54 protein-coding genes and 2 riboswitches (2 of these 56 only partly in view) are annotated in these 57,671 nt (G+C 36.0%); of the genes, 35 read left to right on the top strand and 19 right to left on the bottom strand.

Annotated features, from left to right (window positions below; all coding sequences use genetic code 11):
- Together EV197_RS14130 and EV197_RS14125 are read right to left on the bottom strand one after the other, a co-directional pair.
- Positions 1 to 1,248, bottom strand: partial view of a DUF5686 and carboxypeptidase-like regulatory domain-containing protein gene (locus EV197_RS14130; protein WP_130287445.1) — the 5' end (the start) only. 1,248 nt of this gene lie to the left of the window's left edge; only the first 1,248 of its 2,496 coding nucleotides appear in the window; its start codon is at positions 1,246 to 1,248; the stop codon falls past the left edge of the window.
- A 92-nt stretch (positions 1,249 to 1,340) separates the two neighbouring features.
- Complete coding sequence (locus EV197_RS14125) at positions 1,341 to 2,318, bottom strand: pyruvate dehydrogenase complex E1 component subunit beta (RefSeq protein ID WP_130287444.1); 978 nt, start codon at positions 2,316 to 2,318, stop codon at positions 1,341 to 1,343.
- A 159-nt stretch (positions 2,319 to 2,477) separates the two neighbouring features.
- On the opposite strand from EV197_RS14125, the gene EV197_RS14120 reads away from it, so the two are divergent.
- The 9 genes from EV197_RS14120 (at position 2,478) to EV197_RS14080 (ending at position 10,698) form a co-directional block, all read left to right on the top strand.
- Complete coding sequence (locus tag EV197_RS14120; protein ID WP_130287443.1) at positions 2,478 to 3,224, top strand: electron transfer flavoprotein subunit beta/FixA family protein; 747 nt, start codon at positions 2,478 to 2,480, stop codon at positions 3,222 to 3,224.
- 67 nt (positions 3,225 to 3,291) lie between these two features.
- A complete protein-coding gene (locus EV197_RS14115) occupies positions 3,292 to 4,260 on the top strand; it encodes an electron transfer flavoprotein subunit alpha/FixB family protein (protein WP_130287442.1) in 969 nt (322 codons plus the stop codon).
- Positions 4,261 to 4,344: 84 nt separating this feature from the next.
- A complete protein-coding gene (locus EV197_RS14110; RefSeq protein ID WP_130287441.1) occupies positions 4,345 to 4,965 on the top strand; it encodes a bifunctional nuclease family protein in 621 nt (206 codons plus the stop codon).
- A 48-nt stretch (positions 4,966 to 5,013) separates the two neighbouring features.
- Positions 5,014 to 6,720 (top strand): NupC/NupG family nucleoside CNT transporter, encoded by a 1,707-nt coding sequence (locus EV197_RS14105; protein ID WP_130287440.1) that lies wholly within the window; start codon positions 5,014 to 5,016, stop codon positions 6,718 to 6,720.
- Between the two features lie 145 nt (positions 6,721 to 6,865).
- The gene (locus EV197_RS14100; RefSeq protein ID WP_130287439.1) at positions 6,866 to 7,690 is read left to right on the top strand and encodes a thymidylate synthase; all 825 of its coding nucleotides are present in this window, start codon (positions 6,866 to 6,868) and stop codon (positions 7,688 to 7,690) included.
- A 25-nt stretch (positions 7,691 to 7,715) separates the two neighbouring features.
- Positions 7,716 to 8,144: an energy transducer TonB gene (locus tag EV197_RS14095; protein WP_130287438.1), complete on the top strand. Its 429-nt coding sequence runs from the start codon at positions 7,716 to 7,718 to the stop codon at positions 8,142 to 8,144.
- Positions 8,145 to 8,245: 101 nt separating this feature from the next.
- Positions 8,246 to 9,430 (top strand): ergothioneine biosynthesis protein EgtB, encoded by a 1,185-nt coding sequence (gene egtB, locus EV197_RS14090; protein ID WP_130287437.1) that lies wholly within the window; start codon positions 8,246 to 8,248, stop codon positions 9,428 to 9,430.
- A complete protein-coding gene (locus EV197_RS14085) occupies positions 9,430 to 10,401 on the top strand; it encodes an L-histidine N(alpha)-methyltransferase (protein WP_130287436.1) in 972 nt (323 codons plus the stop codon). Before egtB ends, EV197_RS14085 begins: the two co-directional genes overlap by 1 nt.
- 18 nt (positions 10,402 to 10,419) lie before the next feature.
- The gene (locus EV197_RS14080; RefSeq protein ID WP_130287435.1) at positions 10,420 to 10,698 is read left to right on the top strand and encodes a DUF427 domain-containing protein; all 279 of its coding nucleotides are present in this window, start codon (positions 10,420 to 10,422) and stop codon (positions 10,696 to 10,698) included.
- Positions 10,699 to 10,707: 9 nt separating this feature from the next.
- Here EV197_RS14080 and EV197_RS14075 read toward each other — a convergent pair whose 3' ends face one another.
- Positions 10,708 to 11,004 carry an isoamylase early set domain-containing protein gene (locus tag EV197_RS14075; RefSeq protein ID WP_130287434.1) on the bottom strand — a complete coding sequence of 99 codons (297 nt, stop codon included), beginning with the start codon at positions 11,002 to 11,004 and terminating at the stop codon, positions 10,708 to 10,710.
- A gap of 92 nt (positions 11,005 to 11,096) precedes the next feature.
- A complete protein-coding gene (locus tag EV197_RS14070; protein ID WP_130287433.1) occupies positions 11,097 to 12,182 on the bottom strand; it encodes an aminotransferase class V-fold PLP-dependent enzyme in 1,086 nt (361 codons plus the stop codon).
- 119 nt (positions 12,183 to 12,301) lie between these two features.
- Here EV197_RS14070 and EV197_RS14065 point away from each other — a divergent pair, with 119 nt between their 5' ends.
- The gene (locus tag EV197_RS14065) at positions 12,302 to 13,228 is read left to right on the top strand and encodes a dihydrofolate reductase (protein WP_130287432.1); all 927 of its coding nucleotides are present in this window, start codon (positions 12,302 to 12,304) and stop codon (positions 13,226 to 13,228) included.
- Between the two features lie 15 nt (positions 13,229 to 13,243).
- Complete coding sequence (locus EV197_RS14060; RefSeq protein WP_130287431.1) at positions 13,244 to 14,095, top strand: fructosamine kinase family protein; 852 nt, start codon at positions 13,244 to 13,246, stop codon at positions 14,093 to 14,095.
- A 14-nt stretch (positions 14,096 to 14,109) separates the two neighbouring features.
- Here the strand turns inward: EV197_RS14060 and EV197_RS14055 are convergent, their stop codons facing one another.
- Positions 14,110 to 14,478, bottom strand: a complete 369-nt coding sequence (locus tag EV197_RS14055) for a hypothetical protein (protein ID WP_130287430.1) — start codon at positions 14,476 to 14,478, stop codon at positions 14,110 to 14,112.
- A 246-nt stretch (positions 14,479 to 14,724) separates the two neighbouring features.
- Between EV197_RS14055 and fabD the strand changes: the two genes are divergently transcribed.
- The gene (gene fabD / locus EV197_RS14050) at positions 14,725 to 15,606 is read left to right on the top strand and encodes an ACP S-malonyltransferase (protein WP_130287429.1); all 882 of its coding nucleotides are present in this window, start codon (positions 14,725 to 14,727) and stop codon (positions 15,604 to 15,606) included.
- Positions 15,607 to 15,660: 54 nt separating this feature from the next.
- Here fabD and EV197_RS14045 read toward each other — a convergent pair whose 3' ends face one another.
- The gene (locus tag EV197_RS14045) at positions 15,661 to 16,500 is read right to left on the bottom strand and encodes a DUF3667 domain-containing protein (RefSeq protein WP_130287428.1); all 840 of its coding nucleotides are present in this window, start codon (positions 16,498 to 16,500) and stop codon (positions 15,661 to 15,663) included.
- Between the two features lie 213 nt (positions 16,501 to 16,713).
- On the opposite strand from EV197_RS14045, the gene EV197_RS14040 reads away from it, so the two are divergent.
- Genes EV197_RS14040 through EV197_RS14030 form a run of 3 tightly spaced genes read left to right on the top strand, consistent with a single transcriptional unit; the run spans position 16,714 to position 20,353 of the window.
- Complete coding sequence (locus tag EV197_RS14040) at positions 16,714 to 18,636, top strand: hypothetical protein (RefSeq protein ID WP_130287427.1); 1,923 nt, start codon at positions 16,714 to 16,716, stop codon at positions 18,634 to 18,636.
- Between the two features lie 3 nt (positions 18,637 to 18,639).
- Positions 18,640 to 19,458 carry a DUF2490 domain-containing protein gene (locus tag EV197_RS14035; RefSeq protein WP_130287426.1) on the top strand — a complete coding sequence of 273 codons (819 nt, stop codon included), beginning with the start codon at positions 18,640 to 18,642 and terminating at the stop codon, positions 19,456 to 19,458.
- 28 nt (positions 19,459 to 19,486) lie between these two features.
- Positions 19,487 to 20,353 (top strand): MORN repeat-containing protein, encoded by an 867-nt coding sequence (locus tag EV197_RS14030; protein WP_130287425.1) that lies wholly within the window; start codon positions 19,487 to 19,489, stop codon positions 20,351 to 20,353.
- A 91-nt stretch (positions 20,354 to 20,444) separates the two neighbouring features.
- On the opposite strand, the gene EV197_RS14025 is transcribed toward EV197_RS14030, so the two are convergent.
- The 5 genes from EV197_RS14025 to EV197_RS14005 all read right to left on the bottom strand — a co-directional run bounded on the left by EV197_RS14025 (position 20,445) and on the right by EV197_RS14005 (position 28,921).
- A complete protein-coding gene (locus EV197_RS14025; protein WP_130287424.1) occupies positions 20,445 to 21,719 on the bottom strand; it encodes a metal-dependent hydrolase family protein in 1,275 nt (424 codons plus the stop codon).
- A 177-nt stretch (positions 21,720 to 21,896) separates the two neighbouring features.
- A complete protein-coding gene (locus EV197_RS14020; protein ID WP_130287423.1) occupies positions 21,897 to 22,697 on the bottom strand; it encodes a hypothetical protein in 801 nt (266 codons plus the stop codon).
- Positions 22,698 to 22,739: 42 nt separating this feature from the next.
- Positions 22,740 to 25,637, bottom strand: coding sequence for a DEAD/DEAH box helicase (locus EV197_RS14015; RefSeq protein ID WP_130287422.1), 2,898 nt, complete (start codon positions 25,635 to 25,637; stop codon positions 22,740 to 22,742).
- Between the two features lie 179 nt (positions 25,638 to 25,816).
- A complete protein-coding gene (locus EV197_RS14010) occupies positions 25,817 to 26,983 on the bottom strand; it encodes a DegT/DnrJ/EryC1/StrS family aminotransferase (RefSeq protein ID WP_130287421.1) in 1,167 nt (388 codons plus the stop codon).
- A 135-nt stretch (positions 26,984 to 27,118) separates the two neighbouring features.
- A complete protein-coding gene (locus tag EV197_RS14005; protein ID WP_165389064.1) occupies positions 27,119 to 28,921 on the bottom strand; it encodes a T9SS type A sorting domain-containing protein in 1,803 nt (600 codons plus the stop codon).
- 202 nt (positions 28,922 to 29,123) lie between these two features.
- Here EV197_RS14005 and EV197_RS14000 point away from each other — a divergent pair, with 202 nt between their 5' ends.
- Positions 29,124 to 30,377, top strand: a complete 1,254-nt coding sequence (locus EV197_RS14000) for a 3-deoxy-D-manno-octulosonic acid transferase (protein ID WP_130287419.1) — start codon at positions 29,124 to 29,126, stop codon at positions 30,375 to 30,377.
- On the opposite strand, the gene EV197_RS13995 is transcribed toward EV197_RS14000, so the two are convergent.
- Positions 30,367 to 31,023, bottom strand: a complete 657-nt coding sequence (locus tag EV197_RS13995; RefSeq protein WP_130287418.1) for a DUF2461 domain-containing protein — start codon at positions 31,021 to 31,023, stop codon at positions 30,367 to 30,369. The two genes, EV197_RS14000 and EV197_RS13995, sit on opposite strands and share 11 nt — an antisense overlap.
- Positions 31,024 to 31,171: 148 nt before the next feature.
- On the opposite strand from EV197_RS13995, the gene EV197_RS13990 reads away from it, so the two are divergent.
- A complete protein-coding gene (locus EV197_RS13990; RefSeq protein ID WP_130287417.1) occupies positions 31,172 to 31,489 on the top strand; it encodes a hypothetical protein in 318 nt (105 codons plus the stop codon).
- Positions 31,490 to 31,544: 55 nt separating this feature from the next.
- Here the strand turns inward: EV197_RS13990 and EV197_RS13985 are convergent, their stop codons facing one another.
- Positions 31,545 to 32,159, bottom strand: a complete 615-nt coding sequence (locus EV197_RS13985; RefSeq protein ID WP_130287416.1) for a deoxynucleoside kinase — start codon at positions 32,157 to 32,159, stop codon at positions 31,545 to 31,547.
- A gap of 13 nt (positions 32,160 to 32,172) precedes the next feature.
- Complete coding sequence (locus tag EV197_RS13980) at positions 32,173 to 32,952, bottom strand: hypothetical protein (RefSeq protein ID WP_130287415.1); 780 nt, start codon at positions 32,950 to 32,952, stop codon at positions 32,173 to 32,175.
- A 231-nt stretch (positions 32,953 to 33,183) separates the two neighbouring features.
- Between EV197_RS13980 and EV197_RS13975 the strand changes: the two genes are divergently transcribed.
- Positions 33,184 to 33,606: a DoxX family protein gene (locus EV197_RS13975; RefSeq protein WP_130287414.1), complete on the top strand. Its 423-nt coding sequence runs from the start codon at positions 33,184 to 33,186 to the stop codon at positions 33,604 to 33,606.
- 182 nt (positions 33,607 to 33,788) lie between these two features.
- Positions 33,789 to 34,973 carry an acyltransferase family protein gene (locus EV197_RS13970; RefSeq protein ID WP_130287413.1) on the top strand — a complete coding sequence of 395 codons (1,185 nt, stop codon included), beginning with the start codon at positions 33,789 to 33,791 and terminating at the stop codon, positions 34,971 to 34,973.
- 3 nt (positions 34,974 to 34,976) lie between these two features.
- On the opposite strand, the gene EV197_RS13965 is transcribed toward EV197_RS13970, so the two are convergent.
- The 3 genes from EV197_RS13965 to metK form a co-directional block, all read right to left on the bottom strand.
- Positions 34,977 to 35,249, bottom strand: a complete 273-nt coding sequence (locus EV197_RS13965; RefSeq protein ID WP_130287412.1) for a hypothetical protein — start codon at positions 35,247 to 35,249, stop codon at positions 34,977 to 34,979.
- Positions 35,250 to 35,446: 197 nt separating this feature from the next.
- Complete coding sequence (locus EV197_RS13960; RefSeq protein ID WP_130287411.1) at positions 35,447 to 35,821, bottom strand: hypothetical protein; 375 nt, start codon at positions 35,819 to 35,821, stop codon at positions 35,447 to 35,449.
- Positions 35,822 to 36,000: 179 nt separating this feature from the next.
- Complete coding sequence (gene metK / locus EV197_RS13955) at positions 36,001 to 37,257, bottom strand: methionine adenosyltransferase (RefSeq protein WP_130287410.1); 1,257 nt, start codon at positions 37,255 to 37,257, stop codon at positions 36,001 to 36,003.
- 312 nt (positions 37,258 to 37,569) lie between these two features.
- A riboswitch (SAM riboswitch) is annotated at positions 37,570 to 37,696 on the top strand.
- 137 nt (positions 37,697 to 37,833) lie between these two features.
- On the opposite strand from metK, the gene EV197_RS13950 reads away from it, so the two are divergent.
- The 5 genes from EV197_RS13950 to EV197_RS13930 all read left to right on the top strand — a co-directional run bounded on the left by EV197_RS13950 (position 37,834) and on the right by EV197_RS13930 (position 44,229).
- A complete protein-coding gene (locus EV197_RS13950) occupies positions 37,834 to 39,120 on the top strand; it encodes an O-acetylhomoserine aminocarboxypropyltransferase/cysteine synthase family protein (protein WP_130287409.1) in 1,287 nt (428 codons plus the stop codon).
- An 80-nt stretch (positions 39,121 to 39,200) separates the two neighbouring features.
- Entirely contained in the window at positions 39,201 to 40,163 is a 963-nt protein-coding gene (locus EV197_RS13945; protein ID WP_130287408.1) for an alpha/beta fold hydrolase, read from the top strand.
- A gap of 10 nt (positions 40,164 to 40,173) precedes the next feature.
- The gene (gene thrA / locus EV197_RS13940) at positions 40,174 to 42,588 is read left to right on the top strand and encodes a bifunctional aspartate kinase/homoserine dehydrogenase I (RefSeq protein WP_130287407.1); all 2,415 of its coding nucleotides are present in this window, start codon (positions 40,174 to 40,176) and stop codon (positions 42,586 to 42,588) included.
- Positions 42,589 to 42,625: 37 nt separating this feature from the next.
- Positions 42,626 to 43,051 carry an OsmC family protein gene (locus EV197_RS13935; RefSeq protein ID WP_130287406.1) on the top strand — a complete coding sequence of 142 codons (426 nt, stop codon included), beginning with the start codon at positions 42,626 to 42,628 and terminating at the stop codon, positions 43,049 to 43,051.
- The gene (locus EV197_RS13930; protein ID WP_130287405.1) at positions 43,048 to 44,229 is read left to right on the top strand and encodes a trans-sulfuration enzyme family protein; all 1,182 of its coding nucleotides are present in this window, start codon (positions 43,048 to 43,050) and stop codon (positions 44,227 to 44,229) included. The genes EV197_RS13935 and EV197_RS13930 overlap by 4 nt, the downstream gene beginning before the upstream one ends.
- 35 nt (positions 44,230 to 44,264) lie before the next feature.
- Here EV197_RS13930 and EV197_RS13925 read toward each other — a convergent pair whose 3' ends face one another.
- Positions 44,265 to 44,810: a lipocalin family protein gene (locus EV197_RS13925; protein WP_130287404.1), complete on the bottom strand. Its 546-nt coding sequence runs from the start codon at positions 44,808 to 44,810 to the stop codon at positions 44,265 to 44,267.
- A gap of 255 nt (positions 44,811 to 45,065) precedes the next feature.
- Here EV197_RS13925 and EV197_RS13920 point away from each other — a divergent pair, with 255 nt between their 5' ends.
- The 9 genes from EV197_RS13920 to EV197_RS13880 all read left to right on the top strand — a co-directional run bounded on the left by EV197_RS13920 (position 45,066) and on the right by EV197_RS13880 (position 53,327).
- On the top strand, positions 45,066 to 45,332 hold the full coding sequence (locus EV197_RS13920) for a DUF2061 domain-containing protein (protein ID WP_207224218.1): 267 nt from the start codon (positions 45,066 to 45,068) through the stop codon (positions 45,330 to 45,332).
- Positions 45,333 to 45,361: 29 nt separating this feature from the next.
- Positions 45,362 to 45,988, top strand: a complete 627-nt coding sequence (locus tag EV197_RS13915; RefSeq protein WP_130287403.1) for a phosphoadenosine phosphosulfate reductase domain-containing protein — start codon at positions 45,362 to 45,364, stop codon at positions 45,986 to 45,988.
- 34 nt (positions 45,989 to 46,022) lie between these two features.
- Complete coding sequence (cysD, locus tag EV197_RS13910) at positions 46,023 to 46,961, top strand: sulfate adenylyltransferase subunit CysD (RefSeq protein ID WP_130287402.1); 939 nt, start codon at positions 46,023 to 46,025, stop codon at positions 46,959 to 46,961.
- Between the two features lie 60 nt (positions 46,962 to 47,021).
- A complete protein-coding gene (locus EV197_RS13905; RefSeq protein ID WP_130287401.1) occupies positions 47,022 to 48,269 on the top strand; it encodes a sulfate adenylyltransferase subunit 1 in 1,248 nt (415 codons plus the stop codon).
- A 96-nt stretch (positions 48,270 to 48,365) separates the two neighbouring features.
- A complete protein-coding gene (locus EV197_RS13900; protein WP_130287400.1) occupies positions 48,366 to 50,459 on the top strand; it encodes a HEPN domain-containing protein in 2,094 nt (697 codons plus the stop codon).
- A 30-nt stretch (positions 50,460 to 50,489) separates the two neighbouring features.
- The gene (gene cobA, locus EV197_RS13895) at positions 50,490 to 51,272 is read left to right on the top strand and encodes a uroporphyrinogen-III C-methyltransferase (protein WP_130287399.1); all 783 of its coding nucleotides are present in this window, start codon (positions 50,490 to 50,492) and stop codon (positions 51,270 to 51,272) included.
- An 8-nt stretch (positions 51,273 to 51,280) separates the two neighbouring features.
- Positions 51,281 to 51,877, top strand: a complete 597-nt coding sequence (locus EV197_RS13890) for a precorrin-2 dehydrogenase/sirohydrochlorin ferrochelatase family protein (protein WP_130287398.1) — start codon at positions 51,281 to 51,283, stop codon at positions 51,875 to 51,877.
- On the top strand, positions 51,870 to 52,925 hold the full coding sequence (locus EV197_RS13885) for an NAD(P)/FAD-dependent oxidoreductase (protein WP_130287397.1): 1,056 nt from the start codon (positions 51,870 to 51,872) through the stop codon (positions 52,923 to 52,925). The genes EV197_RS13890 and EV197_RS13885 overlap by 8 nt, the downstream gene beginning before the upstream one ends.
- Before the next feature lie 81 nt (positions 52,926 to 53,006).
- Positions 53,007 to 53,327: a 2Fe-2S iron-sulfur cluster-binding protein gene (locus EV197_RS13880; RefSeq protein ID WP_130287491.1), complete on the top strand. Its 321-nt coding sequence runs from the start codon at positions 53,007 to 53,009 to the stop codon at positions 53,325 to 53,327.
- Between the two features lies 1 nt (position 53,328).
- Here the strand turns inward: EV197_RS13880 and EV197_RS13875 are convergent, their stop codons facing one another.
- On the bottom strand, positions 53,329 to 54,015 hold the full coding sequence (locus EV197_RS13875) for a hypothetical protein (RefSeq protein ID WP_130287396.1): 687 nt from the start codon (positions 54,013 to 54,015) through the stop codon (positions 53,329 to 53,331).
- 207 nt (positions 54,016 to 54,222) lie between these two features.
- Positions 54,223 to 54,350, top strand: a riboswitch (SAM riboswitch).
- Positions 54,351 to 54,436: 86 nt separating this feature from the next.
- On the opposite strand from EV197_RS13875, the gene EV197_RS13870 reads away from it, so the two are divergent.
- Both EV197_RS13870 and metH read left to right on the top strand, forming a co-directional pair.
- The gene (locus EV197_RS13870) at positions 54,437 to 55,450 is read left to right on the top strand and encodes a homocysteine S-methyltransferase family protein (RefSeq protein WP_130287395.1); all 1,014 of its coding nucleotides are present in this window, start codon (positions 54,437 to 54,439) and stop codon (positions 55,448 to 55,450) included.
- Positions 55,447 to 57,671 carry the 5' portion of a methionine synthase gene (gene metH / locus EV197_RS13865; RefSeq protein ID WP_130287394.1) on the top strand. Its footprint extends 469 nt past the window's final position, so the window shows 2,225 of its 2,694 coding nt (coding positions 1-2,225); the start codon lies at positions 55,447 to 55,449; its stop codon lies beyond the right edge, outside the window. The genes EV197_RS13870 and metH overlap by 4 nt, the downstream gene beginning before the upstream one ends.

Raw genomic sequence — 57,671 nt, 5'->3', positions numbered from 1 at the left:
TACCTTCTGTTCATCTTTGTTTAGGGCTTCCATCCTGGCTTGGTCCCAAAAGGCATCTTCTCTATTATAAACATCCTGGTTGTATGGATCTACTTGACTTTTGTAAAACTTGGGATCTTTTTTGATATCGAATTTATAATTGTCATAGAGTGTGGTTCGTTTACCATACACACCCCTGGATTTTTCTTTTTTATTTAGGGCGAAATCCGATTGAAAGTAGTCCTTGGTAATCAAAAAAATGGAATCGTTGAGTACATCAAATTCCTGCTCAATATACAAATCCTTAATCCAGTTGATGTTAGCACTTTTGGTAACTTCAAGATTGATTTCTTTAAGCGCCCAGGTGGTGTCATTTACCCAGAAGTCACCTTTGAAGGTTAATTCATTTTTACGTCTTGGGTAATACACAATATTATAACACCATTTATCACCGATGTAAGAACTATCCGTGAGGACGTAATTATAGACGTTAATCCCTGTTCTGGATAATGGGCTGGTAAAACTTTTATCAAAGAATTTTAGATAATTATCATAAACATCATAGTCAGAATATAAGTCCTTGACAAAGGCAATTAGTGTTTGATTATCGCTAAACCCTGCATTTTTATTTCCCTTTAGTAATTCTTTGGTTTCATTGATGGTATTATCACCATACACTTTATAAATGGCTTCATTTAAAAATATAGGTAAATAGGTTTTGCCGGTAATTCTTGAAGTGTCAATGTCCTCGAAAATAAACTCCATCCCCTTAAATATTCTACTATTGATAAGGCTACTATCGATGGTGTTTAAATCAAATTCTAATTTTTCGTATTTATCGTATTGATATTGCTTAAACTTTTTTACCCCGTTTTCCCTTCTGTTTTTCCAGATTTTTCGAAGTATATCAATAGCGGGATTATTTTTTTTAGAGGTTTTTCCTTTATAGATTACCACTTCATCGAGGGAGTTGGCTTCTTCGATCAGCTCAATCTCCATATTATAGGTTACTTTTTTATCTAAAGCTATAACTTTAGTTTCAAAACCAATGAAAGAGATTCTTAACTCTGAATAATTATTATCAGACTCTAGATAAAAACGTCCATTTTCATCCGTTATCGTACCAACACTGGAGTTGGCATATACTACATTGGCAAATGGAATGGGGCCATCATTAGTATCAGAAACAACACCGCTTACCTTGGTTTGTGCTAAACTACTTAACTGATACAAGAAAACAAGAAAAGCTACTAAAGTATATTGTTTCATAAAAAAACTCATTTCAATTCGCGATAATAGCTTTTTTTGGTGAAAGAAGTATCACGTGTTAAATGCTTTAACCAATTTAATAACGGTTTATTTTATTTGTACAATACTTTTTTAACAGCTTTTACGACATCCTCACTGTTGGGTAACCACTCTTGTAATAATTCTGGAGAATAAGGAGTAGGAGTATCTGCAGTATTAATTTTAACTATGGGAGCATCTAAAAAATCAAAAACATTAGACTGAACTTGGTATGTAATTTCGGATGAAATATTGGCTAATGGCCAGGCTTCTTCTAATATAACCAAGCGATTCGTTTTTTTAACAGACTTGAAAATAGCATCCAGATCTAAAGGTCTTACCGTTCTTAAGTCAATAATTTCGCAAGAAATATTTTCTTTTTCTAGCGCCTCAGCCGCTTTATAGGCTTCTTTTATAATTTTACCAAAAGATACTATAGTTACATCTGATCCTTCTCTTTTTATTTCCGCCACTCCTAGTGGTATGGTGTATTCACCTTCGGGTACTTCTCCTTTGTCCCCATACATTTGCTCACTTTCCATAAAAATAACAGGGTCATTATCCCTGATAGCTGATTTTAATAGTCCTTTGGCATCCTTCGGGTTGGAGGGAACAACAACTTTAAGTCCAGGAGTGTTCGCAAACCAATTTTCAAAGGCTTGAGAATGTGTAGCACCTAATTGACCTGCAGAAGCAGTAGGGCCTCTGAATACAATAGGAATATTGAATTGCCCACCGCTCATTTGTCGCATTTTAGCAGCGTTGTTGATGATTTGATCAATACCAACTAATGAGAAGTTGAAGGTCATAAACTCAATAATTGGTCTGTTGCCGTTCATCGCACTACCTACACCAATTCCGGCGAATCCTAATTCAGAGATTGGGGTATCGATTACTCGATCAGGCCCAAATTCATCAAGCATACCTTTGCTGGCTTTATAAGCGCCATTGTATTCAGCAACTTCCTCTCCCATTAAATAAACAGATTCGTCTCTGCGCATCTCTTCGCTCATTGCCTCACAAATAGCTTCTCTGAATTGTATCGTTTTCATAATTAAGTATTAATTTTGCTACTAAAAAAGCAAAAGTAGCAATTAATAAGTTTTAGTTATACGACTTGAAGTAAAATTTATTATGCATGCATAGTAAATATGATATTTTATTTGTACTTTCGCGATTGTTATTAAATTCTCAAAAAATACCTATAGAAAATGAAGATATTAGTATGTATTAGCCATGTGCCAGACACCACGTCTAAGATCAATTTTACAGATGGTGATACAAAATTCGACACTAATGGTGTTCAATTTGTAATAAATCCAAATGATGAGTTTGGGTTAACCAGAGCTATGTGGTTTAAAGAAAAACAAGGAGCTACGGTAGATGTAGTTAATGTAGGAGGTCCGGAAACCGAGCCAACCTTACGAAAAGCTTTAGCTATCGGTGCAGATAACGCGATCCGTGTTAATGCAGAAGCAACCGATGGATTTTTTGTTGCTAAGCAGTTGGCAAAGGTAGCGCAAGATGGTGGTTATGATTTAATCATCGGAGGAAGAGAGTCAATTGACTATAATGGTGGGATGGTACCAGGTATGTTAGCAGGATTATTAGATGCAAATTTCATCAATACTTGTATCAGCCTGGAAATAGAAGGAGACACTGCTACTGCAATTCGAGAAATTGACGGTGGTAAAGAAACTTCTACCGCTAAGTTACCTTTAGTAATAGGGGGTCAAAAAGGTTTGGTTGAAGAAAGCGATCTACGTATCCCAAATATGAGAGGTATTATGATGGCAAGAAAAAAGCCACTAACGGTTGTAGAGCCAGCTGAAGGAGATCAATATACCACAGCAGTAAAATTTGAAAAACCAGCGCCAAAAGGTGAGGTTACTCTAGTAGAGCCAGATAATATCGATAAGTTAGTAGATTTATTGCATAATGAGGCTAAGGTAATTTAGTGACGGTTATTCAATACGTATAAAGTAAATTAAGAACAACCAGTTTATTGGTTTAAAAAAATATAATATGTCAGTTTTAGTATATACAGAAAGTGAAGGAGGCAAATTCAAGAAAATAGCTTTTGAAGTAGCTTCTTATGCTAAAGAAGTAGCTAATATGTTAGGTACTTCAGTTACTGCAGTTAGCGTCCACGGAGGCGACAGCAGTGAATTAGGAAAATATGGAGTAGATAAAGTGTTAGAGGTAAAAGATGATAAATTAAATACTTTTAATGCTAAAGCCTATGCAGATGTTTTAAAGCAAGCTGCGGAGCAAGAGGACGCTAAGGTAATTGTCATCAGCTCAAGTGCCAATAGTAAGTTTATGGCTCCGCTTTTGGCTATTGATTTAAATGCTGGCTATGCGTCAAACGTAGTAGCGTTACCAGAAAGTGCAGCTCCATTTAAGGTAAAAAGAACAGCTTTTACTAATAAGGCATTTAATATCACCGAATTGACTACTGATGTTAAGATTTTAGGTCTGTCTAAAAATGCCTTTGGTTTAAAAGAAGCTGATGGAGCAGCTGCTGCTGAGGCCTTTTCTCCGTCACTGAATGATGCAGATTTTGCAGTAAATGTAACTTCAGTAGATAAGGCTACGGATAAGGTTTCAATTGCGGATGCAGAGGTTGTAGTATCTGGAGGTAGAGGATTGAAAGGACCAGATAACTGGAATTTGATCGAGGATTTAGCCGAGGTACTTGGTGCTGCTACAGCTTGTTCTAAGCCTGTAAGTGATATGGGGTGGAGACCTCATAGTGAACACGTGGGTCAAACGGGTAAACCAGTAGCTTCTAATCTATACATTGCTATTGGGGTTTCTGGAGCGATCCAGCATTTAGCAGGTATTAATGCTAGTAAAGTAAAAGTGGTTATCAATAATGACCCAGAGGCACCATTTTTCAAAGCTGCAGACTACGGTATCGTAGGAGACGCGTTTGAAGTAGTGCCACAGCTTATAGAAAAATTAAAAGAATTTAAGGCTAATAACGCATAATTTTTCATAAATTGCGCCTGATTAAGGGCTGTTTGAACCTAAGTAAAGTCCGCTCGTTCAAACAGCCTTTTTTATTGATTAAGTATGAGTTTAGTTCGTCTGAACATAAAAGGAATATCGTATAGTCAAACTCAAAACGGCGCCTATGCGTTGATTTTGAGCGAAGTTGATGGAGATAGAAAACTCCCTATTGTTATTGGTGCTTTTGAAGCACAATCTATCGCTATTGCGCTGGAAAAGGAAATAAAGCCACCAAGACCACTTACTCATGACCTCTTCAAAAATTTCTCCGACCGCTTTGATATTGTAGTAAAGCAAGTAATTATCCATAAGTTGGTGGATGGCGTTTTTTATTCAAGCATTATTTGCGAGCGAGATAAGATCGAAGAGATTATAGATGCCAGGACTAGTGATGCGATTGCTTTAGCATTGCGTTTTCAGGCACCAATTTTTACCTACAAAAACATTTTAGATCAAGCTGGGATTTATCTAAAAGTAAATCCTAAAAAAGATGAAGATGAAGAGCAAGAGGATTTATTTATGGACGAACTTGTATCTGATGAAGAAGCTGAGGTAGTAGGTAAAGAAACCAGTTATCAGGACTTATCCCTAGAGGAGCTCAATAAAATGCTAGACCAAGCAGTAAACAACGAAGATTATGAGTTAGCGGCTCGCTTACGAGACGAAATCTCGCGTCGAAGTTAAAATTCCTAATCGCTCCTAATGTTTTCATTAAATTTTTACCATTGAAGTATGAAGAAAGGTTTATTTACCCTTATAACCCTTGTGTTCTTTTTTCAAAATATTGGAGCTCAGGTTTTTGAACAAAAATGGGTGCTTAATCAGGTAAAAGGAGACTCACTACTGGAAAACTTCGCTTACCAAAAAGATTTTTTTGAGTTTAAAGAAAATTCTTTTCAGTATTCTCTTCAAAATGCTAAGAATAAATTAAAGGGAGATTACATTAAGCAAAATAATAGTTTATTGCTTTTTAGTGAAACTAATGAGGACTCTATTATTCGATATCGGATAACTACATTTAATGATTCCCTTTTAGTAGTGTCTAAAGGAGGGGTTAGCTATGATTTTATACCGGAATCTTTTCAGGAATCTGCAACCAACCAAGCCGTTCTTACAGGAAAGGAAATTATACCTAGTCAGGGCTTTTCTTTTAATAGTCTGTGGCGTGGTGTTTTAGGGATGCTGGTCTTACTAGCTATAGCCTATTTGTTTAGTGCTAAACGAAAAGCTATCAATTGGAAAACTGTTGGTATTGGTCTATTGGGTCAATTGCTTTTGGCTTTTGGGGTTTTGAAAATTCCTTTTATTCAGTCTATTTTTAATTTTGTTGGAGAGGTTTTTAATGAGATTTTGTTATACACACAAGCAGGGAGTGAGTTTTTGTTAGGTGGTATGATGGATGTGGATAGCTACGGTTTTATCTTTTTGTTCCAAGTGCTACCGACCATTATTTTCTTTTCGGCTTTGACGTCTATTCTTTTTTATTTTGGAATTATTCAAGTGGTTGTTAAAGGAATGGCTTGGGTTTTAACTAAACTTATGGGAATTTCGGGTGCAGAAAGTTTAAGTGTGGCCGGTAATATATTCTTAGGACAAACAGAAGCTCCTTTAATGATCAAAGCTTACCTAGAGAGGATGACTCGCTCTGAAATTCTTTTGGTAATGGTTGGTGGTATGGCAACTGTAGCAGGAGGTGTGTTAGCAGCTTACATAGGGTTTTTAGGAGGAAATGATGAACAGTTGCGCTTAGAGTTTGCTCGGCACTTATTAGCAGCTTCTGTGATGGCTGCTCCAGGAGCAATAGTGATTTCTAAAATTTTATATCCTCAAACCGAAAAAATTGATGCTACTATTGAAGTAACGCAAGATAAAATAGGCTCTAATGTTTTAGATGCTATTTCTAATGGAACCACAGAAGGTTTAAAATTAGCGGCCAATGTTGGAGCGATGTTATTGGTTTTTGTTGCCTTGATTGCTATGCTCAATGGAATACTGGGTTGGGTAGGCGAGGTGACTACCTTCAATACATTCATTGCAGAAAATACACCCTATAGCAAATTTTCATTAGAATCGATATTAGGTACCATTTTTGCCCCATTAATGTGGTTAATAGGGGTGGCCAAAGAAGATGTGATGCTAATGGGGCAGTTGCTAGGTATTAAATTAGCAGCAAGTGAATTTGTAGGGTATATTCAATTGGCAGACCTTAAAAATCCAGCCAATCCTTTACACCTAACTTACAATAAATCGATAATTATGGCAACTTACATGCTATGTGGTTTTGCTAATTTTGCTTCTATAGGAATTCAAATAGGGGGTATTGGCTCTTTAGCCCCTGGTCAACGAAAAACCTTATCTGAGTTTGGAATGAAAGCCCTTATTGGCGGTACTATTGCATCCTTACTTTCTGCTACCATTGCAGGGATGATTATCGGGTGATTGTGGCTAAATTGGCTCGTTGTTAAAAACTTTTTACAACTATCTTCTGTGTAATTAAATATCTGAACGCTCGTCTTCTATTTTTTGTATATTTGGTTTATTAATGTTGTTTTAACAATTATTACCATTTATTTGTTATTGAGTTATGAAGCAGTATCATGATCTTGTGCGCCATGTGTTAGCCCATGGAACGGCAAAAGAAGACCGAACCGGAACCGGGACAAAAAGCGTGTTTGGCTATCAAATGCGTTTTGATTTAGCGGAAGGCTTTCCGATGGTCACCACCAAAAAATTACACCTTAAATCTATAGTTCACGAATTACTGTGGTTTCTAAAAGGAGATACCAATATAAGTTATCTGCAGGATAATGGAGTAAGAATTTGGAACGAATGGGCAGATGAAGAAGGGAATTTGGGACCTGTGTATGGACACCAATGGAGGAATTGGAATGGTGACGAAATTGATCAAATTAAAGAACTGATCCACACCTTAAAAACTAATCCTGATAGTAGGAGAATGCTAGTGTCAGCTTGGAATCCAAGTGTTCTTCCAGATACTTCAAAATCATTTGCTGAAAATGTAGCCAATGGAAAAGCAGCGCTACCTCCTTGTCACGCTTTCTTTCAGTTTTACGTAGCGGACGGTAAACTATCTTGTCAATTATATCAACGAAGTGCAGATATCTTTTTAGGAGTTCCTTTTAATATTGCCTCATATGCGTTGTTTACTTTAATGGTAGCACAGGTATGCGGGTATCAACCAGGGGAGTTTATACATACGTTTGGCGATGCTCATATTTACAATAACCACATCGAGCAACTTGAGCTTCAACTAAGTAGAGAACCTAGAAAATTACCTAAAATGATTCTTAACCCTGAGGTCAAAGATATTTTTGGCTTCGTTTTTGATGACTTTAGATTAGAAGACTATAATCCTCATCCTCATATTAAAGGTGTGGTAGCTGTCTGACCCCAAACTATTAAAGATTTTTATTATGAAAAGACTACTACTTTTATTAACCGTTATGATGTTTTGTTCCTCAGCATTACAAGCACAGGGAGTGATTCTATCTCAAGAGAATGCTAACGATAAAGGGATTACACCATTATGGCCTAGATGTGACCGTTCAAGACTATCGCCTATTAAATGTTTTGACCAAAACTTAAGGGATCATATTATTCGTAACTTTCAATACCCAGAAAATGCTGTTAGTGAAGGTTTGAGTGGAACCGTTACCGTAGAATTTATAATTGATAAAAAAGGTAAAGTTGAAATTTTAGAGGTGCAAGGCGGACATCGCTATTTACAAAGAGAGGCGATACGCCTTATACGAGCTATCCCGAAAATGGAGCCCGCGAAATGGGGTGAGAAACCAATTTCTGTGGCCTATGAAGTTCCCATTACCTTTGTAAAACCCCAGTAAAATGATAGATTTTTAACAAGGAGTTAACTTGGTTTAAGAATTCCAAAAGATAAAAATTACTAAATTTGAGTGTAGTGCATATTTAGCACTACACTTTTTTTATGATTGTTACGACTAGTATTATCCCTTCCTTTTTAGAAACCAGAAAAGCTTCAGAAGAAATATGTACTCCTTTGCATACTGAGGATTATGTAGTGCAACCTATTGTAGATGTTTCGCCACCCAAATGGCATTTAGGACATACTACCTGGTTTTTTGAAGAGTTTATTTTAGCAAAATATGTACAGGGATATAAGCGCTTCCATCCTGATTTTGCATTTGTTTTCAATAGTTATTACGAAAGTGTTGGTAAGCGAGTGGTGCGCACGGATCGTGGCAATCTATCTAGACCAACGGTAAAGCAAGTGTATGAGTATCGAAATTATGTAACCAATGCCTTACATAGGTTTCTGGAAGATAATGAAAACGATAATGTACTGGATTTGGTTGAAATTGGTATACATCATGAGAAACAACATCAAGAATTACTCTTAACAGATATAAAGTATATTTTAGGGCATAATCCACTGCTGCCTGCCTACCACGAAACTTTTAATGAACATTCGAAGAGCCTTAAGCCTAAAACAAATTTTATAACCATTGATGAAGGGGTTTATCAAATTGGTCATACTTCAACCGATTTTTGCTACGATAATGAATTAGGGGTACATAAGGTTTATCTGCATCAATTTAAAATCGCAGATCAACTGGTTACGAATAAAGATTTTTTAGCCTTTATTGATGCTGGGGGTTATAGGGATAGCTTATTGTGGCACGCAGAAGGTTGGGATTGGATTCAAAATAATAACATCGAAAGCCCTCTGTATTGGCATCAAATCGATGAAAGCTATCAGCAATATACGCTAAGCGGTATGCAACCGCTCAACCTTGATGCGCCGGTTACACATATTTCCTATTACGAAGCCTTTGCTTATGCACAATGGGCTGATTGTCGATTACCAACCGAGTTTGAATGGGAAGTAGCACAAAAGTATTTCGACTGGGGCCATCGATGGGAGTGGACGGAGAGTGCTTACCTACCTTATCCGGGATATAGCAAAGCACCAGGAGCACTCGGAGAGTATAATGGTAAATTTATGGTCAATCAAAAAGTGCTTCGTGGTGGCTCAATAGCGACTTCAAAAAACCATACACGATACACATACAGAAACTTTTTTCATCCGCACCTAAGATGGCAATTCACCGGGTTTAGGGTTGTAAAAGATAATCAATCACACAAAATATAATGGATTGTAAAGATCAAAAAACAAAAATTTCCGCTTTTGAAAAAGAAGTGTATGAAGGATTAACAGCCTTTCCGAAATATTTATCTTCAAAATTTATCTATGATCAAAAAGGCGATAAGTTATTTCAAAATATCATGGAATTACCTGAGTATTATTTGACCCGTAAAGAGTTTGAGATATTAAATACCAAAAAGAGCGAAATTGTCCAAAACTTCGATCAGGAAAAACAAGGTTTTCATCTTATCGAGCTCGGTGCAGGTGATGGTAAGAAAACAAAGGTGCTTTTGAAGGAATTACTTTCTAATGCGTACAATTTTACATATAACCCTATCGATATCAGTAGCAATGCGGTAGAAAATTTGAAGCAAAATCTTCAGCAAGAAATGCCTAGCCTTAAGGTACAGGGTTTAGTCGGTGAATATTTTGAAGTTCTAGACCGTTTAAAGTATACCGAATATGATAAAAAGATAATAATGGTCTTAGGCTCCAATATTGGCAACCTATTGCATCCAAGAGCCATTAAATTTCTGCAGAAATTATGCGGTGTGATGGGTAATGAGGATTTGTTGTTTATGGGATTTGATCAAAAAAAGAATCCTCAGACGATTCTAAATGCCTATAATGACTCACAAGGCGTTACAGCAGCGTTTAATAAAAACATATTAGTACGGATCAACACGGAATTTGACGCAAATTTCAATGTAAACAATTTTTTACATTGGGAAACTTATGATCCCGAAAGTGGTACGGCTAAGAGTTATTTAGTAAGTAAGGAAAAGCAAAGTGTAGACATCAATGCACTTGGATTAGAAGTTTGCTTTGAAAAATGGGAAACTATACATACCGAAATTTCGCAAAAATATGATGATCATACGGTTAAATGGTTAGCAAAAGAATCAGGGCTGAAGATCATAAATCAATTTTCAGATGTGGAAAAGGCTTATCAGAATTATCTGTTTCAAAAAGTATAAACTTCAAATATTCTTTGTATGGTAGCCAAATGGAATGGAAAAATTGTAGCCGAAAGTGATAACACTATAGTCATAGAGGGAAATCATTATTTTCCGCCTTCGGCCTTAAAGAAAGAATACTTTTTACCAAGTGATACACATACCCATTGTCCCTGGAAAGGTGAAGCATCCTATTATACCTTAAAGGTAGGTGATAAGGAAAATAAAGACGCAGCCTGGTTTTACCCTGAGGCTAAAAAACCAGCCAAAGAGATCGAAGGGTATGTTGCTTTTTGGAAAGGCGTAGAAATATCTTAGCTTATCGTATTAAACGATAAGCAAGCTATTATCCGTAGCCGCGTAATCACTCCACAAGTATCCATCAGCTTCATTTTCATTAGTCCACTCTCCGTCGACCACATATTTAAACTGAAATTGATTGTCCTTTGGTAAATTTACTGTGCCTTTAAAAGTACCGTTTTTAAGCTTTTTAAGTAAATGAGATCCTGTATCCCAATTATTGAATTCGCCTGCTACTGATACAGAGTCAGCTTCTTTAGCAGGAACTGTGAAGGTAACTTTGCAAATTGGTTTTGACTTTAGGTATTGCTTAGAGATTGCCATAATTAAAAAGGTTTATGTGGTTATATAAAAGTATCCCTAAGTTACTACAATTTGATATAAAATAAAAAACCTATTGATTACTTTTTTATCAATTATTTTAGTGATTTTTTCAGTGCATCTATTAGTATTTCAACATCTTGTGTGTTGTTATAAAAATGAACGCTAACACGTATGCCATTACCTCTCCAAGAAGTTACTATATGCTGCTTTATAAGTTTTTCGTGCAATTGTCGGTTCGCTTTAAAGGTATAAATACAACTATCAATATTACGGTTAATCACACTTTCATCCAGCAGACCTAAATTGATAAGCTGCTCTTTCAAAAACCGACTTAACTTTTGATTATGTCCGGCAATACGCTCCATTCCGATGGTTTGTAAATTGGATACAGCAAAGGAAAGACTTGTAAAATTCAAGGTGTCAAGATGACCACACTCCAACCGTGCTTGTAAGTTGGTGTAAGATGAATCATAGTCAGATCTGCCTATCTCTTTTGTATAGGATTTGGGAGTTATTTGTTCTAAAATACCCTCTTTAAACATAAAAAATGCATTACCAAATCCAGCCAGTAGCCACTTATAACCACTACAGCCTAATATGTCAATACCTGAGTTTTTAAAATCAATTTTTTGGGTTCCACAAGCCTGTGTGGTATCTACAATAAGTAGAAGGTTGGGAAACTCTTCTTTTAATTGTTTAAAAAAATCAATGGACAAACTTATGCCACTGATATATTGAACCATGCTACAAATTAAAATATGGGCATTTTCACGTTTTAGGGTTGTCCAAATGTTATTTTCCAGGTTATCATCTACTTTGGCATAACAGTGTGTAAATCCTTTTGTAATAACCGCATGATTAATGGCAGGATAATCGTGATCTAACAGTACTACTTTTTGTTGCTTTCCAAGGCCATCGAGAACCGTATTGAGTCCTAATGAAAAATTAGGAACCAATAGTATTTCATTGGAATTGTGATTGAAAAAATCCGCAAGAGTTTGTTTTGTTTCGGATAAAAAAGTGTTTCGATCTTCTCTAAACAAGCTCCCCCTATTTAAATAATCCAGTTCATGTTGTTGTCGATGTTGGTATAAAGCTGAGCTCAAAATCCCTGAGGCGGCGGTGTTTAGATATGTATAATGATTAAGGGTAGGAAACTCTTTTCGGTATTTATCCATAGCTATATTGAAAATACTTTGTTTTATACAGCACTATAGTTACTTTTATGCTTAAAATAAGCGATAATGAATTGTCGTAACACGCTTTAGTTAAACCAGAGCCACTAAGTTAGCATAATATGTTTTCTAAAAAGAAAGAAAAACCACAAATCGACCCGGTGCAACGCGAGTTGTACGAGCACGCCAGAAAGCGAGTTAATCAAAAGAAAAAATTATTCCGACATTTTATAGTGTTTTTAGTAGGAGCTATCTTTTTTGTAATACTCAATTTGCTATTAGGTTTTGGAAAAGATCTTACTTTTTTTGGAGCAGATTGGTATTTGGTGGCTATACTAATTTGGGGTTTTATACTTGCTATACATACCGCAAATGTATGGTTATTTCACTCATTTATGGGTAGGGAGTGGACCGATAAACAAATGGAGCGTTTAATTGCGAAGCAAAAAGCTGAAATCGAACTCATTCAGAAGGATGTGGAGTTGATGTATCCCAAAACAGATCTTTTAAAGAAAAAGGAAGAATTTATAAAAGGTAGAAAAGAAGAAGTTCTAAAATTGCCTAAAAAAATTACGATGATTGCTGCCGCTGCCGAGAACAACGCCCTCGGTAAAGACAACGATCTGGTTTGGCACTTACCTGATGATTTTAAACGATTTAAGCAGTTAACTTCTGGACACTATATCATCATGGGGAGGAAAACATTCGAGTCATTTCCCAAATTATTACCTAACCGAACACATGTTGTAATTACTCGTAATCTCAACTATAAGCCCGAGGGAGTTATTGTTGTGGACTCCTTAGATAAAGCCATTGAAGCCGCTAGTCCAGATCCTTCGCCTTTTATCATTGGTGGTGGTGAAATATATAAATTAGGTTTAGCCTACGCTGATTACATTGAGTTAACTCGGGTACACGGAGAATTTGAAGCTGACACTTTTTTTCCAGAAATTGATTTATCGAAATGGGAGCTGATTAAAGAGGAGTTCCATGACACTGATGAAAAGCATAAGTATCCTTTTACTTATCTGACCTATAAAAAACGATAAAAATCGAATAGGTATATGATCGATAAGGTAGTATTAACACATCTTGAAGCCCTATTTGATCAAAAAGTTAATAGTTTTCAACCGTTATCCGGCGGAGATATCAATGAAGTCTTCCGATTAGATATCAAAGATCAAAGGTTTGTAATAAAGATCAATAATGCTAGTCGCTTTCCTGCAATGTTTGAGGCTGAAACGAAAGGCTTACAAGTGCTTTCAAATAACTCCACTTTTAGCATACCAGAAGTATTATATGAAGGAGTTTTTGAGGATCAGGCCTATTTGGTAATGCCCTTTATTGATTCAAGGAGCAAAGCGGCTGATTTTTGGGAAGATTTTGGATTAAAATTAGCTGCTTTACATAAGCAAACGAAACCCTATTTTGGTCTAACTCATGATAATTATATTGGAAGTTTACCTCAGTATAATAGTAAAGAAATCAATGCAGTTAATTTTTATATCAATCAGCGGATACAACCACAAATCAAACTAGCTCAAGATTCAGGATTTTTATTCTCAGGTTTGGCTTCTTTTTATAAAAATTGCTCTAAGATAATACCCAATGAACCATCCTCTTTAATTCACGGAGATTTATGGGGTGGCAATTATATGGTGGATCAACAGGGTAAACCTTGTTTAATAGATCCTGCAGTGGCTTACGCGCCACGAGAAATGGATATAGCGATGATGCATCTTTTTGGTGGATTTGATCCCAAAGTTTTCCACGCCTATAATGAAGCGTTTCCTTTACCTTCTGGATGGCGGGATCGACTAAAACTATGGCAGTTGTATTATCTTTTGGTTCATTTAAATATTTTTGGTAGTTCTTACTTCACTTCTGTACGTGAGATTATAAAGAATTACCAGTAATTCTCATCTGTATATTACTCAGTGATATTAAAATTGATTCGGATAAGATTTTTTGTTTGACATTCATTAAATTCTCCTCCCGTACAGGTTTCAATTACTGTAAAATCCGTTCCTACGTATCCTGGTAAAGGCTCATATTTATAAACGAGACTCCATTCTGTTGTAATATCTCTAACTAACTCACTGTTTTGAAAGTTTGTAGCCTGAGTTTTGATAATTGCCCCTTCTTCATCTCCAGCGATTTCTAAATCAAAGGTATAGGATTCAGAATTCTTTAGGGTAACGTTTACTTCGTTGTACAGACTTTCAACTTTATCTTTGCTACAACTGGTGTGAAACAATATAAATACTATCGGAAGCGCAAATTTTAAAATGTTTTTCATTGATTTTATATAAAAAAATTACTACTCTAATAATTGTTTTGAAAATTTTAATGATCAAAAAAGCTAGTTGTCCGATTTTTATTTTATGCTGTAAAAGTAACACGATAAAATGCGTTATTTCTCACTGTTTTCAGGGAAAATAAGATAGGATTAGGGTGCTACCGCTAATTTCATTAAATTCTATAGATTTAAGTTAAGTAGCTATGGACTTAATCCTTATTTTTGTTAAAATTAAAAACGCACAGTATGAACGCATATGTATTTCCTGGCCAGGGGGCTCAATTCACTGGTATGGGGCTAGATTTATATGAAAACTCTGATTTAGCTAAAGAGCTGTTTCATAAAGCAAATGATATTTTAGGGTTTGAGATTACTAAAATTATGTTTGAAGGTACAGCTGATGAGCTTAAAGAAACCAAAGTTACCCAACCTGCTATTTTTTTACATTCTGTTATTTTAAGTAAAGTATTAGGAGATAGTTTTAAACCAGATATGGTTGCAGGACATTCTTTGGGTGAGTTTTCGGCACTGGTTGCTAATGATACCTTAAATTTTGAAGACGCACTGCAATTAGTTTCAAAACGTGCATTGGCCATGCAAAAAGCTTGCGAAATGCAACCTTCTACTATGGCAGCAGTGTTAGGCTTAGATGATGATATAGTAGAAAAGGGATGTCGAGAAACAGAAGGGATTGTAGTGGCTGCCAATTATAATTGTCCCGGACAATTGGTGATCTCTGGAGAAGTACCTGCTGTTGAAGCAGCGTGCGAATGGATGAAAGAAAATGGCGCCAAGCGTGCTTTGTTATTACCTGTGGGCGGCGCTTTTCACTCGCCATTGATGGAGCCGGCAAGAGAAGAGCTGGCTGCTGCAATTGAGGATACGCAATTTAACACCCCTAAGTGTCCTGTGTATCAGAATGTAACAACTACTGCAGTAACTGACCCTAAAGAGATACAGTCAAATTTAATTGCACAATTGACTGCTCCGGTACGCTGGACGCAAAGCGTTACATATATGATTAAAGATGGCGCGACACTATTTACGGAAGTTGGACCTGGTAAAGTACTCTCTGGCTTGGTTAAGAAAATAGATCGGTCTGCTGAGGTAGCTCAAGCGACTTTATAATTCAAACTAAAAATACTCGTAGTGACGCGACAATACTCTTGTCGCGTTTATTATTTAATAAAGTATCAAGGCCATTTCTGCCTCCTGATGTCCCTTTATGATACCTATTATAATCCCTGCAATTAATGCTGCTACAAAAACAATTACTAAAACTAAGATTAATGTAAGTGCTATAGATAAGATCGCGTAAAAAAAGCCTTTCCAATGCGCCATACCAAGCTTGCGTTTATAAATTTGTGCGTACATAAGTAGTAATAACAGAAAAGAAAGTAAAAGCTCTAAAGAGACGTTTATTTTAGCAATATAAAAGAGTAGCATTAATAAAGCGTAATACATACTTGATTGCGCTATTGCAAAGCTATGAATGATTAAAAATTCAATAAAATTTAATTTTTTAGTAGCAAACGCTACCCTTGATCCTATTGATAAGAAGGGAAGTACTAAAAAGGGAAGCAAATGAAATACACTTTTAATATAATTAATATGTTCTATAATTGTTTTTTCAATCCAAGTACTGTTATCTGGGTTGTTCACAGAACTTTTTGCGTACTCAATTTCAAAAATGTCCCAATATCCAAGTATAAATAAAACCGAAGAATAAAAAGTAAATCCTATTATCGCATACTTAAAGGGGTTAGTGAACTTAACCGTAGCCCCATGAAGATAATTCTTTATTACTACCCCCGGTTGCGCAAAAAGACTTTTAAAAGTATAAAAAAAGCCTTTTTCCAAATTAAAAACAGCATTAGTTAAGGATCTCAAAAGTTTGTTGAAGTTCCATCTACCCTCAATTTTCTTTTGACCACAATGACTACAAAATTGCCCTGTTATCTGTACTTCGCAACTTTTACACGTGTATAATTCCAATACGTCCCCGGATGTTATTTTATTCATACCAAAGTATTGTTGTTTATATCTATAAGTATATGTTTGCTGTAAATGTTACAAAAAAGTTAATTTATCTTTTATTTCTATAAACCATACACTTTACCCCAAAAACTACACAGACTTCAAGCATATTTGTTATTTTTTAAGGAGTAGCCCTAATTTTTATGGAATAAGCAAAATAATTTCAAATAATTTTAGTTTACTTTGCCGGTTAATGTTATGGAATTTAGACAATTAATAAAAATAGTAGTCCTTGGGTTATTATTAATAGCAAAAACAGCGTTACTAGCCCAGGAAAAGAAGCAATATCAAGGTTATTTTCAGATTGGCGATTACATAGGTTTGGCAAATTATGAATATATTTTGGCTAACAAGGATACCTTGTTCGACGGTCAATTTGAGTTTCAACGTACCAATCCAAAGGCGTTATTAGAAAAGCAAGATATTTCCTTTTCCATAGAAGGACAATTTAGTAGAAAATATCCCGATGGATATTGGTCATTTCGATTTAATGAATTTAAAACCAATAGGAAAAGCTCATTTAAGGATAACACCTATGTGCTCAACGTAGATGGGGAACAATTCGTGGCTTTTGGAACTTTTACGAACGGTAAGCTAGATGGCGAATGGACTGTTAAAAATCAACGCATAGAAAACTCGGAAGTAGAAAATGTTAGTTTTAACAGTGTTATAAAGTTTAATGAAGGTTTTCCGCAACAAAGCTTTAGAATTGAAGCTAAGGAATTGGCTTTGGTAGGCCGGTGTTTACGAAATGGGCTGGCGCATGATAAATGGACCTTGTATTCAGATAATACCCTTGGTGACATTGAATCCTGGTATTTTAATGAAGGAGAACTGCAGCTCATTGAACGTCTTAAAGGTAGGGCTATCAAACGTGCTGCTCCGCAATCTGCTGAAGGCGCAACCACCGAAACCATTACATTATCCGAAAAATATTTTAAGATCATAAAGCTGCAATTACCGCTAGAAGATGTGGAGATTAGCGCGGCTAGTGGTATTACAGCACTACTTGCCAAAAATGAAAAATATTATCAGCGTGTTGATACTGTACTATCTTTATTGAGCCCTGCTAATTTTGAATCTAGATTTAAGGTAAAAGTATCCTATTATCCTTCTACGGCGATGGAGGATAAATTAAAAGATTCTTTAGTTCTGTATTACCAAAGGTCCAAGAAAATAAGTGACTTTCTACTTAGCGATACACAATTGGCAATCCGTAAGTTATCTGATAAAAAGGTGGCATCATTAGTAAATGATCTGGAAAGGATTGATGAAAGGATTTTGGCACCCTTAGGACAAATTTCTGATTATGCCGAAGAAAACTTGTTGAATTACATTAGCAATGAACACCTCATACCACGTTTTTGGAAGAAAGGTAAAGATGAGTTTCGTAGCTATGATAACTATGGAATCGAACTTTCCGTTGATAGTGCTTCAGCGCAGTCTTTGTTAATTTTAAAAGATCTTGCGAAGCAGACCTTTGAGCGATTGGATGAAATAAGGATCGTCTTGGAGAGATCAATAGATAACCAAGAGAAACAGGCTGAGGCTATTGCTTTAGAAGAAGAAATGATCTTACAATTGGATAAGATGACAGAATTGACCCGACAAGCTCAAACTGATACTATCCCAGAGCATTATTACAAAGCGCTAGTAACCTTAAGACAAGATGTAGAAGATCGGCTTAGCGAGTATGCTAATACCGATGATATGGATCAAAAATTAGCGTTGGGTAGAAAACTAGTAGATTGCTTCACACAATTGGAAACGGTTGGGAAAATGGTTTTGCAATTACCGGCACAGCAACAAGAAATAGCAGAAAAATATACCGATGCTGTTTGGAATCCTTTTACAGCAACAGTGATGGATGAATTGGTAAAAAGACGTATTGTATCGGCATATGAAAATGTTTTGGTACCTTATTTTATTGATAAAATATCTAAAGGACTTAACTGTAACGAGGCATCCAAATGGATACAACTCATTGATAAAACACATCTGCGTATGCTGGCAATGAGAGAAGAAGATACTCGAAAAATGGAGCGAAGAATACGAAAAGAAGAAGATCCTTTGGTCATACTGCAGCGTTTTGATATCCCCAAATTACTTAACCAAAAATAACAAATGATAAAAAAGTATTACAAATACCTGTCTTTTGTTATGATGTGTTGTTGTTATGCATTGACTAACGCACAGCAGGAGCCAACGGAAGCAAAATTTAAAGAATCCGTTTCCAGAGTTTGGGTAAATACCTATGGTAATATCAGGATTTCCGAAAGGTTGTTTTGGGTGGCGCAAACCCATTTTAGATTCGAGGAAACAGAAGACACTCCTTTTGTGGGTCAGGTTGGTCAGATTTATAATCGGCATGCGATAGGTTATATTTACAACAAATATTTTAACATTAGTGTTGGTGGTGTACTGCGTTTAAATTTTAACACGGCAGCCAATCCTGCACCAATAGATAGAAACCTTGTTCCAGAATGGCGTATTTGGCACGAATATATGTTTGCAATGCCACTGTCTTCAATGATGTTTTATCATCGTTTACGGATTGAACATCGTTGGACTCAGAGTTTTGAGGAGAATAGTGATTATGATTTTAGGAATCGATGGCGCTATATGTTTAAAGCTAAAATTCCTATCAATTCAGATAAGTTTCAAACCAATACTTTTTATATTTCACCAGAAGCAGAGCTAATTATGCAAAGTGGAAAACCTGTGGTCGGTAGTCCGATGGAAGATCTGCGTTTGCACGCTTCTGTAGGATATATAATCAATCCCAGAATGACAGTAGCAACGGGTCTTATGTATTCCACTGGGCAAACTTTAAGTGATGCTTCAGTGTACAAACAGAATTTAACCCTACGCTTTCATTTGTATTTTTCTCCAGATTTTAGAAAAGTCAAAAATAAATTACCAGCTATTCATTTAGATGATTAAAACAGTATAGAAACCCAGTTTAGCCCCTATGAAAATACGTAAAAGACATATCGTAGCTTATTGTATTGCTGCAGCCGCAATTGTGGTGGCGGGATATAGTATATTGCGACAACAAAAATTACGAAAAGAACTTACTACCATAATCGCGGAGAAACAACAATTCTCTAAAGATTCATTACTCAAACGGAGTTTGTTTCAAATCGACTCTTTATTAATGCAAGGACAATATAGTACAGCCTTAGATGCCTATGAACAGCAATTCTTAAATGTGCAGAATGACGGCAAAGAAGAGGTGAGTTTTAGAATAAAGGTAGCCAAACAGTTTGTGGATTTTTATAGTACACCTAATCAATCCAACTCAGTAAAAGATTCAATACGGTCCCTGGATACTAATCGTGTTGCGGCAGATGCTTCGGTCAATGTGCGTACTTTGGACTCGTTGCAGTTTGCTTTAGAAAAAACCAAAGTACAATTAGAGCGACTCCAGAAGCAGCTTAAAAAGAAATCATATAGCGAATACCTAACTTTTCGTAATCCTAAAAAACACCTGTTACATTATGTAGGACAGGTGCAAAATAATAAAGCTAATGGATATGGTATAGCGGTTTTTGATACCGGTAGCAGATACGAAGGGGATTGGGTCAATAATTTACGCGAGGGTGAAGGCGCATTTTATTGGCCAGATGGCGAATACTATATCGGTAGTTATGAAAACGATCTGCGTAATGGTCTAGGTACCTATTATTGGCCTAATGGCGAAAAATATGTAGGCGAATGGAAGGATGACCAACGCAGTGGTGAAGGAACTTTTTATGCCAAAGATGGTAAAATCCTAACCAGCGGTATCTGGAAAAAAGATAAGCTAGTAGAAGAATTCAAAAACAAGAAAGACTGAGCTACGAATTCATAGCAATGTTGATTTTACTTGTGGATCGTAATTTTTTAAAATTGACATCTGAAACCAACTAGTCCTCTTTAGTCCAAAATTATTTTTTATATACCTTACCTTCCTTCATTACAAAGCTTACGTTTTCTAAAGTTTTGATGTCCTTGGTAGGATCTGCATCTACGGCTATAATATCTGCAATGAATCCTTCAGTGAGCTGACCTAATTGATTTTCCATATTCAGGATTTTAGCATTGGTAGTGGTAGCACTTTGAATAGCTTCCATCGCAGGCATACCGGCTTCTACCATATAACCAAATTCCTTTCCATTTTCGCCGTGTTTAAATACGCCAGCATCAGTACCAAAGGCTATACCCACTCCTTTTTCGTAAGCTTTTTTAAACGTATCCTGAATTTTAGGTCCAATTGCTAAGGCTTTTGGTACGATGATATCCGGATAGTAGCCCGCTATTTTTGCTTTTTGAGTTACTTCTTTCCCAGCAGTCATCGTAGGTACCAGATAGGCATCATATTGTTTCATTAATTCCATAGTTTCTTCGCTCATCAAAGTTCCGTGTTCTATGGTTTTTACACCTCCTTTGATAGCACGTTGCATACCTTCATCGCCGTGTGCGTGCGCCGCTACGTGAAATCCATAGTCTTTTGCCGTTTCGCAAATGGCTTTGATTTCTTCGATAGTAAACTGTGGATTGGAGCCACTTTTGGCCACACTCAATACACCTCCCGTTGCTGTAATCTTAATAACGTCCGCTCCATTTTTGTAACGCTGGCGCACTGCTTTTTTAGCATCTTCGGTACTGTTAACCACCCCTTCTTTAGGTCCTGGATCACCCATCAAGTCTTTTCTAGCTCCATTCGTAGGATCCGCATGCCCACCCGTTGTCGCTAATGCTTTTCCTGCGGTGAAGATCCTTGGGCCATCAATTTTACCCTGAGCTATTGCGTTTTTTAGCGCAATATTAACGCCACTACCGCCCAGGTCTCTTACTGTGGTAAAACCAGCTAGCAAAGTAGTGTTAGCATAGCCAACGGAATTAAAGGCTACATCAGCTTCGTTGTTGGTATACCGATCCAAATAGGCCTTAGGATTCGATTCGCTTTCGATATGCACGTGCATATCGATTAAACCCGGTAAAACAGTTTTATTTTTTAAATCGATAACCATATCATCCTTTTTACCATTAACATAGCCGTCCTGGATCTTACTGATTTTGTTATCGGAAACGACAATGGTTTTTTCGTTGAGTACTTTGCCGTTTTTGGTATCGATGACCTTGCCACAATGTAGATAGGTGTCTTGCGCAAAAATCAGCGTACTAACCAGTGCAAAAAAAAGTGTGAATATAGATTTCATAAAGATGAAGTGTTTAAAAAATGTGAAGGTGTAAGATAGTTGAAAAAGGGGAGATGGTCAAGTTTATAGTTGAAGTGCTAAAAGTTTACTTATCCAATGAAGTTTATATGAATCCATTCATTTAATATAATGTCTTAAACTATTTACTTTTAGTTCAATAATATCACAGTAACCTCATTATGCTAGCTTGTTTGGCCATTTAACGCCTGATAATCTGTCGTGATATTCAATTATTTTATCAACTTTCACTTCACCAAATTGATATACTAAATGGCAGGAAGAAAACTCTCGGGATTTTTGCTCATATTTTATTATCCAATCGTCTAATTGTTTTTGTTGTTCTTTACTTCTTTTAGGATAAATTACCTTTATTCCTTTTTGCTTAATTCTATATGGTTTAGGAGTTAATCGGGCACGGTAGCAATTTTGTTTGATACAAAGCCATCTATATAAATAATCAGCATTGAAATCTTCCATCATTTTTTTTGACTCTTTACTTCTAGGGTTAAAGTTTTTGTTTGTGACCAATATCCTATATCCTTTATTGGTTTCGTAAACTCTGAAACCAAGATGAGAATACTTCTTTTGATTTATAGTTTTTTTAATTTTAGTAAGCATCAATTCTTTTACAGATAGATTTTTCCTGAAAAAATGGTCTGTTATTGATTTTGAATAATTATCTACATCGATAAACATGATTCGTTTTGAATTAAGAACCAGCGCTCCATATCTATTTCTTGTAACTATATTTTCATCGTCAATTTTTTCAATTATTTCCTCAACAATATCTGACTCATATTCCTCATCCTTTTGGAGTTCTCCATAAATTATTCGTTGTGCTCGGTTTAATTTATTTTGGGCATCTATAATTGCATCAGATTCTGAAATATTAGATCCTCCATAAACTTTTGACGATTGTTTTATACCATCGATATCTAACTCTTTTGAATATTCCACCCAGATTTTAAAAATTCTCATAATTGCAATTATTAATAATAAATTTACTACGGAAACCTAGCACTATTTCAAAAATTCTGCTAACTCTTCTTCAATATATTCCGGGATGCTATTTACATCAATAATTTCATCAGATAGCGCTTTTTTGCGCTCTTGCAGTTGTAGTATTTTTTCTTCAATGGTGTTTTTGGCAATAAATCGCGTCACCATGACCTGATTGTGTTGGCCAATACGATGGGATCTGGCGATGGCTTGTTTTTCGATAAAGGGATTCCACCACGGGTCTAGTAACACTACATAAGAGGCCTTGGTGAGGTTGATACCAACCCCACCGGCTTTTAGCGAAATAAAGAACAAGGATATCGATTCATCTTCTTGAAACGAATTGACAAGCTGCTCCCTATCCTGGGTTGCCGTTTGACCAGTCAAGGTATTGTAGTTGATGTTATTTTCGTTACACCACTGCTCATACAATTTTAGATGCGATACAAAAGAACTAAATACCAATACTTTTTTATCAGCCCGCACTAGGGTTTTTAGGTATTGCGTAACATCTTCAAATTTACCAGAGACAGTATCCGTTTTTGGATTCACTAAAACAGGGTGATTGGCAATTTGTCTGAGTTTGGTAAGGGTATTGATGACATTAATTTTATTGACAGGTCCGCTATCCAATCCTAATAACAGATTACGTGCCGCAGATTTTTCCGCCTCGTATAATTTTTCTTGTTTGGGTTGCATTTCAGTATACCATACCTGCTCAGATAACTCGGGTAAGTCTTTAGCAACCTGTTCTTTGGTTCTGCGCAAAATGAATGGATCAATAAGCGATTTAAGCTCTTCGATCTTAGCTTCATCCTTATGTTTTTCGATAGGCACCATAAAGTGATCCTTGAAAAAGCTAAAACTTCCTAAAATACCTGGATTGATAAACTGCATCTGGGACCACAAGTCAGCTAGTGAATTTTCAATAGGAGTACCGCTTAATGAAATTTTATGTGTTACTGGTACCGTATTGATCGCTTGAAATACTTTTGAATTCTTGTTTTTTATTTGCTGACTTTCATCAATGATCAGATAATGGAAACTTGCTTTTTTAAACGCTTCAATATCTTTTGTCAATGTGGTGTATGTCGTCAATACAATATCATAAGTTTCTAGGTAAGGCGTGATGTTTTTGCGTTCGGCACCGATATACTTTACGATATTCAGTTGTGGGGCAAATTTTAAAATTTCCTGTGCCCAGTTAAATACTAAAGATGAGGGTAACACAATAAGCGCTTTCAAAAACGTTTTCTTTTCTAAAGGGCTACTAAACAAATCAAATTGTATACGCTCTACTTCTTCTTCATTGGGTTGCAGCTGTTCTTTGGCGTACAATAGGGCTGCAATCGTTTGCAGCGTTTTCCCTAATCCCATGTCGTCCGCCAAACAAGCGCCTAATCCGTTGTGATAATGATTGACCAGCCATTGCACACCTTCAAACTGATAAGGGCGAAGAGTAGCTTTTAAATCCTTTGAGGGTTGATAATCCACAGTTTCTAAATCTTCAACAGGGATGGATTCTGCCGGAACAATATCCTTAAGGATCGTATAATTGTTTTTGTTAACCTTAATTTCTTCATTCTCAACAGTGCCAAAATCAGCTAACTTTTTATATCGGTTCATCCACTCTTGCGGAATGATAAAAATAGAGGTGTCGTCTATAGGAAAATGGTGATCATTATTACGAATGTATGTTATAAACTTAGTAAATGGAATTTGTTGATTACCGATGGTAACAATACCCTTAATATCGAACCAGTCATTTTTTTGTTGATTCGTTATTTCAATACTGTGATCCTGTAACAGTATCGATTTATCCAGGTGTTGAGGTGGATGTATAGTGAATCCTGCCGCTACTAACTCAGTTTTATGCTTTTTAACCCAATCCAAAATTGCGTAATCGTCTTTTTGATTTTTTAGTTCAAAAAGTAAGGATTGATTTTCAGTCAGACCTAGCTTTATAAGTTGATCAGCAATGATTTGTTCATTTTCAGTATTTCGCCTTGTTTGGATAATTTCGATTTGATCGTCCTCGTAACTTACTTCAGATGCTGTCTTTTTATTGCTATTATGGTTAAAAGTGTAGTTTTCGTAATCGTAATTAAGTTGGATTACGTAGCTATCCTTGATAAAATCTTGCACGAATTCTACACCATAGGATACTATGTTTTCTTTATAAATGATATCAAAACCCTTAGCCTCAACTTCTATATTTTTAATAATCGGAACAATAACTTTTTCCATATAGGTTTTAATATGTTTTTGTTCAATGATTATTTTTTCTTTATTTCTGAAGGGTTTTAGTTTATTAGCATTGAGATCTTTGAGCTGTGCTAAGGTTTGATCTATTATAATCCACGAAGGTTCATTAACCAAAATTTGAATGCTATGTTTATGAGGGCTTAGTATGTTTTCTTCGTAATTCAGCTGGAAGGCATATTCAATACCCTCATCGGTTTTGGTAAATTGTAGTTTGGGATCAATAGGTTGATGCGCTATTTGCAGCCTGAAATTTTCGAGATGTTCTTTACGCTTGGCTTCATAGGTAGTTGGATATTGATTTTTATACAGCAGTTGGTAAAAGGTGTTCAACTTACGATGTACAAAGTTCAGAAGTACTTCGTTAACCTTACGATCTTTTTCTAGTTCGGTCAACGGAATTGTTTTTCTTCTTTTTTTAGGCTGAAAGCGTTGTTCTAAAGCTGCGGGTTTAAGTTCATTACATAAGTTTAGTAAATGCTGATGATCGGTTTGCTCAACAGGAATTTGATAGCTGCTAAGCGTAGCCTGAGTTGTATTTTTTTCGATATAATTGAGCGTACCATCTTTCGTAGAAGCAATATAGGCTTCAGGTAATGGCGGGATGTGCTGAAAATTATGGTCAACAATGTTATAACAGATGCAAAAATGCTCCATTTTATAAGTAGGTTTTATTGGGGTGTATAATTCCTGTTACATACAAAGAATGATACGGTTTTACTATGGGTTACGTATAGGTTCTGCGATATCAGGACGCGCTTATCTATGATATTTTGAAAATCGACAGGCTACTTTTGATATTACTACTAAACCTTATTAAGAAGGTATATTATTATTTATTTATTTAAAAATTCAATCACCGTAGTAGTGATAAATTCAATTTGCTCATCATCAAGTTCGGTGTGCATCGGTAGCGAGATTACCTCTTTTACCAATTGATTGGTCACTGGGAAATCAGCTTCGTTATAACGATCATCTGTATAGGCTTTTTGATTATGGAGCGGAATAGGGTAGTATACACCGCAGGGAATTCCATTATCATTAAGGTGCTTCACTAAGGCATCTCGGTCTGCATCTACTATACGCAAGGTATATTGATGAAATACATGGCAATTACATGTATCACAGATTGTAGAAGCGGCTGAGTCGCAATTTCCTTTTACCCTGGGGGTAATAATATGGGCAATCCCTTCAAATGCCTTATTGTATTTCTTAGCAGCTGCTCTACGAGCATTATTGTAGCTATCCAATAATGGTAATTTTGCTCTCAGTATTACCGCTTGAATGGAGTCCAAACGTGAATTTACACCAACCACATCGTGATGGTATCTAACGTACATCCCGTGATTGACAATACCTCTTATGGTGTGTGCTAAATCATCATCGTTAGTAAAGATCGCTCCACCATCTCCATAGCACCCTAAATTTTTAGAAGGGAAAAATGAAGTAGCTCCGACATGTCCAATTCCACCGGTTTTAACTTTTTTTCCATCTTTAAATTGATAGGTTGATCCTATACCTTGTGCATTGTCTTCAATAACACACAAATTATGTTCTTCAGCAATGGCCATAATTTCATCCATATTGGCAATTTGGCCAAATAAATGAACAGGTACTATTGCCTTTGTTTTTGGTGTAATCGCTTTGCGAATGGCTTCAGGGTTAATATTGAAGGTGTCTGGCTCCACATCTACTAACACAGGGGTTAGTTTTAATAGCGCGATCACTTCGACGGTTGCTGCAAAGGTAAAATCTGCGGTGATTACTTCGTCTCCCTGCTCTAAGCCAAGTCCCATCATAGCAATTTGTAAGGCATCGGTACCGTTGGCACACGGGATAACATGCTTTACATCCAGATACTCTTCTAACTCTTTTTGAAAACTGTGTACTTCTGGACCATTGATAAAAGCGGTGTTATCAATAACCTCTTGGATAGAAGTATTTACCTGATCTTTAATTTGCTCATATTGACCTTTAAGGTCTACCATTTGTATTTTCTTCATAAGATGCAATGCTATAACCCGACGAAAGTACAAAATATTGTAGCTTTTGCCAATGGAACAGCCAGTTTTGGATTATTTTTATAAGATATAATCCAAGAACTGGCTGAGTTGTCCCTACCTACTTTATTTTTAGTATTATTCTTTTACAAATTTAAACGTTTGATTATCATTTAGCTGTAGAATATAGATTCCGCCAGCTAATGGTGCTAATTGGTTTGAGATATCAAAAGAGCGTTGTTGGTTATTTTTAAGCTCAAATGCATTTATCTTTTTACCAGTGATATCGTAGATGTTAACTTGCAACTGATCTTTATTGATATCACTTGATATATTTAGGGTTGCGAAATCTTTTACTGCATTTGGTGTAATGTTTATCGAAGTAGTTGTACTAGCTAGATTTTCTTGGGTCGCAGTTGTCGCTAAACCTTCATTAATATTGCCTACAACAAATCCTGAAATAATGCTACGCTTAAAATTACCTTTGCTTTCTCCATTCAGGAAAATATTATACACCCCGTCATCGAGGTTCTGGGTATTAAGATAATAGCCATCTTCTTTTTTCTGAAAGGAAACCACCTGTGGAATCTCACGTAATGATGTACCATTAATAGTAGCAGTTTTAGTTAAGATACCACGAACTTCTATAGACTCCGGCGTTTCTAGGTTTTTAGCCCCTGCTGAAAAATCAACCTTTAAAATAGGGTGTTCGGCTGGTTGAAGCTCTAAGGTCATTTTGATACTATTATCTTGCTTTATAAATGCTGCAAAACGTGAATCACTTTTTAACGTCGTATTATTTTCGGTTAAGGTGATTGTAGTTGCGTTAGGCTTTTCACTGTATTGCTTGGTAGTAGTTAGGTTTTTTCCTTGCTGATCAAAAATGTTAAATGTAGCAGTCGGATCTTCGTGAATGATATTGGCTATAGCAAAGCTTGAATTTTTGTCAAAAACTACCTTGTCATATTCATTATCAGAATAGAGGATATAATAATCGCTTTCTGTTTTGTAGGGATTGGTGTTTTCTGATACTAAAACATTCGATTGTGCAGCTCTATTTTGCATATACATCTTTACGTAAGGCCACGAAAATTTTCCTAAGCTTACATCCAAGTGGTCAAAGAATGCACGCGAATCATTTTTTCTGAATACATATTCAGCACCCGGTCTAAGTGTACTTCTATAAGGCGCAACACCGTCATTGGCGCCTTGTACCGGTAAAAGCACATTTCCGGTGGCAGTAAAAGCTGCTCTTGCCAATAGGTTGGATCCTAAGAAATAACCGCAAGAACCTAATACAACAAACTTTTCAGGCTCATTATTAGGGTTGTTATCAAAATAGGGACGCACCACGTCTCTACAATAATAAGTAGTAGAGGTTACTGCGCCTTCATTTAATCCAGTCAGTTTCCATGCCCAATTGAGTAATGGAAATTGAGATATATTGGCTAAATACGTTCCCCAGTAAGGGGTGCCTAGTGCAAAAACTTGATTTACTTTATTTTTCTTTCCATAATGAATCATCGCAGCTTCAGATGCTTTGCCTCCATTACTATGGGCAATAATAGTTACATCATCTACATTATACTTATCTGTTACGATATCTATAGCTTCTGCGAGTAGTTCACCATTAACCCAAATTCCTCCCCCACGGGTAGTAGCAACAAAGACAGCTTGATAACCTTCTTTATATACTTCTTTATAGAAGGAGTTGTCGAATAAAAATTGTGTTTGGTTAAGATCGATGTAGCCGTGATTAAAAAGGATCACCTTGCCATTATAATTAGGAGGCGTTACACCATAATGTATCGTAGATGTAAATAAGGGACCGATGTAAAATGGATTAAGCTTATCAGGAGTTGGTAGTTGTTCCTCTTTAAAGTTTTGAGCAAACAATAGGGCACAAGAAAACAGGGCCAGTAGGGTAATTTTTAGTTTCATAAGATTGAGTTTGTGTAAAGTCGATGTCAATTTAATAAAAATCATGTATTAATTTTATTAAAATGATATTTTTTTAATACTAGATTTGAATAGTTGGTAAATAAGAATATTAAAATGTTAATTAAAGAACTTTTAAAGACCGCGGTTTTTCTCGATTTTGAGGAAAGAAGTGTATTTTAGCTTCGTATTAAAAAGGAACCTTTTGAAACATTTATACGATTTATTAATAGCTACTGTTAATGCAGTTTTGCCTTTGCTTGGAGGAATTAATCCTAAACTGAACAAATTCGTCGAAGGAAGAAAAGGTGTGCTTGAGTTTCTTAACAAGAAAATAGCTCCTGAGGATACGGTGATTTGGTTTCATTGTGCATCCCTAGGGGAATACGAGCAAGGCGTACCGGTAATGAAGGCGCTTAAGCAAAAATATCCTACGTATCAACTGTTGGTTACCTTTTTTTCCCCTTCAGGTTATGAAGCTAAAAAAAATAGCAAACTGGCTGATATAATTTGTTATCTGCCATTAGATACTAAATCCAATGCTAAAAATTTTATGCAAGTTGTTCATCCTAAGCTCGCGGTTTTTGTGAAGTATGAGTTTTGGCCTAATTACTTAAGAGAATTAGAAAACATTAAAACACCAACCTTCTTTATTTCAGCTGTATTTCGAAAAAATCAAACCTTTTTTAAATGGTACGGGGGCTTTATGCGTAAAGCTCTAAAGTGTGCTAATCATTTTTTTGTACAGGATAAAGAATCTTTACATCTAGTTGAAAGTTTAGGGTTCACTAATGCCTCTTTAAGTGGTGATACCCGTTTTGATCGTGTTTCGCATCAAATCGAAATGGATAATTCGGTTGATTTTATAGAGGCTTTTATTGCTGAGAGAACGTGTATCGTTTTAGGGAGTACCTGGCCGGAGGATGAAGCTGTTTTCGTAGAATTCATTAATAAAGCTCCAGAGGATTGCTGTTTTATTATTGCACCTCATGAGATCAAAGCTCAAAAAGTAACTAGTCTAGTGGGAAAGTTGACGGCAGCAACAGTGTTATATTCACATAAAGAGGGGAAAGAATTGAAAAATTTTCAGGTCTTTGTTATGGACACCATTGGATACCTTTCGAGAGTTTATAGTTATGCAGATATTGCCTACGTAGGAGGAGCAATGGGGACTTCGGGCTTGCATAACATCTTAGAGCCAGCCACATTTGGTATTCCAATCGTTATTGGTAAGAATTTCGAGAAATTTAGAGAAGCGAAACAATTACAAAAACTAGCGGGGCTATTTTCTGTAGCAAACCCAAAAGAATTTAGTGAAATAATGAATAAATTATTGATCGATAAAAAATTTAGAGAAAAATCAGGAATGATTGCTGGTCACTTTATCAATAGTAATACTGGAGCGACCAATATCATTTTGGATGGGGTTCGAACTTATTTGGAGAAAATTATACCGTAACCGCCTGGTTAAGGTAGCGACGAAAAGGTAACATTTCTTTGTAGAGTGCTATTACTTTTTCATCAAAACCCTGATCGATAACTTCCTTTTTATTTAATCGATGTTCTACAGCAAAGGTTTTATGTCTCAAAAGATCAATAAATCGATGATCTTGACTAAATCCTTTTGGAGCGTTTGTTAATTTATCTTCAGTTTCTATGAGGTTGCCAAACGTATTTTTAAAACTTTTTTTGTTGATAATTTCTAAAAATTCTTCGCCGTTATAATCAATAGCTTCTCGTATGCTAGTAAGGATTTTAGTTCCTGGTTTCCAGTAGCCTCCCGCTACAAAGGACTCTGAAACTCCTAAGTGAATATAAAAGTCCCCTTGTTTGCTTCGTTGATCAAGTCCGGCACCAAAATGGTCTTTATAGATTGGCTTGTTAGGGTGATATAAGAGATTATTATTTATTCGGTTGATCGCTTTTTTACCAGGTGTATCGTAGTAATCGGAATCAATTTGAAGCAGTCGTTGATTTATCATATCCAGCCATTTGATATAATCATCTCTTATTTGATGATATCGTTTTCTATGGGCATCCATCCATTCCTTAGAATTGTTTTGCTGTAATTCTTCCAGGAAATCATATAGCTGAGCAAAATTCATTTTTTAATTCAAATAAACTTTAAAATTCGTGTTGATTGCAATGTTTTAATACTTTTTGTGATAAAATTATAAAAGTATTAATGCACGTTTGTGGGGTGAAATTCTATTTTTAGTCCAGTATTAATAACAACTAACTAATTTTAAAATTATGAAACGATATTTTTTAGCTACAACAATATTATTATTTGTGGCATTTTCCCTAAATTCTTGTAGAGAAACAAACAAGGAGGAAGAAAAAGTAGAAGAAACTGTTGAAGAAACAGGAGATGCCTTAGAAAATGCGGCAGAGGAAACCGGCGATGCTTTGGAAGATGCTGCAGAGGAAACTGAAGACGCTTTAGAGAATGCTGCTGAGGAAACAGGAGATGCGATGGAGGATGCCGCTGATGATGCAGAAGATACTATGGAAGAAGGTGTTGATGAAATTAAAGAAAACACCGGTACAGGTGGAACAGATGATAATTAATTCCCTGTACTTATTACCTTATTGTAAAGTCCATCTTTAGATGGGCTTTTTTTAGTTAAAATAACCCGTGGAGTTCTGCGTCTATTCGGTTGATTATGTTACCCAAATCTTCTGGATTGTCAACAAAATTTAAGTGATCTACATCTACCACTAACAAGTTTCCTTTGTCATAATCGTGTGCCCATGCTTCGTATCGCTCATTAAGTCTACTTAAATAGTCAATACTTATGGTATTTTCATAGTCTCTACCACGCTTGTGTATTTGAGCGACTAGGTTTGGAATACTACTACGTAAATAGATTAAGAGGTCAGGGCCTTCCACCACACTTTCCATTAAGTCAAAAAGAGAACGATAGTTTTCGTAATCTCGATTGGTCATCAGGCCCATGGCATGTAAGTTAGGAGCAAAAATATAGGCGTCTTCATAAATCGTTCGATCTTGAATGATATTTTTACCACTTTCTCTAATGTCTAATATTTGTCTAAAACGACTGTTTAAAAAATAGATTTGCAGATTAAAAGACCATCGCTCCATTTTATTATAGAAATCTTCTAGGTAAGGGTTCTCCAAAACATCTTCGTACTGTGCTTCCCATTTAAAATGTTTAGCTAATAGTTTGGTTAATGTCGTTTTACCAGCACCTATATTTCCTGCAATGGCTACATGCATAATTCAATTATTTTTAAAGCGATTTTAGTTCAAAACCGAATAGTTTTGGGAAGTCGTAAATATAAAGGATTTCATCAGTAACATAAAACTGTTTCAGCTTAATTTCTGGTAGGGATAATGCAGTTTTCTCTTTAAAGTCTTTAGAATAAATAAAAATTTTATTTTCCGAAAGCACATAGAATTGCTCATCAAACAGTTGCAAACAATCAAAGTTTTCATTAGCTCTTTCTTCAACCAAACTGCCGTAAATGTTAAATGTATATACCTTTTCTTTTGTGAATAACCAGCAAAAATTAAAATTGCTGTATTGATATAGGGGTAAACCAACAATGGGTTGAGTTTTTAATATAAGCTTTTTTGTTCTGCTGTTTAATAAAACCAACTGCTGTGTATTATTGTCAAAAACCCATATCGCATTGTCATTGGCAGGGCTAACCAAATGTGCATTAGTAATTAAAGGAATTTGGTTAAAGTCAATTCTGTTGATTTCATTGAGGTATTTGTCAATAAAAACAACAGTATTAGCATTACCATAAAAGAGAAGTATTTTTAAGGGATTTAAGATCGAAACATACGTTAATTCGCCAAGTGTAAAATCCGTAAATTGATAACGATTCGTATTCCAGTCTTTATAAAGCACATTGTCTTTAGCGTAAACAATTCCATCGAATGGATCAACACCCCAAAATCGATCCGCTGGTATAGTGATCATAGAAGCCGGAGACTGAATTTCTTGAGCAAAAGTGTCAAAGAAACCTGCTGCTATTAGTAAAAAAAGAAGTATTTTTTTCATAGGATTTAAAGTACGAAAATAAATCTTTTAGAAGAGATATGCTATACAGCTGCTTGCATAAAGTAATTATTGTTTTCTTAGGTAATCGAGGACCATTCTATAATGACTGTTATAATAGAGTGTGTCGTTTAACTGAAAATTAAAGAAATTTACCTGAAAAGCTGGTTTTTAATGGTTTAATTTCCTAAAAATTAGTAACTTATAATAGTTTAACCAATAAATTATACAATTATGCCTACAATTAAATCTTTAAACAAGTGGGCCAATGCTCATACATATTATATGTTGGACTTATTGCGCATAGCGCTCGGCGTATTTCTCTTTTTAAAAGGAGTAAATTTTATTGCCAATAGCCAAATCCTGGTAGATCTTTTAAATCCAGTTCAAAATTTAGCCGGATCGATGATTGTGATCCATTATGTAGCTCCAGCGCACCTGATCGGTGGAATTTTAATTGCCTTCGGGTTACTAACCAGATGGTCGGTGGCAGCGCAATTACCTTTACTATTTGGAGCAGTAATAATTAACTTTGTTGGAGAAATGAATGTTGTCAATCTCATAGTGGCAAGCGTAGTATTACTTTTATGTATCTTTTTTCTTTTTTATGGATCCGGAAAACATTCTGTGGATTATTACCTCAAGATGCAGCAGTAAAGATATACTTGAATTGAATTACGAGAAGACGTGAATTTTCACGTCTTTTTTTATATCTATTTTGTAATCATTGATTTAGGAATAAAAAATCGTGTTAGATCGTAAAAAATGATTAGCTTTGCGCCTTTAAAAATAATAAGTTATTTCATTGCTTTTTACCAGTAACCCAACTAACCTACTTTATGAGTAATTCATCTAACCGACTGCATTATATTGATGCGATTAGAGCTTTTGCAATTTTAATGATGCTTCAAGGTCATTTCGTATATGCCTTATTATCCGACGAATTCAGAGATCGTACCAGTACAATTTATACGGTTTGGGAATATTTTAGAGGAATTACGGCGCCAACCTTCTTTACTATAACAGGTTTTGTATTTATCTTTTTATTACTTAAAAATAAGGTTCAGGGATTGAAAAACCCAAGAGTTGCTAAAGGAATAAAGAGAGCATTAAAACTAATATGCTGGGGGTATTTACTACGATTAAGCTTGTATGCTTTGTTTTCAGGTAAAATCAATGCTTCATTTTTAATGGTGGACGTATTGCAGTGTATTGGTCTTTCTTTACTATTATTGATTGGTACCTATGTTTTGATGCACCGGTTTAACTTACGAATACTACAATACACGTTCTTAACTATTGGCTTTGTCATTTTTTTAGTTCACCCGTGGTATGACAAAGTAGCTTTACCTAATTTTCCTGAAGCTATAGCCAATTATTTAACCAGTATTTACGGTTCTGTATTTACTATTTTTCCCTGGTTTGGTTATGTTTGTTTTGGAGGATTCTTAGCGATTATTTTCAAGAGGTTTGGTGAACAGCCCAAATTCTATCCGTTTATTACCAGTTTATTATTTGCTGCCGGCTTTGCATTAATTCTGTTTTCTTCTCCATTATTGGTATGGCTACACGAGTTTACAGGTGTTGAATTGTTTCAGGCTGTGGCTTATAATAATTTCTTATATATGCGCTTAGGTGATGTTTTTGTATTGTTTGGAATATTCATTACCCTTAAAAAATTGTTTACTAACCCGTTAATCACTAAAATAGGAAGCAGAACCCTATCTATTTATATCATCCATTTTTTTATTTTATATGGTACGTGGACCGGCTTAGGACTTAGCAAGTTTCTTAGCAGATCTCTTTCGGGTTACCAGGTAATCGGTGGTGCGCTACTTTTTATCTTTACGGTATGTTTCATTGTACTAACTTATTATAAAAATGAAGACAGATTGTTAAGGATAAAAAATGTCTCCACGCAATACCTATTAGACTTACTTGTTAATGCTAAAGATCAAATTCTAAACTCTAGTAGTATTAAAGTTGTTCAGAGTAGTTATAGAGCTATTAAGCAACGATTCTAAGTTTTAAAAATCGGTTAGCTTAGTGTCAGCTTTCTGTAGTTTCATCTCTACGAAAACAGTGTCTACTACCCTGAATACTGTTTGTTTTTGTCTTCTTAAATTTCTTTTTGCTCGCTTTTTCTGTAAGTTCTCTAGTATTGTATCTATTTCAGTATAATTAATTTTGCTATCTAAAGTATTTTGATTTAGCTCACTTTTCTTGGTGTTTTTTTGCTGAGCGAATCCGGTAGCAAATAACAAAGTAAATAGTACGGTGTATAAAAATTTTAGTTTCATAACATATTTTTTTGGTTAATAATTATCCTTTTAATCTTCAATTGCTAAATTAAATCATAACCCTATGTAATGCTAGAGGGAAAACAACCCTTTTTGTATGGGGATATTTCCTTATCCTCTTGTTTACAACACGTTATAAAAAATAAGCAGAATTGGAGTTGCCAATTCTGCTTATAAATGAAATTAAAATTTTAGTCTTACCACCCGGATAGTTGAATTTGCTCGGAAGGTCTTTTTGAAGATACGTAAACAGTATCAATAGTTTTATACAGCTGGACGTATTCCTCATTGTTTTTAACCTTTTTGCGACTACGTTTCATTTTTTTCATAATCTTCTTCCATTCTTTATCACTGATTATATGATCCTCCTCATTTGATCTTTTATTAGTAGAGGAATGGGATGATGTTAGGGTTAATGTAGCAGTAGATATGTTTTTGTCTACATTAAATTCTCCGTCTTCAATTTTATCATCTAATACTCTAATGGATTCGGTATTGCTACTATAGTCCTGTGCGTAACACTGTATAGTGATTATGGATAATATTGCCGTGAAAGCAAGTTTATAGTTCATTGTCAATGATTTAGTAATTTTACAAACTGCCCAAAGATAGTTGTTCTTTAAAAGGTGCTATGTACTAACTAGAATTCGTAGTCAGGTAAATAGAATTTGTTTTTGGGTTTTTGGTAATCTATGATTAATTCATTTTGCAAATAATTGAATATCATAAATTTAAGCATAAAAAATAACATTTACAGGCCAAAAGCTTGCTTTACTTTATCCACATAATCTAATTTCTCCCAGGTAAAAAGCTCTACATCTAATTCAACCTTGCCAGAATATGGACTTTCGAATACTTTACGAACGGTTTTGGATTCTTTGCCCATATGTCCATAAGCAGCGGTTTCTTTATAAATCGGATTACGGAGTTTAAGCCTGCTTTCAATTGCAGCTGGTCGCATATCGAATAGTTCAGCTACTTTTTGAGCAATTTCACCATCAGTAAGCTCAACATTACTGGAGCCATAAGTGTCTACAAATATAGACGTGGGTTCCACAACACCGATGGCATACGAAACCTGTACTAAAATTTCATCTGCCACTCCTGCTGCCACAAGATTTTTAGCAATATGTCTTGAGGCATATGCCGCAGAACGGTCTACTTTACTAGGATCCTTACCAGAAAAAGCACCACCACCATGAGCACCTTTACCACCATAAGTGTCTACAATAATTTTTCTACCTGTTAAACCAGTATCTCCGTGAGGACCACCGATCACAAATTTACCGGTGGGGTTTATATGATATACTATTTTATCGTTAAATAATTGTTGAACATATTCTGGTAATTGGGCGATGACTCTAGGCATTAATATCTTTACAATATCCTCTTTAATTTTAGCCAACATCGTGTTATCATCTGTGTCGAAATCATCATGCTGAGTCGATACAACGATAGCGACTATTCGTTGCGGAATATTATCATCACTATATTCAATAGTAACCTGACTTTTAGAGTCTGGTCTTAAATATGGTATTTCTTTACCTTCTCGCCTTAATTTAGCAAGTTCAATTAAAATTTTATGAGATATATCTAAGGCCAATGGCATATAATTGGCGGTCTCTTTGGTAGCATAACCAAACATCATGCCTTGATCACCAGCACCTTGCTCTTCTTTAGAGCTTCGATCGACACCTTGGTTAATATCTTGTGACTGCTCGTGTATTAAGGATATAACACCACAAGAATCCCCACTGAATTGATAAGCTCCTTTAGTATAACCAATTTCGTTGATAACCTCGCGGGCTAAGTTTTGTACGTCTAAATACGTTTTTGACTTTACTTCTCCTGCAAGTACGACCTGTCCGGTAGTTACCAGTGTTTCGCAAGCAACTTTAGACTCCGGGTCAAATGCTAAAAAATTATCCAATAATGCATCACTAATTTGATCTGCTACTTTGTCTGGATGTCCTTCAGATACACTTTCTGAGGTAAATAAATAAGCCATTCTTTCTATTTTGTTTTATGGAAGTATTTGTCATTGCTTTTGGCTAAAACGCAGAAAAAAACCGAGGCATTATTCATCTGTTTTAGCATTTGATACTCAAGCAATACTCTTTTTAATTCGTATTAACAAAGAAGCTTGGTATTTAGGGTTGCAATCAGTCAAATCTTTCCCTTAAAATTCTGCGCAAAGATAAAAATATTGCAAACACAAAAAAGCTTTTAACCAAACCTTAATTAAATTTATTGGAGAATAAAATTTTTCTTTTCAAAAATATTAGTAGCTTTGCTCTTAAGTTTCTTATACATACTTAGACAGTTATCAAGAAAGGTGGAGGGAATAGACCCTATGAAACCTTAGCAACCCTTTATTCGTAAAGAAGGTGCTAAATTCTATCCGTTACAGTGATGGTTTGCATTCTGTAAATAGGAATAGATAACACACGCAATAATGCATTCGCTATTATTGTACTTTCCTTTCTTTTTAATTTTCTATACGCTACACCCTAAATGATCAAGGTGTATGATGTATTTAGATTCTGTTTAAACATAGTTTAACCAAAATTTAAATCAGAAAATTATGAGCACATCAAAAATTGCAACACATGCATTACACGCTGGACACGACGTAAAAAGTAATGGAGGAACACGAGCGGTTCCGATTTATCAAACCACATCTTATGTGTTTAACAATGCAGAGCACGCCGCTAACTTGTTCAACTTAAGCGAGCCCGGTTTTATTTATACGCGCTTAAACAATCCAACAAACGATATTTTAGAGCAGCGGTTGGCTACCATTGAAGGAGGTATTGGTGCGGTAGTAACCTCTTCAGGTACTGCAGCGATACACACTGCCTTACTTACACTACTTAAAACAGGCGATCATATCGTTGCCTCTAGTAGTTTGTATGGCGGTACATACAATCTGCTGAATGTAACTTTACCACGATTAGGAATCAAAACTACTTTTGTTGACCCTTCAGAACCCGAAAATTTTAAAAATGCTGTACAGGAAAATACGAGAGTATTTTTTGTTGAATCTTTAGGAAACCCCAAATTAGATGTATTAGATCTAAAAGCGATTTCAACACAAGCTCAATTGGCTAAAGTTCCGCTTATTGTGGATAATACAGTAGCTACACCGGCATTGTTAAATCCAATTCAGTATGGAGCTAATATTGTAATTCATTCGCTTACCAAGTTTATCGGTGGAAATGGAACCTCTATGGGAGGCGTAATCATTGATGCTGGAAATTTTGATTGGTCAAATGGTAAGTTCCCTGAGTTTACTGAACCTTCTCCTGGCTATCATGGTCTTGTATATCACGAAGTTTTAGGTCCTGCTGCTTTTATTGCTAAAGCTAGAATTGAAGGCCTACGCGATTACGGGGCGGCATTGAGTCCATATAATGCATTTCAGATTATACAAGGGCTAGAAACACTGGATGTAAGAATAAAGAAGCAAAGTGAAAATGCATTGGTATTAGCCCAGTGGCTACAAACCAAAGAAGAAGTAAGTTGGGTAAGATATCCAGGTTTAGCTGACGACCCCTATAATGAATTGGCAAAAGAGTATCTATCCAAAGGTCAAAGTGGAATAGTCACTTTCGGTGTTTCAGGAGGGTTTGAAGCCGCAAAGAAGATTGCAGACGAGACTAAGCTATTCTCTTTATTAGCTAATATTGGTGATTCTAAATCCTTGATTATTCACCCAGCAAGTACAACCCATCAGCAATTGACAGAAGAACAACAAGAATCAACTGGCGTTACCAGTGATTTGATTCGATTATCTGTTGGTTTAGAAGATATCGAAGATTTAAAATCAGATCTCGCTGAAGCATTTAAAAAATTAAAAGTCACTGTTTAATCGCTTACGAATAGACTTAGCGGACAATGTACATAGGTCTTCGTGGCTTTGCAAATTACATTTTTATAAATGGTATAATTATGCTTCAATCGATAAACATAGAAAACTTTACAACCGAAAATCAAAAAGTGGTAAGCAAGCTTTCACTTTCTTATGAGACTTTTGGATTACCGCTCCATTCGGCACCAGTGGTTTTAGTCAATCACGCGTTGACAGGTAATTCAACGGTTTGTGGTAAACATGGCTGGTGGAACGGTTTAATCGGGCCTGATAAGTGTATCGATACAAATCGGTATACCATATTGAGCTTTAATATTCCAGGAAATGGATATTATGAATCTAAGGATGTATTTAATGATGATTATAAGCTTTTTACGGCTTCAGACATAGCAGCTTTATTTACGCTTGGGCTATCCCAATTAGGTGTTGATCAATTGCATGCACTTATTGGTGGATCGGTAGGAGGGGGTATCGCTTGGGAACTTGCAGTTCAAAATCCAAACTTAATTCACCATTTAATTCCGGTAGCTACAGATTGGAAGTCTACGGATTGGTTGAAAGCAAACTGTTTAGTACAAGAGCTTATTTTAAAAAACTCTAGCAATCCAGTACATGATGCAAGATTGCACGCTATGATGCTCTATCGGAGTCCTAAGTCTTTTAAACAAAAGTTCAATCGATCTTTTAATGAGGATAAATCCATGTTCAATGTCGAAAGCTGGTTATTGCATCATGGAGATAAACTTACCAAGCGATTTCGTTTGGATGCTTACCTGGGTCTTAATCACATCTTAGCTAACATTGATATAAGTAAATCCTACGGAAGTTTTGAAAATGCTCTGGAAAAAGTATCATCCCAGATCGTTATCATCAGTGTAGATTCTGACACTTTTTTTACTCTAGAAGAAGATGTAATGACTGTTGAAAAACTCCGTGCCATAGATAAGAAAGTGAACCACGGCATCATTCGGTCTGATCATGGGCATGATGCTTTTTTGATAGAGTTTGAACAGCTAACAGAAATTATAAAAGATATTTTTTAATCTAAGTAATATGAAAATTGTAAAGTTTGGAGGAAAATCGTTAGCCAACGGTGCTGGACTTCATAGGGTGGTAGAGATTATAACGCAAAAAGTTCAAAATAAAGAGAAAATAGCAGTAGTGTTATCTGCAAGAGGAAACAGTACTAATGAACTTGAAGAAATACTAGAAAAAGCTGCAAAAAATAAAAACTTTCAGGAGCAGTTACAAGCCTTTAAGCAATATCAATATGGTGGTTTCGCTGGACTTGACTTCCAAGAGGAATTTGAAACCCTGGATAAATTATTAGAAGGAGTGTATCTGCTGAAGGATTATAGTGATCGGATCAAAGATCAGGTATTATCTCTAGGAGAAATTATTGCTGCCAAGTTACTTACTCAATTATTAACAGAAAATGGTATACAAGCCAGGTTTACAGATAGTAGAAAGCTTATCGTTACCGATGATGAATTTGGTAATGCACAGCCGCTAGAGGCATTGTCAAAGGAAAATGTCTTAACGCATTTTAGTCAATTTAACGGAGAAACTGTACACGTAGTGACTGGTTTTATCGCTGCAAATATGAATAAGGAAACAACGACATTGGGCCGTAACGGTAGTAATTATACAGCATCTCTTTTATCGAATTATTTAAATGCAGAAGAGCTTCAAAATTATACACACGTCAATGGGATTTACACTGCAAATCCTGATTGGGTAAAAGGAGCTAGAAAGATTGAACATTTATCGTTTAACGAAGCCAACGAGTTGGCCAATTTTGGCACTTCTATTTTACACGCAAAAACTATAATTCCATTACTAGAAAAGAATATTCCGCTTAGGATATTGAACACCTTTGATGATACTAATTCTGGTACGCTGATAACTAAAGAGTCTACCGAAAAAGGTATTAAGTCACTATCTGTTTTGGAACAAATGGCCCTTATTAACTTTAAGGGGCGTGGATTATTGGGTAAGGTAGGTGTTGATGCAAGAATTTTTAGTGCCTTAGCCGCAAAGCATATCAGCGTTAGTATTATCGCGCAGGGATCATCAGAGAGGGGTATAGGCTTTGTTGTAGATGCCAAGCGAGCGGAGGAAGCAAAACACGCTTTAAAGCAAGAATTTGAACTTGAATTTAATACAAATGATGTTACGGAAATCAGTATAGATCAAGAGGTCTCGGTAATCTCCATTATCGGGCAAGATTTAAAGACTTTTCACAAACCCTACAGTGCTTTGGTAAAGAATAACATCACTCCATTATTGTTTAATAACGCTATTACAGGCGATAATGTTAGCCTTGTAGTGAAACAAGATGATCTGCACAAAGCTTTACACGTCATTCATGGAGAAATTTTTGAAATTGCTAAAAAGATCAATATTGCCATTTTTGGTCACGGATTAGTGGGCGGTACGTTGATTGACCAAATTATACAATCAGCTTCGGAGATTGAAAAGAGAAAGGGAATTAAGTTGACTATTTTTGCGATTGCGAACTCTAAAAAAGTGCTGTATCCTACAACAGGATTAGATAGTGATTGGCGGCAATCAATAGAAAATCAAGGAGTTTCGTATACTATTAAGGATGTTATTACTTATGCCAATGAACATCACCTCGAAAATTTGATCGCCATTGATAATACTGCAAGTGAATCTTTTACTGCTAATTACATACCCTTGATCGAAAATGGCTTTGATTTGGTATCATCGAATAAAATTGCCAATACCTTACCCCATGATTATTATAAAAAGTTAAGAAAAGTATTGCAGGCACATCAAAAGGAATATTTATATGAAACTAATGTTGGAGCTGGGCTTCCATTGATAGATACCATTAAATTATTACACCTTTCGGGAGAAAATATTACAAGAATTAAAGGTGTCTTTTCGGGTACACTCAGTTACTTATTCAACACCTTTTCTGAAAGCGATACTTCATTTAGTAAAGTTTTAAAAGCGGCTATGGATAAAGGATTTACCGAACCAGATCCGAGAGAGGATTTATGCGGCAATGATGTGGGAAGAAAATTGTTAATCTTAGCTCGAGAACTTGATTTGATTAATGAAATGGATGAAGTGCAAATTCACAATCTTATTCCTGAAGCCTTAAGAGAAGGAACTGTAGAGAATTTTATTAATAATTTGTCGCAATTGGATAAGGTGTATGATGAAATCAAAAAAGACCAAAAGCCCAATCATGTCCTCAGATATATTGGCGATCTTTGGGGAGATTTGTCAGAAAGCAAAGGTAACCTAGAGGTCAAGTTGGTTTCAGTACCTCAAGATAGTACCTTAGGACAGGTAAAAGGATCTGACTCAATTTTTGAGATTTATACAGCATCCTATGGAAATCAGCCTATTGTAATTCAAGGTGCTGGAGCAGGTGCAGCAGTGACTGCAAGAGGAGTTTTTGGTGACCTATTGCGACTAGCGAATAAAGGATAGAACTTATTTAAGAATTAAAAAATATAAATAATTAGAGATGAAAATAAAGCTAAACAGAATAGATAACGACTATCATTTTGAACTTAAAAACGAACGGGGTCACGTAACTTTTATTGATAGTAAAGCAGAAGTTGGTGGCCACGATCTGGCTCCCAGCCCAATGGAATATGTGTTGATGGGTGTAGCTGGCTGTAGTGCTATTGATATCATTTCTATTTTAAAAAAACAACGACAAGAGATTACAGCATATAGCGCAGAAGTAGAAGGGGTCAGGGTACCTATTGATGGTGCTAAACCGTTTAAAGATATTTTTGTAACTGTTTATCTAGAAGGAGAAATTGCTGAAGAGAAGGCAAAACGAGCGGCACAGTTATCGTTCGAAAAATATTGTTCGGTTTCCAAAACATTGGAGCCTACGGCTAAAGTAACTTATAAAGTAGTGGTGAATAATAAAGAAGTATGAGTAAACCCGAAGACAATTTTGAAACCAATGCGATAAGAACGCAAGTGGCTAAATCACAATTTTTAGAACATTCAGTGCCACTCTATCTTACATCAGGATTTACGTTTGAAGATGCTGAAGAGATGAGAGCTTCGTTTGCGGAGGAGAAACAACGTAATTTGTACAGCCGCTTCAGCAATCCTAATACAACAGAATTTGTAGAAAAAATTTGCGTATTAGAAGGAGCAGAGGATGGATATGCTTTCGCTACAGGCATGGCTGCAGTTTTTTCTACATTCGCGGCCTTATTGAATGCAGGAGATCACATTGTTTCCGCCCGATCGGTTTTTGGTTCAACACATTCTTTATTTACTAAATATTTTCCGAAATGGAATATTCAAACCAGCTATTTTCAGGTAAATGAGGTACACCAAATTGAATCATTAATTCAACCCAATACTAAAATTCTTTACGCTGAATCGCCTACCAATCCAGGGGTAGATGTATTAGATTTAGCATATTTATCTAGTATTGCAAAAAAGCATGACTTATTATTGATCATTGATAATTGTTTTGCTACCCCTTATTTGCAAAACCCAATACAATTTGGAGCGGATTTGGTGATCCATTCTGCAACAAAGATGATTGATGGTCAGGGAAGGGTGCTAGGAGGAGTTACCGTAGGAAGAAAGGATTTGATCAGAGAAATTTACCTTTTTTCAAGAAATACAGGTCCGGCATTATCGCCATTTAATGCCTGGGTGTTGTCCAAAAGTTTAGAAACCCTGGCAGTAAGAGCAGAAAAACATTGTACCAATGCGCTTCAACTCGCGGAATATTTAGAAAATCATCCAAAAGTTAATTGGGTAAAATATCCTTTCTTAAAATCACATCCACAATATGAAATTGCTAAGAATCAAATGCGATTAGGTGGAAGTATTGTTGCTTTTGAAGTGAAAGGCGGATTGCAAGCCGGTAAATCATTTTTTGATAGTATAAAGATGTGCTCGCTGTCTGCAAACCTTGGAGATACTAGAACTATAGTAACCCATCCCGCATCGACTACACATAGTAAATTAAGTAAGGAGGATAAATTAGCAGTAGGAATTACCGATGGTATGGTTCGGTGTTCTTTGGGTCTAGAACACATTGAGGATATTGTTAACGATATTGCCCAAGCCCTCGAAAAGGTAAATTAAAAAACCCTGAGCATTTACTCAGGGTTTTGAGTTTATTAGTTTTTAGATAAGGTAATCTCTAAAGTACCATCCAATGTAAACGTAGTATTGTCTACAACAACCTCTTCATCCAGCGAAACGGCCAATGCCATAGTATCCGTAGTTAAATTGGTAATCGTAAAATTAGTTTGCTGATCAAGTGTTACGGTGATTAAGTTATTCCCTTCAACACTCCAGGTACCAGAACCTAAATAATCAGGAAAATCTTCTTCAACTACAACTGGATCTTGCGTTGGTATCTGAACCGTAATATCTAAGCTAAAACCGCCCGTACTGGTATAGGTATTGGCAGCTTCGCCAGTACCTTCAACAAAAGTTATTACAGCGGTATAATTTTTACCTTCTGCGGTAAAACTTCCAGTGATTGGAATATTTTCAACTGTTCCAGAAAAGCGTCCATCATTCGATACGACACTAGTGACTTCCCAAGTTCCCGGTATTAAGGATTCATCAACAGTTAACGTTCCGTCATCATCACTACTACACCCAAATGAGGTTACAATTAAAAGTAGTAATACAAAATAATTAATGTTTTTCATCATAATTGAGTTATTAAAATTCAAGGTAAAATATAAAAAAAACTGAATTGTTCCCTTTTTATAAAAGTATCTTTTGGCAAAAAGCAGGGGACATTTTAATTATTAACGATTATAACTCGATTTTCTTGTTCTATTCATAAAAATCAAATAATTGAAAATAATTCTCTACTAAATTGGTAGGATAATAAAAATTAATACTTACATTTGTTGCATACCCTATTAATTCGATAGGGTATTAGTATTAAAAAGAATTATATAATGATTGTAGACCAAATGATATTAGATAAGGTAGGAACAAAAAAGACATCTTATGAAGAAGATAGTACTTCTGAAAGTCCTATACGTAGTATTGCCAAGGCAGTCAGTTGGCGTGTTATCGGCACATTAGATACCTTGATTGTTTCTTACCTGTTCACAGGAGAATTGGTATTGGCGTCTTCAATCGCTTCTATTGATTTTATAACTAAGATGCTGCTTTATTTTTTTCATGAGCGAATCTGGAATCGAATTAAATGGGGCAAGTAGAAATAAAAAACGCACTAAATTTCATATAGATGGACTTTACAAAAGAAGAAATCGAACAATTAAATAAAAATTTTAGAGAGAAGTCTCCGCTAGAAATTGCAAAATGGGCAATTGCAAAAGCAAAGCGCCCAGTAGTTACCACTAATTTCAGGCCTTATGAAGCAGCTATACTTTATGTGGCTGTTAATGCTTCAAAAGAAATACCGGTAATCTGGTGTGATTCAGGTTATAACACACCTCAAACCTACCGGCACGCAGGGGTTTTAATAGATCAATTAAGTTTGAATATAAAATTATATGTACCAAAACAAACCGTTGCACATCGAAATGAAATTATGGGTATTCCGGATATAGATGATCCTATGCATAAGGCGTTTACAGAACAGGTAAAACTGGAACCCTTCAAAAGAGCTATGGAGGATTTCAAACCAGATGTATGGTTTACCAACTTAAGAAAAGGGCAAACGGCTTTAAGGGACTCACTGGATATTTTAAGTGTAAGTAAAGATGGAACACTCAAGGTAAGTCCATTTTATCACTATTCAGATGATGCCTTGGATGCATACTTAAAAGAAAATAACCTGCCAAATGAGTTCAAATACTTTGATCCAACGAAAGTTTTAGAAAATAGAGAATGTGGTTTACATACTAATTAAGCTATAATAAATTAGAAATAAGAAATAATAGGCTATGGAAGTCATTGAAAAAACAGAAATAAAAAATAAAGAACGTCAAATATTGGAAGTAAACGCTTTGGAAAGTGAGGCGATTTACATCTTCAGGGAAGTAGCATCACAATTTGAACGACCTGTTTTATTATTTTCTGGCGGAAAGGATTCAATTACACTAGTGCGACTTGCACAAAAGGCATTTTTTCCGGCTAAAATTCCATTTCCACTTTTACATATTGATACCGGGCATAACTTTCCTGAAACCATAGCTTTTAGAGACAAGCTGGTAAAAGAATTGGGGGTAGAATTGATTGTTAGAAAAGTGCAAGACTCTATTGATCAGGGAAAAGTTATTGAAGAAAAAGGAAAATATGCAAGTCGCAATGGACTACAAACGACGACTTTATTAGATGCTTTAGAAGAGTTTAAGTTTGACGCCGCCATTGGTGGAGCGCGTAGGGATGAAGAGAAAGCGAGAGCTAAGGAACGAATCTTTTCTGTACGCGACGATTTTGGGCAATGGGATGAAAAAAATCAACGCCCAGAATTGTTTGATCATCTTAACGGTAAAATAGAATTAGGTCAAAATGTAAGAGTATTTCCAATAAGTAACTGGACAGAACTGGATGTTTGGAACTACATAAAAAAGGAACAAATAGAGATCCCATCAATTTATTTTGCGCATAAGCGCAAAACATTTTTCAGAGACGGTATGATTTGGTCTGCGGAAGATAGCGTAGTACATCGCGAAGATGATGAGATCGTAGAGGAGCGTATGGTACGTTTTCGAACCGTTGGAGATATGTCCTGCACAGCAGCAGTTTTATCAGATGCTACTACGATTGAAAAAGTAGTTCAAGAGATTAGAAACTCTAAAATATCCGAACGTGGTGCAAGAATCGACGACAAAAGATCTGAAGCTGCTATGGAAAAACGCAAGCAACAAGGATATTTTTAAATCTAAAGAATTGTAAAAACGATTACCAAAAGCCAGAACAGGCGTATTAAAAAAACTAAGATGCAAGTATTAAAAATAGCAACAGCAGGTAGCGTAGATGACGGTAAGAGTACATTGATAGGTAGATTATTATACGACACCCAATCATTAACCACGGATAAATTACAGGCAATTGAAGCCAAAAGTAAAGCTAATGGATTCGATTATTTAGACTTTTCTTTGGCCACGGATGGGTTAGTTGCTGAGCGAGAGCAAGGGATTACAATTGATGTAGCCCATATTTATTTTTCAACCGGAAAAAAGAGCTATATCATTGCTGATACTCCAGGTCACGTAGAGTACACCAGGAATATGGTTACCGGAGCCTCAACTTCTCAAGCTTCAATAATTTTGGTAGATGCCAGAAAAGGTGTTGTAGAACAAACCTATCGACACTTTTTCATTAACAACCTATTGCGAGTAAAAGATGTTATTGTGGCCGTAAATAAGATGGACTTGGTGGATTATGCTAAAGATAATTTTGAAAAAGTAAAAGCAGATTTTCAAAATTTAATTGATAAAAGTGATTATCAGGACCAGCATATCACTTTTATACCCGTTAGTGCGCTTAATGGAGATAATGTGGTTGAAAATTCAAATAATATGTCTTGGTATAAAGGCCAAACACTTCTAGATCATTTAGAAGCTCTGGATGCACAGGATGTATACGAAAAGGCACAAGCAAGATTTCCTGTACAAACGGTTATTCGTCCAAAAAAAGATGAATATCATGATTTTAGAGGGTACGCAGGTAAATTGTATGGAGGTGAACTTTCAGTTGGAGATCAGGTGACTATTTTGCCTTCTATGACTAGTTCCACAATCAAGGAAATATTTTTCTTTGATCAAAAATTTGATGCCGCAGGAAGAGGAAGCTCTTGTACGATTACCCTAACGGATGAAGTAAATATTAGTCGGGGTGATATGATCGTTAAATCAAATGAAATTCCTAAGGTTGATAAGCAACTTACCGCTACGGTTTGTTGGATGGACAATAAAAACCTTAATCCAGGAACTAAATACTTTATCCAAAGCGGTAGTACTAGAGTATTAGCTAAGGTTAATGAAATTTTTAGCAGTGTAGCTACAGATTTTACTGGGGAAGATACTTCAAAAAATAGCTTGGCCCTTAATGAAATTGGTAAAGTTCAAATTCAACTCAGTAAACCATTAGCCTTTGATGAATATAGCAATAACAAAGCTTCAGGATCTTTTATATTAATTGATTCACAAACGAATACCACTTCGGGAGTAGGTTTTATCGCATAGTTTTATTTAGAAAAATCACCTTGATGTAGTGCCTGAAAATTACTACACAAAAGTCATAACTATATCCTTTTTTGAAGGAATCAAACCGCAACAAAAATGCAAAGTTTTAGAACAGAAATAGAAAATCCGGTTGTTGAGAAAGACATTATTGAACTGGCCAATAAAATAGAACTGTTTCACAACGGAAAGATAGATGAAGAGAAGTTCCGCAGTCTTCGTCTTGCTCGGGGAGTTTATGGTCAGCGACAACAAGGGGTACAAATGATTCGAATTAAACTGCCGTATGGTAAAGTGAAGTCGAACCAGTTAAAACGTATTGCTGATGTTGCGGATGAGTATTCTACGGGTAGATTACATATTACCACAAGACAGGATATTCAGATCCATTATGTGAGCCTGGATCGAACTCCAGAACTATGGGCGCAGCTTGAAAAGGATGATGTAACCTTACGAGAAGCTTGTGGTAATACGGTTCGAAACGTAACGGCCTCTGAAACCGCAGGTATTGATCCAAACGAGCCGTTTGATGTATCACCCTATGCAGATGCCGTCTTTTCTTATTTTCTAAGAAATCCAATTTGTCAGGAAATGGGTAGAAAGTTTAAAGTTTCCTTTTCTGGAACAGATCAGGATACTGGATTATCCTATATGCACGATCTTGGCTTTATAGCTAAAATCAACAATGGAGTTAGAGGTTTTAAAGTAATGTTAGGTGGCGGATTAGGTTCTCAACCGAGACATGCAGATGAGCTGTATTCATTTTTACCTTCAGAAAAAATAATTCCGTTAATGGAAGGTGTATTACGAATATTTGATCGACACGGTGAGCGAAAAAGTAGAGCCAAAGCCCGAATGAAATTTTTGATTAAAGATATTGGCGTTGAAGCATTTAAAAAATTAGTAGAAGAAGAGCAAACCGCGATACCGCATCAAACTATAGAAATTGATGCTGTAGGCTATAAAGCTGCAATTCCTGTACAAACAGATAGCGTTCCTGAAGTTGCTGTAGAAAATGAGAAGGCTTTTGAATTATGGAAAAAAAACAACGTAATCCCTCAAAAACAACCTGGATATGTTGCCATAGGTATCAAAGTTTTACTCGGAGATTTTTATACAGATAAAGCACGACTATTAGCAGACTTGGTGGAGAACTATGCCGCTGGTGAAATTAGGTTGTCGCTTAGACAAAACATTTTGATTCCTTTTGTGAACCAAGATTTACTTCCGTTGTTTTACCAGGAACTTCAAAAATTAGGATTTGTTGATCCAGGTTACAATAAAGCTATTGATATTACGGCCTGTCCGGGAACTGATACCTGTAATTTGGGTATCGCCAGTAGTACTGGTATCGCAGCAGAATTGGAAAGAATTCTCAAAGCCGAATACCCTCAATACTTGGATAAGGATGATCTAGTAATCAAAATAAGTGGTTGTATGAATGCTTGCGGACAGCATAGTATGGCTAATATTGGTTTTCAGGGCATGTCAATCCGCACCAAGGATAAACTGGTTGCTCCTGCCTTGCAGGTACTTTTGGGTGGTGGTAATTTAGGAAATGGTAAAGGTCAATTTGCGGACAAGGTGGTAAAAATTCCAAGTAAACGTGGACCTGAAGCTTTGAGAAGAATTCTAAATGATTTTGAAGCGAATGCGGAGGATAAAACCTTTATGAAGTATTATCAGGATAAAGGTCAAATGTATTTTTATGAATTGCTAACTGACCTTTCTTCAGTAGATAATTTAACACCTGACGATTTTATTGATTGGGGAAATGAAGAAAAGTATGTTAAAGCTATTGGTGTAGGGGAGTGTGCAGGTGTTGTTATTGATCTTGTGGCTACTTTATTTTTAGAAAGTGAAGAGAAAATAGATAATGCAAAGGCTTCATTTGCTAATAAAGTGTATTCAGATGCAATTTACCACGCATATAGTGCATTGATAAACTCTGCAAAAGCACTATTGATCGCAGAAAATATAAAAACAAACACTCACGCTGGTATTGTTTCTCAATTTGATGAAGTTTTTGTCACTTCTGGTAAAGTAACATTAAAGGAATCCTTTGCTTCAAAAGTTTATGAAATGAAGAAAAATCCTCCTACTGAGGAGTTTGCTTTAAGATACATAGAGACAGCCTCCAAATTTTTGGAGCAGGTACAGCACTATAGAATGGCTGAGGTAGAAAATGGATAACTGGTCCAAACATAGAAAAACAAATAAGTGATGATTGCACAAAAAACACCCAGGCTAACAGTAGTTGGGGCAGGTCCTGGAGATCCTGATTTAATTACCTTAAAAGCCATTAAAGCATTACAAACTGCTGATGTAGTATTGTACGATGCCTTAATTAATAGAGAATTATTAGCATATGCCTCGGACGCAGAACATATTTTTGTCGGCAAGCGAAAAGGTTGTTATAGCTATCAGCAGGAGCAGATAAATGAACTCATCGTTGCAAGAGCCTATTCTCACGGTCATGTAGTTCGACTCAAAGGCGGAGACCCTTTTATATTTGGTCGCGGGGCTGAAGAGATGGATTACGCTAGCAGGCATAATGTAGCTGCAGCAATGGTACCTGGTATTTCTTCTGCATTAGCCGTACCAGCCTATCGCGGTATCCCACTGTCTAAACGTGGATCTTCAGAAAGTTTCTGGGTGATTACAGGAACCACCAAGGATCATCAATTGTCCCAGGATGTGTATCTCGCAGCGCAATCTAATGCTACTGTGGTAATTTTGATGGGTATGGGTAAGCTCAATAAAATAGTTCGTATCTTTGCTGACCAAAATAAAAACGAGCTGCCGGTAGCCGTGATTCAGAATGGAACGACTGAAAATGAACGGTTTGGTATAGGTACGGTAGATACGATTTTGTCGATAGTCGAAGAAAATAATCTTAAAGCACCAGCGATTATTGTTATTGGAGAAGTTGTTAAACAACGAACAGTGGTGGCTGATATTTTGGAACATTATAAGGAAGAAATTGTATCTTCTGAAGTTAGATGAGAAAGAATATGGAAGAGAGAAACAATTTATATCCTATTTTTTTAAAAGTAAAAAATTTAGAAGTTCTTATAGTTGGTGGTGGTAATGTAGCAGAGGAGAAATTAACTTTTTTGCTAAAGTCGAGTCCAGATGCTAATGTGACCATGGTAGCTCCAATGTACCGACCGAATACAGTAGCATTGGCAAAAAAATTCGGGATTACCATGGTAACGAAAAAGTATCATAGGCGTTATTTGAAAAAGAAGCATATTGTTATTGCTACAACAGATCAACCCGTGGTAAACGAAAAAGTTTATCACGATTGTAGGAAAAGAAGTATCTTAGTCAATGTAGCTGATAATCCTCCGTATTGCGATTTTTACATGGGTGGTATTGTGACTAAGGGTAATGTTAAGGTGGCCATTTCGACTAATGGTAAATCTCCTACAACAGCGAAAAGACTAAGACAGTTTTTTGAAGAAGTTATTCCAGATAATATTGATGATCTGGTCAAAAACTTAAATGAATATAGAAAGACAATAAAAGGTGATTTTGAACAAAAAGTGGAGACGCTTAATGAATTCACCAAAGGATTAATAGAGAAAAAAGAAGTGGAACATGATTAAGACGGATATTTTAATTATCGGAGCTGGACCAACAGGTTTATTCACTGTTTTTGAGGCAGGATTATTAAAACTTAAAACACATTTAATAGATGCATTGCCACAGCCCGGAGGGCAGTGTGCAGAAATTTATCCTAAAAAACCTATATATGATATTCCTGGTTTTCCTGAGATTATGGCAGGCCAGTTAGTGGACAATTTAATGGAACAAATCAAACCGTTTAGCCCAGGGTTCACCCTTGGCGAACGTGCTGAAACTATTGAAAAGCTTGAAGATGACACCTTTTTAGTAACCACAAACAAAGGAACTAAGCACAATGCTCCTGTAGTTGCTATAGCCGGAGGATTAGGATCTTTTGAGCCCCGGAAACCTCCTATTCCTAACATCCAGGATTTTGAAGATAAAGGAGTCGCCTACATTATCCGAGATCCTGAAGTGTATCGCGATAAAAAAGTGGTTATTGCAGGAGGCGGAGATTCAGCGCTGGATTGGACGATTTTTTTAGCCGAAGTGGCAAGCGAGGTGACATTGGTACACCGAAGAAATGAGTTTAGAGGTGCTTTAGATTCCGTTGAAAGAGTTGCGGAATTATCCAAACTTGGTAAAGTAAACTTAATTACTGAGGCGGAGGTTAAAGAGCTAAAGGGAGAAGATCATGTAACAGGCGTAGGGATACATCATAAGACCAAAGGTGAAATGCATTTAGCTACGGATCATTTTATTCCACTTTTTGGATTGTCTCCAAAATTAGGACCTATAGCGAATTGGGGATTAGAGATTGAAAAAAATGCGATCAAAGTTAATAACGCTTACGACTACCAAACCAATATACCAGGTATTTACGCTATAGGTGATGTGAATACCTATCCCGGTAAGTTAAAGTTGATTCTTTCAGGTTTTCACGAAGCGGCCATTATGTGCCAAAGTGCTTATCAACGTATATTTCCGGATAAGAAATATGTAATGAAGTATACCACAGTAGGTGGTGTTCAAGGTTTTGATGGAACAAAGAAGGAAGCCAAAAAAGAAGTGGTTAAGGCTATTAACTAGAACGATAAAGTTTATATATACCCCGCAATACGTACCAAACTTTAGGTATATTTGCGGGGATTTTTTATAAAAGAAGCACGCATGTCCGATGTAACTATAAAAATTAAAGATAGAGAAGGAGTGGTCCACGAGGTACAAGCCCCTACTGATATGAATATGAATCTTATGGAAGTTTGTAAGGCGTATGAACTCCCTGTTGAAGGTACGTGCGGAGGTATGGCTATGTGTGCATCTTGTCAGTGCTACATTATTTCTGATCATCAATTACCAGAAATGAGCGATGATGAAGATTTAATGTTAGCCGAAGCTTTTTATGTAGAGGATAACAGCCGATTAGGCTGTCAAATTCCTATTACAGAAGAATTAGATGGACTTGAAGTTGAATTAGCTCCAGAGTCTTAAACTACCATCGGTAAACGAATTTGAGATCCAGACTAAGGGCTATCCCTAAATCATTTCCAGCCGCTCTTCTATAATCGGAAATAAAACTCAAAAGAGATTCTTCTACGACGTCACTTCTTGGGTTTTGAATGTTGGTAAAAGAAACCTCACTGTTTCTAATCCCAGCCCCTACTTTAGTTACGAAACCAAGATGATCCGAAATAGGAAATATGACACCATAATTAAAGGTCATTGCGTACTTTATTCGTTCATAATCAGCGCTGTCAAAACGTGTTACATTATTTGGATCTTCACCAAAATAGCTGTTTGTAAAGGTATCCTTATGGTATATGTAGGATAAATCAAGACCGATGAAATATTTAGCTTTTCTGTTGCTTTTTAGGAAATATTGTATTTCCGGGGATATTTCTATGCTAAAATAATTATCCTCTATACTAGGTCCTTCTGTAGCTAGTCCTATACTTGTTGCCTTATCTCCCATACCAAAATCCAATCCAAGCACTATTTTTTCTGAAAATCTTCTATAATAACCAATGGTCCACCTTGGAGCATAACTAAAAGTAGGTTGTAGAAGGTCAAATGTTAAGTAATTATTAGACACATTGGGGACTTCTTTTTCTTGTGCTATGTTACTATTTATAGTAAGCATTAAAACAATTAAAAGGGCTATCTTTTTTAAAATCATCATTAAAATATTAAGGTTGATGTAAATTCAATTAAGTAATTAAAGCGATACAACTAAAATTATTATATTATTTAGCTATATGACGACTTAACACGAGAAAACACGTAAGATTACTTTAAGTTTTTTACTATTTTTTTGCATAACACTAGTCTATGTCATTTCTTTGTGTAATATTAGTAAATGTTATTTACTAAGTTCTTATAAAAAAATGTGTTATCAAGAAAGGTGGAGGGACTAGACCCTTAGAAGCCTTAGCAACCCTTAATGAAACGGTTTCAATACTTAGTTTTTTAAGAAGGTGCTACATTCTATCTCTAACCATAGAGAACAGATAATATAAACTGAAGTCTCGCACTTTCCTTATATTCTTTCTTGATAGCTTTTAATATGGGTACATACCCAAAGCTAATATGTATATACAGCAATGAAGAAAGATGATTTACAACATATCTTAAAACATAGAATCTTAATCTTGGATGGTGCCATGGGTACTATGCTACAACAGTATAACTTTACTGAAGACGATTTTAGGGGTGAACGATTTAAGGATTGGCCTGTTCCGCTTCAAGGAAATAATGACTTGTTAAGCTTAACGCAGCCTAAAGCAATTAAAGAGATACATCGTAAATATCTTGAAGCGGGTGCAGATATCATAGAAACCAATACATTTTCTGGAACAACCATTGCCATGGCGGATTATCAAATGGAAGATTTGGTGTATGAGCTCAACTATCAATCTGCAAAGATAGCTAAAGAAGTAGCTGATGAATTTACTGCTAACGAACCAAAAAAACCTCGATTTGTCGCGGGTTCAATCGGCCCTACTAATAAGACGGCCAGTATGTCTCCAGACGTTAATGATCCTGGATATCGAGCTATAAGCTTTGAAGCACTTAAAGTTGCGTATAAGCAGCAAGTAGAAGCGCTTTTAGATGGAGGAGTAGATATCTTGTTAGTCGAAACTGTATTTGATACTTTAAATGCAAAAGCAGCTTTATTTGCTATCGAAGAAGTCAAGGAAGAACGGAATGTGGCTGTACCGGTTATGGTTAGCGGAACGATTACGGATGCAAGTGGCAGAACCTTATCGGGTCAAACTGCTGAAGCCTTTTTAATTTCTATTTCTCACGTACCTTTACTATCCGTAGGGTTAAACTGTGCCTTAGGAGCAAGCCAATTAACGCCTTATCTGCACGTTTTGGCACGCAAATCAAATTTTGCAATATCTGCACACCCTAATGCAGGCTTGCCCAATGCTTTTGGGGAATATGATCAAACTCCAGATCAAATGACATCTCAAATCAAAGAATATCTCGATAAAAAGTTGATCAATATTGTTGGAGGCTGTTGTGGAACTACTCCAGAGCATATTAGGGCTATAGCAGATATGGTAAAGGACTATAAACCTAGAACTACTTCAAAAGAAGTAATTATATGAGCACTACAGAAGCTAGATATATGAAACTTTCAGGACTGGAACCACTGGTCATTACACCAGAGTCTAATTTTGTAAATGTTGGTGAACGTACTAATGTGGCGGGGTCACGTAGATTTCTTCGATTAATTAAAGAAGATAAATATGAAGAAGCCCTTTCCATAGCAAGAGAGCAGGTAGAAGGAGGTGCTCAGATCATTGATATAAATATGGATGATGGACTCATCGATGGTAAAGAGGCTATGGTTAAATTCTTGAATTTGGTGGTTTCAGAACCTGATATTGCCAGAGTACCAATAATGATCGATAGTTCCAAATGGGAAATTATTGAAGCAGGATTACAGGTGGTACAGGGAAAATGTGTCGTAAATTCTATTAGTTTGAAGGAGGGTGAAGAAACCTTTGTGAATCAAGCTAAAGCGATTAAACGATACGGAGCAGCTGTCATAGTTATGGCTTTTGATGAAATCGGACAAGCAGATAATTATGATAGAAGGATTGAAATTGCAAAAAGATCATATGATATTTTAGTTAACCGGGTTCATTTTCCTCCAGAGGATATCATATTTGATTTGAATATATTCCCAGTGGCTACTGGGATGGAAGAGCATAGAAGAAATGCAGTAGATTTTATTGAAGCGACCCGATGGGTACGACAAAACTTGCCTTATTGTAGTGTTAGTGGCGGAGTGAGTAACGTATCATTCTCCTTCAGGGGAAATAATGTAGTTAGAGAGGCAATGCACTCTGTTTTTCTGTATCACGCCATAAAAGCGGGAATGAATATTGGGATTGTAAACCCAACCATGCTCGAGGTGTATGATGATATCCCTAAAGACTTATTAGCACATGTTGAAGATGTGGTTTTAGATAGAAGACCCGATGCAACTGAGCGATTATTGGATTTCGCAGAAACTGTAAAAGGTACAGCTAAGGAAAAAGTAGTAGATCTTTCTTGGAGAGAGGACAGTCTGCAAGAGCGTATCACCAGAGCTTTAGTTAAAGGAATCGATCAGTATATTCTTGAGGATATTGAAGAAGCACGAAAAAGCGTATCGAAACCCATTGAGGTTATAGAAGGTCATTTAATGACAGGAATGAATGTAGTAGGAGACTTATTTGGTTCTGGTAAAATGTTTTTGCCACAAGTAGTAAAATCGGCTAGGGTGATGAAAAAGGCAGTAGCCTATTTGCTGCCTTTTATTGAAGAACACAAAAAGAAGATGCCGCAATCAGACCAAGGGAATGGTACTGCAGGCAAAGTTCTAATTGCTACTGTTAAAGGGGATGTACACGATATTGGTAAAAATATAGTCTCCGTTGTCCTAGCTTGCAACAATTATGAAATAATCGACCTGGGTGTAATGGTACCGCCTGAAAAAATTATAGAAACAGCGATAAAAGAACAAGTAGATATAATAGGTCTTAGTGGATTGATTACGCCTTCTTTGGATGAAATGGTGTTTTTAGCAAAGGAAATGGAGCGAAAAAACTTAAAAATTCCATTACTTATTGGTGGCGCCACTACATCCAAAGCACATACTGCAGTAAAAATTGATCCAGAGTATAAAAATGCTGTGGTCCACGTTAACGATGCATCAAGGGCAGTGACAGTTGTTGGAGACCTTTTGAATAAAGCAAATAGTCAAAAATATAGTAGCGATCTAAAACAAGAATATGATAAATTCAGAGATGGATTCTTAAAAAGAACTAAGAAAAAAGAATACTTATCGATTGAGGAAGCTAGAGCCAATAAATTTACAATTGATTGGTCTAAAGCAGAAATCCATAAACCCACTACCTTGGGTATTCAGGTTATAGAAGAGCAAAACCTGGAAGATTTACTCGCTTATATCGACTGGACTCCTTTTTTCAGGTCTTGGGACTTACACGGTAAATATCCTGAAATTTTACACGATAGTGTAGTAGGAGAACAGGCTTCTGAATTATTTAGGGATGCCCAGATTTTATTGAAAAGGGTGATCCAAGAAAAATTGCTAACAGCCAAAGCAGTGTATGGTTTATTTGAGGCGAATACCATTAATGATGATGATATAGAAGTAAGGTATGAAGGTGATCAAACGGTTTTTAGGACACTTCGGCAGCAATTAAAAAAATATCAAGGAAAGCCGAATATTGCTTTAGCTGATTTTATTGCTCCCAAAGAGAAAAAGATAAAGGATTATATCGGATGCTTCTGTGTTACGGCTGGTTTTGGAACAAA

This window comes from Aquimarina brevivitae, from assembly GCF_004216895.1.
In the GTDB taxonomy this organism is placed as follows: Bacteria; Bacteroidota; Bacteroidia; order Flavobacteriales; family Flavobacteriaceae; genus Aquimarina; species Aquimarina brevivitae.
Note: the sequence above shows the minus strand (reverse complement) of the source record. Positions and strands in the feature narration are given on the sequence as shown.

Bases quoted from the DNA above. Each gene is read 5' to 3' on its own strand.
- EV197_RS13890 (WP_130287398.1), top strand. From the start codon at position 51,281: ATGGAAGAGAGAAACAATTTATATCCTATTTTTTTAAAAGTAAAAAAT.
- EV197_RS13875 (WP_130287396.1), bottom strand. From the start codon at position 54,015: ATGATGATTTTAAAAAAGATAGCCCTTTTAATTGTTTTAATGCTTACT.
- EV197_RS14110 (WP_130287441.1), top strand. From the start codon at position 4,345: ATGAGTTTAGTTCGTCTGAACATAAAAGGAATATCGTATAGTCAAACT.
- EV197_RS14080 (WP_130287435.1), top strand. From the start codon at position 10,420: ATGGTAGCCAAATGGAATGGAAAAATTGTAGCCGAAAGTGATAACACT.
- EV197_RS14120 (WP_130287443.1), top strand. From the start codon at position 2,478: ATGAAGATATTAGTATGTATTAGCCATGTGCCAGACACCACGTCTAAG.
- EV197_RS14025 (WP_130287424.1), bottom strand. From the start codon at position 21,719: ATGAAATCTATATTCACACTTTTTTTTGCACTGGTTAGTACGCTGATT.
- EV197_RS14070 (WP_130287433.1), bottom strand. From the start codon at position 12,182: ATGGATAAATACCGAAAAGAGTTTCCTACCCTTAATCATTATACATAT.
- EV197_RS13990 (WP_130287417.1), top strand. From the start codon at position 31,172: ATGAAACGATATTTTTTAGCTACAACAATATTATTATTTGTGGCATTT.
- EV197_RS14075 (WP_130287434.1), bottom strand. From the start codon at position 11,004: ATGGCAATCTCTAAGCAATACCTAAAGTCAAAACCAATTTGCAAAGTT.
- EV197_RS13995 (WP_130287418.1), bottom strand. From the start codon at position 31,023: ATGAATTTTGCTCAGCTATATGATTTCCTGGAAGAATTACAGCAAAAC.
- EV197_RS13915 (WP_130287403.1), top strand. From the start codon at position 45,362: ATGGACTTTACAAAAGAAGAAATCGAACAATTAAATAAAAATTTTAGA.
- cysD (WP_130287402.1), top strand. From the start codon at position 46,023: ATGGAAGTCATTGAAAAAACAGAAATAAAAAATAAAGAACGTCAAATA.
- EV197_RS13950 (WP_130287409.1), top strand. From the start codon at position 37,834: ATGAGCACATCAAAAATTGCAACACATGCATTACACGCTGGACACGAC.
- EV197_RS14085 (WP_130287436.1), top strand. From the start codon at position 9,430: ATGGATTGTAAAGATCAAAAAACAAAAATTTCCGCTTTTGAAAAAGAA.
- cobA (WP_130287399.1), top strand. From the start codon at position 50,490: ATGATTGCACAAAAAACACCCAGGCTAACAGTAGTTGGGGCAGGTCCT.
- EV197_RS14065 (WP_130287432.1), top strand. From the start codon at position 12,302: ATGTTTTCTAAAAAGAAAGAAAAACCACAAATCGACCCGGTGCAACGC.
- EV197_RS14055 (WP_130287430.1), bottom strand. From the start codon at position 14,478: ATGAAAAACATTTTAAAATTTGCGCTTCCGATAGTATTTATATTGTTT.
- fabD (WP_130287429.1), top strand. From the start codon at position 14,725: ATGAACGCATATGTATTTCCTGGCCAGGGGGCTCAATTCACTGGTATG.
- EV197_RS13980 (WP_130287415.1), bottom strand. From the start codon at position 32,952: ATGAAAAAAATACTTCTTTTTTTACTAATAGCAGCAGGTTTCTTTGAC.
- EV197_RS13960 (WP_130287411.1), bottom strand. From the start codon at position 35,821: ATGAACTATAAACTTGCTTTCACGGCAATATTATCCATAATCACTATA.
- EV197_RS13935 (WP_130287406.1), top strand. From the start codon at position 42,626: ATGAAAATAAAGCTAAACAGAATAGATAACGACTATCATTTTGAACTT.
- EV197_RS13985 (WP_130287416.1), bottom strand. From the start codon at position 32,159: ATGCATGTAGCCATTGCAGGAAATATAGGTGCTGGTAAAACGACATTA.
- thrA (WP_130287407.1), top strand. From the start codon at position 40,174: ATGAAAATTGTAAAGTTTGGAGGAAAATCGTTAGCCAACGGTGCTGGA.
- EV197_RS14105 (WP_130287440.1), top strand. From the start codon at position 5,014: ATGAAGAAAGGTTTATTTACCCTTATAACCCTTGTGTTCTTTTTTCAA.
- EV197_RS14060 (WP_130287431.1), top strand. From the start codon at position 13,244: ATGATCGATAAGGTAGTATTAACACATCTTGAAGCCCTATTTGATCAA.
- EV197_RS14040 (WP_130287427.1), top strand. From the start codon at position 16,714: ATGGAATTTAGACAATTAATAAAAATAGTAGTCCTTGGGTTATTATTA.
- EV197_RS13970 (WP_130287413.1), top strand. From the start codon at position 33,789: ATGAGTAATTCATCTAACCGACTGCATTATATTGATGCGATTAGAGCT.
- EV197_RS14015 (WP_130287422.1), bottom strand. From the start codon at position 25,637: ATGGAGCATTTTTGCATCTGTTATAACATTGTTGACCATAATTTTCAG.
- EV197_RS14010 (WP_130287421.1), bottom strand. From the start codon at position 26,983: ATGAAGAAAATACAAATGGTAGACCTTAAAGGTCAATATGAGCAAATT.
- EV197_RS13885 (WP_130287397.1), top strand. From the start codon at position 51,870: ATGATTAAGACGGATATTTTAATTATCGGAGCTGGACCAACAGGTTTA.
- EV197_RS14035 (WP_130287426.1), top strand. From the start codon at position 18,640: ATGATAAAAAAGTATTACAAATACCTGTCTTTTGTTATGATGTGTTGT.
- EV197_RS13900 (WP_130287400.1), top strand. From the start codon at position 48,366: ATGCAAAGTTTTAGAACAGAAATAGAAAATCCGGTTGTTGAGAAAGAC.
- EV197_RS14115 (WP_130287442.1), top strand. From the start codon at position 3,292: ATGTCAGTTTTAGTATATACAGAAAGTGAAGGAGGCAAATTCAAGAAA.
- EV197_RS14095 (WP_130287438.1), top strand. From the start codon at position 7,716: ATGAAAAGACTACTACTTTTATTAACCGTTATGATGTTTTGTTCCTCA.
- EV197_RS14100 (WP_130287439.1), top strand. From the start codon at position 6,866: ATGAAGCAGTATCATGATCTTGTGCGCCATGTGTTAGCCCATGGAACG.
- metK (WP_130287410.1), bottom strand. From the start codon at position 37,257: ATGGCTTATTTATTTACCTCAGAAAGTGTATCTGAAGGACATCCAGAC.
- EV197_RS13945 (WP_130287408.1), top strand. From the start codon at position 39,201: ATGCTTCAATCGATAAACATAGAAAACTTTACAACCGAAAATCAAAAA.
- EV197_RS14030 (WP_130287425.1), top strand. From the start codon at position 19,487: ATGAAAATACGTAAAAGACATATCGTAGCTTATTGTATTGCTGCAGCC.
- EV197_RS13925 (WP_130287404.1), bottom strand. From the start codon at position 44,810: ATGATGAAAAACATTAATTATTTTGTATTACTACTTTTAATTGTAACC.
- EV197_RS14005 (WP_165389064.1), bottom strand. From the start codon at position 28,921: ATGAAACTAAAAATTACCCTACTGGCCCTGTTTTCTTGTGCCCTATTG.
- EV197_RS14045 (WP_130287428.1), bottom strand. From the start codon at position 16,500: ATGAATAAAATAACATCCGGGGACGTATTGGAATTATACACGTGTAAA.
- EV197_RS13905 (WP_130287401.1), top strand. From the start codon at position 47,022: ATGCAAGTATTAAAAATAGCAACAGCAGGTAGCGTAGATGACGGTAAG.
- EV197_RS13975 (WP_130287414.1), top strand. From the start codon at position 33,184: ATGCCTACAATTAAATCTTTAAACAAGTGGGCCAATGCTCATACATAT.
- EV197_RS13870 (WP_130287395.1), top strand. From the start codon at position 54,437: ATGAAGAAAGATGATTTACAACATATCTTAAAACATAGAATCTTAATC.
- EV197_RS13920 (WP_207224218.1), top strand. From the start codon at position 45,066: ATGATTGTAGACCAAATGATATTAGATAAGGTAGGAACAAAAAAGACA.
- EV197_RS13965 (WP_130287412.1), bottom strand. From the start codon at position 35,249: ATGAAACTAAAATTTTTATACACCGTACTATTTACTTTGTTATTTGCT.
- EV197_RS14125 (WP_130287444.1), bottom strand. From the start codon at position 2,318: ATGAAAACGATACAATTCAGAGAAGCTATTTGTGAGGCAATGAGCGAA.
- EV197_RS14020 (WP_130287423.1), bottom strand. From the start codon at position 22,697: ATGAGAATTTTTAAAATCTGGGTGGAATATTCAAAAGAGTTAGATATC.
- EV197_RS13930 (WP_130287405.1), top strand. From the start codon at position 43,048: ATGAGTAAACCCGAAGACAATTTTGAAACCAATGCGATAAGAACGCAA.
- EV197_RS13880 (WP_130287491.1), top strand. From the start codon at position 53,007: ATGTCCGATGTAACTATAAAAATTAAAGATAGAGAAGGAGTGGTCCAC.
- egtB (WP_130287437.1), top strand. From the start codon at position 8,246: ATGATTGTTACGACTAGTATTATCCCTTCCTTTTTAGAAACCAGAAAA.